This is a genomic window from Glutamicibacter sp. PAEs-4, from assembly GCF_051161755.1.
Taxonomy (GTDB): Bacteria; Actinomycetota; Actinomycetes; order Actinomycetales; family Micrococcaceae; genus Glutamicibacter; species Glutamicibacter nicotianae.
This window is the reverse complement of record NZ_CP195017.1, coordinates 3432071-3487060: the sequence shown is the minus strand read 5'-3', so window position 1 is coordinate 3487060 and position 54990 is coordinate 3432071. Positions and strand designations below refer to the sequence as shown.

At 62.5% G+C, this 54990-nt stretch carries 58 protein-coding genes and 1 riboswitch (1 of these 59 running past the window's edge); of the genes, 35 read left to right on the top strand and 23 right to left on the bottom strand.

Annotated elements, in window-relative coordinates; translation table 11 throughout:
* Together murJ and ACR9WD_RS16420 are read right to left on the bottom strand one after the other, a co-directional pair.
* Nucleotides 1–1667, bottom strand: partial view of a murein biosynthesis integral membrane protein MurJ gene (murJ, locus tag ACR9WD_RS16425; protein WP_434922450.1) — the 5' portion only. 91 nt of this gene lie to the left of the window's left edge; only the first 1667 of its 1758 coding nucleotides appear in the window; it begins with the start codon at nucleotides 1665–1667; its stop codon lies beyond the left edge, outside the window.
* Nucleotides 1651–2190, bottom strand: coding sequence for an NUDIX domain-containing protein (locus tag ACR9WD_RS16420; protein WP_038992756.1), 540 nt, complete (start codon nucleotides 2188–2190; stop codon nucleotides 1651–1653). Before ACR9WD_RS16420 ends, murJ begins: the two co-directional genes overlap by 17 nt.
* A gap of 124 nt (nucleotides 2191–2314) precedes the next feature.
* Here ACR9WD_RS16420 and ACR9WD_RS16415 point away from each other — a divergent pair, with 124 nt between their 5' ends.
* Both ACR9WD_RS16415 and ACR9WD_RS16410 read left to right on the top strand, forming a co-directional pair.
* The gene (locus ACR9WD_RS16415) at nucleotides 2315–3766 is read left to right on the top strand and encodes a CCA tRNA nucleotidyltransferase (protein WP_434922449.1); all 1452 of its coding nucleotides are present in this window, start codon (nucleotides 2315–2317) and stop codon (nucleotides 3764–3766) included.
* 583 nt (nucleotides 3767–4349) lie between these two features.
* On the top strand, nucleotides 4350–4472 hold the full coding sequence (locus ACR9WD_RS16410) for a hypothetical protein (RefSeq protein ID WP_255209577.1): 123 nt from the start codon (nucleotides 4350–4352) through the stop codon (nucleotides 4470–4472).
* A gap of 186 nt (nucleotides 4473–4658) precedes the next feature.
* Here ACR9WD_RS16410 and ACR9WD_RS16405 read toward each other — a convergent pair whose 3' ends face one another.
* From ACR9WD_RS16405 to ACR9WD_RS16375, 7 genes are all read right to left on the bottom strand, one after another.
* On the bottom strand, nucleotides 4659–5744 hold the full coding sequence (locus ACR9WD_RS16405; protein WP_073707176.1) for an inositol-3-phosphate synthase: 1086 nt from the start codon (nucleotides 5742–5744) through the stop codon (nucleotides 4659–4661).
* 296 nt (nucleotides 5745–6040) lie between these two features.
* Nucleotides 6041–7273 carry a DUF6716 putative glycosyltransferase gene (locus ACR9WD_RS16400; protein ID WP_434922448.1) on the bottom strand — a complete coding sequence of 411 codons (1233 nt, stop codon included), beginning with the start codon at nucleotides 7271–7273 and terminating at the stop codon, nucleotides 6041–6043.
* 8 nt (nucleotides 7274–7281) lie between these two features.
* Nucleotides 7282–8295, bottom strand: coding sequence for a hypothetical protein (locus ACR9WD_RS16395; protein WP_223308842.1), 1014 nt, complete (start codon nucleotides 8293–8295; stop codon nucleotides 7282–7284).
* An 8-nt stretch (nucleotides 8296–8303) separates the two neighbouring features.
* Nucleotides 8304–9647, bottom strand: coding sequence for a polysialyltransferase family glycosyltransferase (locus ACR9WD_RS16390; RefSeq protein WP_121867714.1), 1344 nt, complete (start codon nucleotides 9645–9647; stop codon nucleotides 8304–8306).
* Complete coding sequence (locus ACR9WD_RS16385) at nucleotides 9644–10639, bottom strand: glycosyltransferase family 2 protein (RefSeq protein WP_083586748.1); 996 nt, start codon at nucleotides 10637–10639, stop codon at nucleotides 9644–9646. Before ACR9WD_RS16385 ends, ACR9WD_RS16390 begins: the two co-directional genes overlap by 4 nt.
* Before the next feature lie 87 nt (nucleotides 10640–10726).
* Nucleotides 10727–11620 (bottom strand): N-acetylneuraminate synthase family protein, encoded by an 894-nt coding sequence (locus tag ACR9WD_RS16380; RefSeq protein ID WP_073707174.1) that lies wholly within the window; start codon nucleotides 11618–11620, stop codon nucleotides 10727–10729.
* A 12-nt stretch (nucleotides 11621–11632) separates the two neighbouring features.
* Nucleotides 11633–12817 (bottom strand): acylneuraminate cytidylyltransferase, encoded by a 1185-nt coding sequence (locus tag ACR9WD_RS16375; protein ID WP_038992767.1) that lies wholly within the window; start codon nucleotides 12815–12817, stop codon nucleotides 11633–11635.
* A gap of 241 nt (nucleotides 12818–13058) precedes the next feature.
* Between ACR9WD_RS16375 and ACR9WD_RS16370 the strand changes: the two genes are divergently transcribed.
* From ACR9WD_RS16370 to ACR9WD_RS16340, 7 genes are all read left to right on the top strand, one after another.
* Nucleotides 13059–14522 carry a glycosyltransferase family 87 protein gene (locus ACR9WD_RS16370; protein WP_434922447.1) on the top strand — a complete coding sequence of 488 codons (1464 nt, stop codon included), beginning with the start codon at nucleotides 13059–13061 and terminating at the stop codon, nucleotides 14520–14522.
* Nucleotides 14519–15952, top strand: coding sequence for a phytoene desaturase family protein (locus ACR9WD_RS16365; RefSeq protein WP_073707171.1), 1434 nt, complete (start codon nucleotides 14519–14521; stop codon nucleotides 15950–15952). The genes ACR9WD_RS16370 and ACR9WD_RS16365 overlap by 4 nt, the downstream gene beginning before the upstream one ends.
* 3 nt (nucleotides 15953–15955) lie before the next feature.
* Nucleotides 15956–16987 carry a YdcF family protein gene (locus ACR9WD_RS16360; protein ID WP_190264337.1) on the top strand — a complete coding sequence of 344 codons (1032 nt, stop codon included), beginning with the start codon at nucleotides 15956–15958 and terminating at the stop codon, nucleotides 16985–16987.
* 149 nt (nucleotides 16988–17136) lie between these two features.
* Entirely contained in the window at nucleotides 17137–18063 is a 927-nt protein-coding gene (locus tag ACR9WD_RS16355) for an ABC transporter ATP-binding protein (RefSeq protein WP_121867710.1), read from the top strand.
* Between the two features lie 4 nt (nucleotides 18064–18067).
* The gene (locus ACR9WD_RS16350; RefSeq protein ID WP_434922446.1) at nucleotides 18068–18910 is read left to right on the top strand and encodes an ABC transporter permease; all 843 of its coding nucleotides are present in this window, start codon (nucleotides 18068–18070) and stop codon (nucleotides 18908–18910) included.
* Nucleotides 18911–18944: 34 nt separating this feature from the next.
* Nucleotides 18945–20240 (top strand): sensor histidine kinase, encoded by a 1296-nt coding sequence (locus ACR9WD_RS16345; RefSeq protein ID WP_073707169.1) that lies wholly within the window; start codon nucleotides 18945–18947, stop codon nucleotides 20238–20240.
* Complete coding sequence (locus ACR9WD_RS16340; protein WP_434922445.1) at nucleotides 20198–20941, top strand: response regulator; 744 nt, start codon at nucleotides 20198–20200, stop codon at nucleotides 20939–20941. The genes ACR9WD_RS16345 and ACR9WD_RS16340 overlap by 43 nt, the downstream gene beginning before the upstream one ends.
* Nucleotides 20942–21010: 69 nt before the next feature.
* Here ACR9WD_RS16340 and ACR9WD_RS16335 read toward each other — a convergent pair whose 3' ends face one another.
* The gene (locus ACR9WD_RS16335) at nucleotides 21011–21397 is read right to left on the bottom strand and encodes a LapA family protein (RefSeq protein WP_073707167.1); all 387 of its coding nucleotides are present in this window, start codon (nucleotides 21395–21397) and stop codon (nucleotides 21011–21013) included.
* A 241-nt stretch (nucleotides 21398–21638) separates the two neighbouring features.
* Here ACR9WD_RS16335 and ACR9WD_RS16330 point away from each other — a divergent pair, with 241 nt between their 5' ends.
* From ACR9WD_RS16330 to rplI, 8 genes are all read left to right on the top strand, one after another.
* A complete protein-coding gene (locus tag ACR9WD_RS16330) occupies nucleotides 21639–22919 on the top strand; it encodes a M18 family aminopeptidase (protein WP_121867708.1) in 1281 nt (426 codons plus the stop codon).
* Between the two features lie 95 nt (nucleotides 22920–23014).
* Complete coding sequence (locus tag ACR9WD_RS16325) at nucleotides 23015–23566, top strand: LURP-one-related/scramblase family protein (protein WP_073707273.1); 552 nt, start codon at nucleotides 23015–23017, stop codon at nucleotides 23564–23566.
* A 140-nt stretch (nucleotides 23567–23706) separates the two neighbouring features.
* Nucleotides 23707–24198, top strand: coding sequence for a helix-turn-helix domain-containing protein (locus ACR9WD_RS16320; protein ID WP_434922444.1), 492 nt, complete (start codon nucleotides 23707–23709; stop codon nucleotides 24196–24198).
* Between the two features lie 109 nt (nucleotides 24199–24307).
* Nucleotides 24308–26404 (top strand): acyltransferase family protein, encoded by a 2097-nt coding sequence (locus tag ACR9WD_RS16315; RefSeq protein WP_223308841.1) that lies wholly within the window; start codon nucleotides 24308–24310, stop codon nucleotides 26402–26404.
* A gap of 170 nt (nucleotides 26405–26574) precedes the next feature.
* Nucleotides 26575–26871 (top strand): 30S ribosomal protein S6, encoded by a 297-nt coding sequence (gene rpsF, locus ACR9WD_RS16310; RefSeq protein WP_038992775.1) that lies wholly within the window; start codon nucleotides 26575–26577, stop codon nucleotides 26869–26871.
* Nucleotides 26872–26926: 55 nt separating this feature from the next.
* Entirely contained in the window at nucleotides 26927–27496 is a 570-nt protein-coding gene (locus ACR9WD_RS16305; protein ID WP_013350684.1) for a single-stranded DNA-binding protein, read from the top strand.
* A 62-nt stretch (nucleotides 27497–27558) separates the two neighbouring features.
* Entirely contained in the window at nucleotides 27559–27798 is a 240-nt protein-coding gene (gene rpsR, locus ACR9WD_RS16300; RefSeq protein ID WP_013350683.1) for a 30S ribosomal protein S18, read from the top strand.
* A gap of 17 nt (nucleotides 27799–27815) precedes the next feature.
* Nucleotides 27816–28274: a 50S ribosomal protein L9 gene (gene rplI / locus ACR9WD_RS16295; RefSeq protein WP_038992777.1), complete on the top strand. Its 459-nt coding sequence runs from the start codon at nucleotides 27816–27818 to the stop codon at nucleotides 28272–28274.
* Between the two features lie 180 nt (nucleotides 28275–28454).
* On the opposite strand, the gene ACR9WD_RS16290 is transcribed toward rplI, so the two are convergent.
* On the bottom strand, nucleotides 28455–28820 hold the full coding sequence (locus ACR9WD_RS16290) for an SPW repeat domain-containing protein (protein ID WP_038992779.1): 366 nt from the start codon (nucleotides 28818–28820) through the stop codon (nucleotides 28455–28457).
* 307 nt (nucleotides 28821–29127) lie between these two features.
* Here ACR9WD_RS16290 and ACR9WD_RS16285 point away from each other — a divergent pair, with 307 nt between their 5' ends.
* Together ACR9WD_RS16285 and ACR9WD_RS16280 are read left to right on the top strand one after the other, a co-directional pair.
* Nucleotides 29128–29433 carry a helix-turn-helix domain-containing protein gene (locus ACR9WD_RS16285; protein ID WP_052253946.1) on the top strand — a complete coding sequence of 102 codons (306 nt, stop codon included), beginning with the start codon at nucleotides 29128–29130 and terminating at the stop codon, nucleotides 29431–29433.
* A 205-nt stretch (nucleotides 29434–29638) separates the two neighbouring features.
* Nucleotides 29639–31156: an acetyl-CoA hydrolase/transferase family protein gene (locus ACR9WD_RS16280; protein ID WP_434922443.1), complete on the top strand. Its 1518-nt coding sequence runs from the start codon at nucleotides 29639–29641 to the stop codon at nucleotides 31154–31156.
* Nucleotides 31157–31249: 93 nt separating this feature from the next.
* Here the strand turns inward: ACR9WD_RS16280 and ACR9WD_RS16275 are convergent, their stop codons facing one another.
* The 5 genes from ACR9WD_RS16275 to ACR9WD_RS16255 all read right to left on the bottom strand — a co-directional run bounded on the left by ACR9WD_RS16275 (nucleotide 31250) and on the right by ACR9WD_RS16255 (nucleotide 35437).
* The gene (locus ACR9WD_RS16275; RefSeq protein ID WP_434922442.1) at nucleotides 31250–32308 is read right to left on the bottom strand and encodes a PQQ-dependent sugar dehydrogenase; all 1059 of its coding nucleotides are present in this window, start codon (nucleotides 32306–32308) and stop codon (nucleotides 31250–31252) included.
* A gap of 7 nt (nucleotides 32309–32315) precedes the next feature.
* Nucleotides 32316–32906, bottom strand: coding sequence for a dihydrofolate reductase family protein (locus tag ACR9WD_RS16270; protein WP_073707162.1), 591 nt, complete (start codon nucleotides 32904–32906; stop codon nucleotides 32316–32318).
* A gap of 94 nt (nucleotides 32907–33000) precedes the next feature.
* Nucleotides 33001–33225, bottom strand: coding sequence for a hypothetical protein (locus tag ACR9WD_RS16265; RefSeq protein ID WP_233125344.1), 225 nt, complete (start codon nucleotides 33223–33225; stop codon nucleotides 33001–33003).
* Nucleotides 33226–33397: 172 nt separating this feature from the next.
* Complete coding sequence (locus ACR9WD_RS16260; RefSeq protein WP_121867704.1) at nucleotides 33398–33814, bottom strand: PaaI family thioesterase; 417 nt, start codon at nucleotides 33812–33814, stop codon at nucleotides 33398–33400.
* A 15-nt stretch (nucleotides 33815–33829) separates the two neighbouring features.
* Nucleotides 33830–35437, bottom strand: a complete 1608-nt coding sequence (locus tag ACR9WD_RS16255; RefSeq protein ID WP_038992786.1) for an AMP-binding protein — start codon at nucleotides 35435–35437, stop codon at nucleotides 33830–33832.
* Between the two features lie 237 nt (nucleotides 35438–35674).
* On the opposite strand from ACR9WD_RS16255, the gene ACR9WD_RS16250 reads away from it, so the two are divergent.
* From ACR9WD_RS16250 to ACR9WD_RS16220, 7 genes are all read left to right on the top strand, one after another.
* The gene (locus ACR9WD_RS16250) at nucleotides 35675–36847 is read left to right on the top strand and encodes a helix-turn-helix domain-containing protein (protein WP_223308840.1); all 1173 of its coding nucleotides are present in this window, start codon (nucleotides 35675–35677) and stop codon (nucleotides 36845–36847) included.
* A 112-nt stretch (nucleotides 36848–36959) separates the two neighbouring features.
* Nucleotides 36960–38756, top strand: a complete 1797-nt coding sequence (locus ACR9WD_RS16245; protein WP_396264220.1) for an NAD(P)-binding domain-containing protein — start codon at nucleotides 36960–36962, stop codon at nucleotides 38754–38756.
* Nucleotides 38757–39043: 287 nt separating this feature from the next.
* A riboswitch (SAM riboswitch) is annotated at nucleotides 39044–39161 on the top strand.
* Between the two features lie 94 nt (nucleotides 39162–39255).
* The gene (locus ACR9WD_RS16240; RefSeq protein WP_073707159.1) at nucleotides 39256–39756 is read left to right on the top strand and encodes a flavin reductase family protein; all 501 of its coding nucleotides are present in this window, start codon (nucleotides 39256–39258) and stop codon (nucleotides 39754–39756) included.
* An 856-nt stretch (nucleotides 39757–40612) separates the two neighbouring features.
* Entirely contained in the window at nucleotides 40613–41968 is a 1356-nt protein-coding gene (gene dnaB / locus ACR9WD_RS16235; protein WP_038992790.1) for a replicative DNA helicase, read from the top strand.
* A 61-nt stretch (nucleotides 41969–42029) separates the two neighbouring features.
* Nucleotides 42030–42767 carry a ZIP family metal transporter gene (locus ACR9WD_RS16230; protein WP_190264332.1) on the top strand — a complete coding sequence of 246 codons (738 nt, stop codon included), beginning with the start codon at nucleotides 42030–42032 and terminating at the stop codon, nucleotides 42765–42767.
* A 23-nt stretch (nucleotides 42768–42790) separates the two neighbouring features.
* Complete coding sequence (locus ACR9WD_RS16225) at nucleotides 42791–44173, top strand: MFS transporter (RefSeq protein WP_149597607.1); 1383 nt, start codon at nucleotides 42791–42793, stop codon at nucleotides 44171–44173.
* Nucleotides 44174–44186: 13 nt separating this feature from the next.
* A complete protein-coding gene (locus tag ACR9WD_RS16220) occupies nucleotides 44187–44375 on the top strand; it encodes a hypothetical protein (RefSeq protein WP_066142870.1) in 189 nt (62 codons plus the stop codon).
* A gap of 10 nt (nucleotides 44376–44385) precedes the next feature.
* Here ACR9WD_RS16220 and ACR9WD_RS16215 read toward each other — a convergent pair whose 3' ends face one another.
* Both ACR9WD_RS16215 and ACR9WD_RS16210 read right to left on the bottom strand, forming a co-directional pair.
* Entirely contained in the window at nucleotides 44386–44718 is a 333-nt protein-coding gene (locus ACR9WD_RS16215) for a GNAT family N-acetyltransferase (protein WP_121867700.1), read from the bottom strand.
* A 17-nt stretch (nucleotides 44719–44735) separates the two neighbouring features.
* Nucleotides 44736–45737, bottom strand: coding sequence for a pirin family protein (locus ACR9WD_RS16210; RefSeq protein ID WP_190264331.1), 1002 nt, complete (start codon nucleotides 45735–45737; stop codon nucleotides 44736–44738).
* Nucleotides 45738–45906: 169 nt separating this feature from the next.
* On the opposite strand from ACR9WD_RS16210, the gene ACR9WD_RS16205 reads away from it, so the two are divergent.
* From ACR9WD_RS16205 to ACR9WD_RS16195, 3 genes are all read left to right on the top strand, one after another.
* Nucleotides 45907–46368: a MarR family winged helix-turn-helix transcriptional regulator gene (locus ACR9WD_RS16205; RefSeq protein WP_190264330.1), complete on the top strand. Its 462-nt coding sequence runs from the start codon at nucleotides 45907–45909 to the stop codon at nucleotides 46366–46368.
* An 85-nt stretch (nucleotides 46369–46453) separates the two neighbouring features.
* Complete coding sequence (locus ACR9WD_RS16200; RefSeq protein ID WP_052253948.1) at nucleotides 46454–46711, top strand: hypothetical protein; 258 nt, start codon at nucleotides 46454–46456, stop codon at nucleotides 46709–46711.
* A gap of 54 nt (nucleotides 46712–46765) precedes the next feature.
* Complete coding sequence (locus ACR9WD_RS16195; protein ID WP_434922441.1) at nucleotides 46766–47206, top strand: SRPBCC family protein; 441 nt, start codon at nucleotides 46766–46768, stop codon at nucleotides 47204–47206.
* A 3-nt stretch (nucleotides 47207–47209) separates the two neighbouring features.
* Here the strand turns inward: ACR9WD_RS16195 and ACR9WD_RS16190 are convergent, their stop codons facing one another.
* Together ACR9WD_RS16190 and ACR9WD_RS16185 are read right to left on the bottom strand one after the other, a co-directional pair.
* Nucleotides 47210–47593 (bottom strand): nuclear transport factor 2 family protein, encoded by a 384-nt coding sequence (locus ACR9WD_RS16190; RefSeq protein ID WP_052253949.1) that lies wholly within the window; start codon nucleotides 47591–47593, stop codon nucleotides 47210–47212.
* 29 nt (nucleotides 47594–47622) lie between these two features.
* On the bottom strand, nucleotides 47623–48387 hold the full coding sequence (locus tag ACR9WD_RS16185; protein ID WP_434922440.1) for an SDR family oxidoreductase: 765 nt from the start codon (nucleotides 48385–48387) through the stop codon (nucleotides 47623–47625).
* A gap of 199 nt (nucleotides 48388–48586) precedes the next feature.
* Between ACR9WD_RS16185 and ACR9WD_RS16180 the strand changes: the two genes are divergently transcribed.
* Nucleotides 48587–49603, top strand: coding sequence for an AEC family transporter (locus tag ACR9WD_RS16180; protein WP_434922439.1), 1017 nt, complete (start codon nucleotides 48587–48589; stop codon nucleotides 49601–49603).
* Between the two features lie 106 nt (nucleotides 49604–49709).
* Nucleotides 49710–50045 (top strand): LuxR family transcriptional regulator, encoded by a 336-nt coding sequence (locus ACR9WD_RS16175; protein WP_128470902.1) that lies wholly within the window; start codon nucleotides 49710–49712, stop codon nucleotides 50043–50045.
* 187 nt (nucleotides 50046–50232) lie between these two features.
* On the opposite strand, the gene ACR9WD_RS16170 is transcribed toward ACR9WD_RS16175, so the two are convergent.
* Nucleotides 50233–50427, bottom strand: coding sequence for a hypothetical protein (locus tag ACR9WD_RS16170; RefSeq protein WP_066142901.1), 195 nt, complete (start codon nucleotides 50425–50427; stop codon nucleotides 50233–50235).
* 322 nt (nucleotides 50428–50749) lie between these two features.
* Here ACR9WD_RS16170 and uraD point away from each other — a divergent pair, with 322 nt between their 5' ends.
* The 4 genes from uraD (at nucleotide 50750) to ACR9WD_RS16150 (ending at nucleotide 54209) form a co-directional block, all read left to right on the top strand.
* A complete protein-coding gene (uraD, locus tag ACR9WD_RS16165; RefSeq protein WP_434922438.1) occupies nucleotides 50750–51244 on the top strand; it encodes a 2-oxo-4-hydroxy-4-carboxy-5-ureidoimidazoline decarboxylase in 495 nt (164 codons plus the stop codon).
* A gap of 69 nt (nucleotides 51245–51313) precedes the next feature.
* Nucleotides 51314–51670 (top strand): hydroxyisourate hydrolase, encoded by a 357-nt coding sequence (uraH, locus tag ACR9WD_RS16160; RefSeq protein ID WP_038993376.1) that lies wholly within the window; start codon nucleotides 51314–51316, stop codon nucleotides 51668–51670.
* A 4-nt stretch (nucleotides 51671–51674) separates the two neighbouring features.
* On the top strand, nucleotides 51675–52598 hold the full coding sequence (gene pucL / locus ACR9WD_RS16155; protein ID WP_038992811.1) for a factor-independent urate hydroxylase: 924 nt from the start codon (nucleotides 51675–51677) through the stop codon (nucleotides 52596–52598).
* Between the two features lie 75 nt (nucleotides 52599–52673).
* Nucleotides 52674–54209: a nucleobase:cation symporter-2 family protein gene (locus tag ACR9WD_RS16150; protein ID WP_434922437.1), complete on the top strand. Its 1536-nt coding sequence runs from the start codon at nucleotides 52674–52676 to the stop codon at nucleotides 54207–54209.
* Between the two features lie 173 nt (nucleotides 54210–54382).
* On the opposite strand, the gene ACR9WD_RS16145 is transcribed toward ACR9WD_RS16150, so the two are convergent.
* Entirely contained in the window at nucleotides 54383–54556 is a 174-nt protein-coding gene (locus tag ACR9WD_RS16145; RefSeq protein WP_434922436.1) for a hypothetical protein, read from the bottom strand.
* Nucleotides 54556–54864 (bottom strand): hypothetical protein, encoded by a 309-nt coding sequence (locus ACR9WD_RS16140; protein WP_434922435.1) that lies wholly within the window; start codon nucleotides 54862–54864, stop codon nucleotides 54556–54558. Before ACR9WD_RS16140 ends, ACR9WD_RS16145 begins: the two co-directional genes overlap by 1 nt.
* Nucleotides 54865–54990 lie beyond the last annotated feature (126 nt).

The window sequence follows — 54990 nt, the reverse complement described above, 5'->3', positions numbered from 1 at the left end:
ACGATGCCCATCAGCAGGGCGACAACAGCCACCGAAATCAGCGCGCTGACTACTGAATCGTAGGCGAATCCGAAGCTGAATCCTCCCAGCAGCCAGAGCGCTACGCAGCCGACGATAGCCGACAGCGTAGCCATCCACCCGACTCGGATGTAGGTGTCGATGACCGAGGAAACATCGTAGCTGCCGTAGCGGCGCTTGATCAGATAATGGGTACCGATGCAGGTCAGCACGTTGGTCAAGCCGTAGATGAAGGCAATGGCGGCGGCGATATGCAGCGGGTCAACCACTGCCGCCGCGGTGAACGCCAGGACCAAGCCGACCGCTGCCGTGGCCGATTGGATCAGCATCGGGGTGCGGGTATCTTCTTCCGCGTAGAAGACACGCAGCATGAAGAACTGCAGGGACTTGAACGGCAGGCCAAGCGCGGTGAGCACCAGCAGCTGCCCCAGAGCGCCCGCGGCCTGCGCCGCATGCTCGGAGCTGCCGGCAAACAGCCTGCCCAGCGGCCCGGCCAGCACGATGAAGACCAGCGTGCAGAACACGATGGGGATGGCGGTGGAGCGCATGCCCTGGTTCAGCAGCTGGCCGACATCCTTGCGGCGGTTCTCGGTGAACGCCCGGGCGAAGTCGTTGAACAGCACGGTGGCGACAGTCAGCGCGAATAGCGAATGCGGTAGCACGGTGATCAGCTGCGAGGTGTTCAGCGCGTACTCGCCGGCGACCGAGGCGGCCTGTTCGGACGGCAGCTGCGCTCGAGCTGCGGTAGCGCCGGAGACGATCTTGGAGTAGGCGAGCGAGGAAAGATTGCCGATCACCATGGCCGCCAGCGTCCAGATTGCCAGCTTGCCCACATGGCGCAGGCCCATGCCGCGCCATTGGAAGTCCAGGGTCAGCTTCAATCCGGTCTTCTTCAACGGCCAGAACAGCACGACTGACTGCAGCACGATGCCCAAGGTGGCTCCGCCCGCCAGCCACATGGTCTTGATGCTGTTCCACTCCTGCATCGGGTCGCCAGAGGAGTAGGCGCCGAAGGTCAGGATGAATGCGCCAATGACGATCAGCTGGATGACGTTGTTCACCGCCGGGGCCCACATGAACGCGGCGAATCGGCCGTTGGCGTTCAGCACCTGGCCCAGGACCGCGTAGAGCCCGTAGAAGAAGATCTGCGGCAGCGACCAGTAGGCAAATGCAGTTCCCAGCGCGATCATCGGCTCGGTCCAGTTATTGGTGAGCACCGTGATCAAGGGCCTGGCGCACAGCGTGAGGATCAAAGTCAGGATCCCCATGCCCACCACGGTCAGCGTGACCAGCTTGGACGTGTACGCGGCACCGCGATCCTTGGCCTTGGAAGCCTTGATCAGCTGCGGGATGAGCACGACATTGAAAATGCCGCCGGCCAAGAGCATGTAGATGATGGTGGGGATGACATTGGCTTTTTCAAAGATGTCGGCCACCGAGGTGACCGAGCCAATGGCCATCGCCAGCAAGGCCGTGCGCACGAAGCCCAGCAGGCGGGAAACCATGGTGCCGGAAGCCATCAGGGCATAGATCTTGGAGCGCGATCCTGCCGGTTGGGCTATCGGCTGCCGGGGAGGTTCGGCGACGATGTCCGTGGCTCCGGTGTTTGGCTGGTCGAAGCCGGCAGTTGGATTAGGAACCTGGGACATGCTTTGTAAGGACCTCGCGTGCCAGATCGGCGATCCGGCGCTCATTAGGGAAGGACAGGCGCTTGCCCAGGGAACCCAGCGGCACCCAGGCAACATCGACGGCTTCATGATCGGGATCATTCTCGATCGTCAGATGCCCGCCGGTAGCTTCCAGCAGAAAATGGTGCACGGTCTTGTGCACACGGTAATTCGTCACGGTGAACCAGTAATCGACCGAACCCAGCGGGGCGAGGATGCGTCCAGCAATGCCGGTCTCTTCCTCGATTTCGCGGATAGCCGCTTCCTCGTTGGTTTCCACGCCCTCCGGGTGGCCCTTGGGCAGGCACCATTCCAGACGTCCGCCACGGTTGTAGCGGGCAATAATTGCCACTGGCAACTTGGGGTCGTCGAAGTCGATGACGATGCCTCCGGAAGAGACTTCTTCCACGGTCGGCAAGCTCGTATGACCGCCAGTTGCCTGCGCGCGAGCCATTGACGCAGTCAATGGAGTGCGCTTCGGGGCAGACGGGATCGGTCGGTTCATAGAACCACTCTATCGAGAAAGTGCCGCTAGCCGCCTGATCGACGTGGACAAGTAAGTTATCTCGCAGGCAAATTCGCCGAAATCTCAAGCATTCTTCCCGGATTTCTGGCACGCTTAAGTAACTATGCATGCACTTCCCTCGCCTGACGCGCTGCGTCAGATCCTGCCCTCGGTCATTTTCGATTTGGCCGACCGTTTCGTTCGGGCCGGCCATGAATTGTCGTTGGTAGGTGGGCCGGTTCGCGATCTGTACCTGGGACGCGTCTCCCCGGACCTGGACTTCACCACGAGCGCACGACCGGAAGAAACCATCAAGGCAATTTCCGGTTGGGCCGATAACATCTGGGATGTAGGACGCGAGTTCGGAACGATCGCCTTCAAGAAGGGCGAATACACGCTGGAGGTCACGACCTACCGCGCTGACGCCTATGACAAGGAGTCGCGCAAGCCGATCGTCGCCTTTGGCGATAATTTGCACGATGACCTCTTCCGCCGCGACTTCACCATGAACTCGATGGCGCTGCGATTGCCCCATCTCGAGCTGGTGGATCCGTTCGACGGCGTGAGCTCCCTGGAAGACGGTTCCATTCGCACCCCCGGTGCGCCTGATATCTCGTTCTCAGATGATCCGCTGCGCATGATGCGTGCTGCCCGATTCGCTTCGCAACTGGAGATTGAAGTCAGCCCCGAGGTTCGCCGCGCCATGAGCGAAATGACCGATCGAATCGAGATCATTTCCGCTGAACGGGTCCGCGATGAGCTGGTCAAGCTAATCAACGGCGCCGACCCAAGCGCGGGCATCGACCTGCTGGTGGAAACCGGCCTGGCCGACAAGGTGCTGCCCGAAGTGTCGGCCCTGCGTCTGGAGATCGACGAGCACCACCGGCACAAGGACGTCTACCAGCACTCGCTGACCGTACTGAAGCAGGCGATGGCGTTGGAAACCGATGAAGCGGGACCGGTGCCCGGCCCGAACTTCGTGCTGCGCTTCGCGGCGCTGATGCACGATATCGGCAAGCCTGCGACCCGCAAGTTCGAACCCAGCGGTGCCGTCTCCTTCCGCCACCACGACATGGTGGGTTCAAAGCTCGTGAAGGCGCGGATGCGCGCCTTGCGTTTCGACAAGGACACCACCAAGGCCGTGGCCCGCCTGGTCGAGCTGCATATGCGCTTCTATGGGTACGGCGAAGCGGGCTGGACCGACTCGGCGGTACGCCGCTATGTCACCGATGCCGGCGACTTGCTGGAGCATCTGCATCGCCTGACCCGTTCGGACGTCACCACGCGCAATCGCAAGAAGGCTGACCGCCTGGCGTTTGCCTACGATGACCTCGAGGCGCGTATCGCGAAGATTGCCGAGCAGGAAGAGCTGCAGGCGATCCGTCCTGATCTGGATGGCGAACAGATCATGCGGTTGCTGGGGATCAAGCCGGGCAAGGTGGTTGGCCGGGCCTACAAGTTCCTCCTGGAACTGCGCATGGACGAAGGTCCGTTGGGTGAAGAGGTCGCCACGGAGCGCTTGCGTGCGTGGTGGAAAGAGCAGCCCGAAGCCCAGAAAACGCCTACTGAGGGGTAACTTCTGGCCTGGTTGCTGTTGGAGGAGCACCTGGAATCCGCATGGATCCAGGTGCTTTCGCCATTCCCGGGAAAGTGCTTAAAGTTTTTGCTCTGGCTTGTAGCGCATTGGGCATAATCCATGTATGCTGAATACTGTGATTGGGAAGTCTCAATGAGACTTGCGGATCGAGACAAATTTTCAGACAGGCCGCATGGCATCCATGGCCGGCCGAGAGCAGATTTTAGGAGGTGGCGAAATGATTAATACGACTTGGTACACAGAGACTCATCGCGGAGCGCGATTTAATGGCGGCTCTCCAATGACTCGTCTGCGCAAGCGCATTTCCCCAACCTCCGGACAAGCGGATTCCTAGCTCACGGTAAATCCCGCCTAAGTTCCTGAGGTTGCAGGTCAGTAATCGACTCTCACCCTTAGGAACTTTTTTCATGTCCAGTCCACTGTTCTCCTCATCCGCTCAACGGGCAGTTCGCACCTCGGAATTAATCTTCGCAGGACCAGAAAGCCTGAAAGCTCGCGCAATTTCAACCACGCGACAAGATCTTCCCTCCCCTTCGACTTTGACCGAAGGGAGGGACAGCAAATGAAAAAGCGTCAAGACAAGCGCAAGTTCACCAACCTTGACAGCACCGAGTTCAATCGCCGCATGCGTCAGCGCGAGCTGAAGAACCATGTGCCACCAGAAATGTACCTGCGAATTCGCTAGGCCCGGCAACGCCATTACCGTTGCCAGCTAACTAGAATCCGAGGTACCAGTGATGAACTCGCAATGCATCGCCCAGAGGCCCGCCGGCCTGCAAGCCGGCGGGCTTCTCCGCATCCAAAGCAATTTTGAATACAGCAATGGCCAGGACATCAGTCCTGGCCATTGCTTTCCCGCCGCAGCGGAAGATTAGCGTTCGATGTCGCCGCTGATGAAGGCTTCCACCTTGTTGCGTGCAGTCTCATCGTCGTACTGCTCTGGTGGCGACTTCATGAAGTAGCTCGAGGCGGACAGGATCGGGCCGCCGATGCCGCGGTCCAGGGCGATTTTCGCTGCGCGAACGGCGTCGATGATCACGCCGGCCGAGTTTGGCGAGTCCCAAACTTCCAGCTTGTATTCCAGATTTACCGGAGCGTCGCCGAAGTTGCGGCCCTCGAGGCGGACGAACGCCCACTTGCGGTCGTCAAGCCATGAAACATAATCGCTCGGGCCGATGTGGACATCGTCGTCACCCAGGGCGGCGGAGGTGTTCGAGGTGACTGCCTGGGTCTTGGAGATCTTCTTGGATTCCAGGCGATCGCGCTCGAGCATGTTCTTGAAGTCCATGTTGCCGCCAACGTTCAGCTGGTAGGTGCGGTCCAGGACCACGCCGCGGTCTTCGAACAGCTTGGCCATCACGCGGTGGGTGATGGTTGCGCCGATCTGGCTCTTGATGTCGTCGCCAACGATTGGCACGCCGGCGTCGGTGAACTTCTGCGCCCACTCCGGGGTGCCGGCGATGAATACTGGCAGGGCGTTGACGAACGCAACGCCTGCATCGATGGCGCACTGCGCGTAGAACTTGGCGGCCTGCTCGGAACCCACTGGCAGGTAGCAAACCAGGACGTCGACCTGGTTGTCCTTCAAGGACTGCACCACGTCGACTGGCTCTGCTGCGGACTCTTCAATGGTCTCGCGGTAGTACTTGCCGAGGCCGTCAAGGGTGTGGCCGCGCTGGACGGTTACGCCGGTGGCTGGAACGTCGGCAATCTTGATGGTGTTGTTCTCGCTGGCCAGGATGGCTTCCGAGAGGTCGAGGCCGACCTTCTTGGCATCGACATCGTAGGCTGCAACGAACTGGACGTCGCCAACGTGGTACTGGCCGAACTGCACGTGCATGAGACCAGGAATGGTGGAATCTGCATCGGCGTTTCGGTAGTACTCAACACCTTGGATAAGGGAAGTGGCGCAGTTGCCTACGCCTACGATGGCAACGCGAATCGGGTTCGCCGACACATGAACTCCTTATAGAAATGTATAAAACCTTTGGGCAATTGGGCGCGCAGAAGCGCATCGCGCAAATTAGCCCATAATGATCTTAAGTCTTAATGGCTCGCAAACATTCCCAATCGTGCCCCGTATCACCGAATAACTCTTGAACAGGCGCTCCCGTGCCAGTGCCGTCGACGGCCAGAGATGCGATCGCCGTGCAGGATTGCCAAGAATCGGTACATGAGCAAAATGCAGAATGATACTGAGGTAACCTATGTTTGCAGGCATGAAATGGTATTCATGAGCAAACTGCTATTAGCTCATGACAAAGAGTTAGCCCCATTCCTTCGGGAATGCCGGTAATGATGGCGTAACTTGACCAAAACCCTGACCAGCGGGGCAGGCAACGTGGTGCGGAGCCGATGGCGCAAAGGCTGGCGTCGAATATGCGCCAGTACTTCCGGATCGGTGAGCAGCTTGCCGGCTCGAGCCCGATGCGCGAGGATCTCGAGGGATTGGGCGAAGCTGTGGTCGACCCGGTGGAAGTAGTTTTCCCGCAACCAGGCTTTGGTCGGCTCCCCGAAGCTCAAGCCGATGACATCATCCAAGGTGCCAATCACACCGGAGGCCACGAAGACCGTGTTGATCATCTGCGCGCTGACACCGAAGTCGGAGAGGATCAGCGTGGGCAATCCGCGATCAAGGGATTCCAGGGCGGCTGTCGAAGAGACCGTCACCAGGGCGCTGCCATCGGTCAACGCCTCGCTCATCGATCCGGTATCGAAGCACAGCCGCGAATCGGCACCGATGCGCTGTTCAGCCTGCAGCTTCTGGAACAGCGAGTCATAAGGGAACGCCTCGAGATGCGTCTGCGGCTCCCCAGCCTTGGCACGGAGCTTGATGAGCACCTCAAGTTCGGGATTCATCCTGCTGGCCTGCTCGAGCGCCAGCAGGATCGACTCGCGTTCGTGCTCTTGGGCCGGAACCTTCGCCTGCGGTGCGAACACCAGCCGTTCGACGACCTGCTTTTGCTCCGGCGGGAAACCCGCCGAGCGCAAGAAGGGCAGTTTGCTGACCATGATGGTCGGTTGATGCCCCTCTTGTCCTTCGATCATGAACGAGAAATCACGCGCTTCGGCATGCGAATGGCAGATGAACGCATCGCCGGCCCGGCGATAGTTCCATCCCTTCTGCGTTGCGGGGAAGGCAACGCCGGGCAAGGCTGAAATCAGTGCGGTGCAGCGGCCGCCAACCGGCTCGGTGCGCAGGATCCGGGAGTAGATTTCGGCAACGACCGGACCGGTCGCCGACGCGAAGACAATGTCTTCGTCCACGGTGTCGGCTTCCAGCTGGGATACCGAGATCACCTGCAGGGCATCGGGATCCAGATCCGTGCCTTCGAAGGCGGCGGCGATCTGCTCGGCCGTCGGCATCACCGGGGTTCGCGCCAAATACACCTTGCGATCCCATGCGGGACCCAGGCGGGTCAGGAAACTTGTCGCGAGCTTCAGGTAGGAATCGGAATCTGCAATGGCAAGAATTGATGGCTTCATCAGCTGCTTCACACCTTCAACGAACTGGATAGGTGCTCACGCAACTCGAGGGGAGTACCAGGGGTCCACCAGCTGTCAAGCACGGCTTGCGGATACAGGAAGCGGGCATCGGGACCCAGCAGCAAGCGCAGGGATGGAATCACCGTGGACGGCAGGGCCCGGATTTCCTGGCCCGGCCGCAGGGCGCGCAAACGCATTTCGATGGGAACAGTGTGCTCCTTGAGCACTACCTGGTCAATCTTGGAAATCTTCGCCAGCAATTCCGGCGTCTCACGGCGATGCGGGAAGTAGGCGACCGGACCTTCGGATGCGATCTCTTCGATCCAGCGCAAGTACGGCTGCTCATGGATCAGCTCATCGGCGACCATGGCCGAACCGATCAGCAGGGTAGGCTCGATGAACCGCTCGGCCACCGGCTGGGTAGCAAGCCACTCGAACTTGTGCTGCGCGAACTTGATCCCCAGATCAGCCATCTTCTGGCGGGATTCCGGGTCGACAAACAGCGCCGAGACAATCAGCAGGCGATCCTCGCGGGCCAGCTGGCGCAAGCGATGCCAGGTCGCCAGCCCCATGGCGACACGGGCCGCCGAATTCTTCGTCCGGGCGCGCACCAAGGGGGTGGGCTCGTCGGAGATCAGCTGCTTGATCAGGGCCAGCGTTGCCATGCCGTCGTCAATGATGACGATTTCCTTGGCCCGCACGCCGGCAAGGAGCGTGCGCTGGATCTTGCCCGAATAGGCATCCCCGGTGACGTATCGGTCGGCAGCGCCTTTGGGCTGCGGAGGCTTGCGCGCCGCCGGTTCGAAATGAACCCCATCGGGGGCATGATCCAGCATGGCCTGGGTCGTGGCCTCCAGTGGCATTCCCTGGCGCGGAATGATCCGGATGTCGGTGCCCAGCAGTCCTGCGGCATGCGTTTCCACTGCGGAGAGCAGTTGCAGGGGCGACTCGACCCACACGTGCGCCGTGCCGAAACGGGGGCGTGGCACCTCGTGGGTGTCATGCTGGGTCAGTTTCATCATCGTGAGTGTCATTTTGCCAGTCGGCTCAGGGACTTGGAAAGCGTTTCGAACTGCTTGGAACCATGGCGCAGCACTCGGCGCGAAGCCCCGCGGACCTTCGAGGGCAACGAGCGGCGCGAGCTGATGTGCGCCCAGTGCGGAGGCAGGTCCAGCTTGGTGATGCGGCGGCGCTTGAAGTGGGCCGAGAACTCAGGGTAGTGCGCGGTCAGGAAGGACTCGGCCTGCTCGCGCAGGTGCGGCAGCTGGGCGGCCTGCATGCAGTAGGCCACGGCGACCAGCAGTTCGGTGAGCCGGTCGTCATCGCCAGCGTGCGCCGGAACCGGCAGGTCCTGGACGAACAGCGCGTGGATGATGGACAGCGGGATGCGGTTGGAATTCTCGTACGGAGCCAGCGCCTGCAGCATCCTGCCGGTGCCCACGGCATGGACTTCCGTGCCCAGGATGTACTTTGCGGTGGCCAAGCCGGTGGAGAAGCAGGAGATCACCACGGCTGGGTTCACCGCCGAGATTACGGTCTCCGCCAGATGATCCGTGTTGACCAGCCGGAAATCCAGGCCCATGTCCTTGGCTGCCGCAGCCAAGCGGGCCGCCGAGGTGGCGCTGGCCGAGGGGTGCGCCTTGAACAGGACGGTGGAAAGCTCCCGGCGGGCCACCTCGTTGAGCATCTCGAGGTGCAGCTCGAATTCTTCCTCGGCGTCCATCAGTCCCAGGGAACCCAGGTACTGCCCGAGGACGAGCGCGCCACCGGAGGGCAGGTCGAATTCGGCGTCCTGGGCCAATTCGCCGAAGATGCCAGCCAACCCGCCGGCCTCCAGGATCTCGCGCCGCGGCTCGAGCTCTGCGAGCAGATGCGGCTGAAGTCCGGGTACCAGATCCACGTGGATGGTGCCGATGACCCGCTGGCGCAACGGCATGGGCAACCGGTTGCGGGTGGGTCCATAGGACATCAGGCCGTCGGAATGGATCCACAGCTGGGAATCGAAGAAGATGCGCGCCAGGGCGCGGGCGGGATTGACCTGGATGGATTCCAGCACCAAGGTCAGCGGTTCATTGCCCAGATCCCAGGCGCTGCGCAGCAGGCGCTCGAAAATCAGCAGTTCGTCCTCACGCGGGTTGAACTGCGCCGGGCGGCGCGGTGCGGTCAGCGCGGCGAAATCCACCACCCGGTCAAAGCGGGCGGCCAGTTGCTCAAAGCCCGGAACCTCATCCAGCGGTGTGGTCAGTTCCGGAACCTGCGAGCCGTTGGCCAGGACGAGAATGCGTTCATCTGCTTCGGGGAGCAGTCCTGCATCGGCCATCGCGGCCAGAGAAGCAAGCTGGAAGTAGCTGCTGGCTTCAATCAGTGCGATCACTTGGCGGCCCCGATCTGACCTGGCTGGAGGAAGGAGAGGATATGGCGGCGGCGCGCAACATCCATCTCGAGGGCGACCTGGCGGGCCATTGGCGCGTCAACGGTGGTGAATACCTGGCGCAGCTTCTGCTTCATCTCCAAGCGGACTTCTGGCGGGTAGTTCTTCGCGCGCTTCTCGTGATGGCACACGATGGCGAAGAACTGGCGCATCGCCTTGGGCAGGTGGCGATCCGCATCCGGGTGCAGGCGCACCTCGGTGAGGATCTGCGAGTAGGCGGGGATGAAGCCGAGCTGGCGATGGTCGAAGACCTGTGTCAGCGAGCCAGGCAGGCCGCGGCGGTAGAACACCCCGGGGGAGGAGACGACGGAGTAGCGCTCGGTATTCAGGTGCAGCTTCCACAGCCACAGCCGGTCTTCGGCGCTGTGCAGCTGCGCGTCGAAGTACATCAGCTCGCGGGTGCGCATCAGCTCGGTGCGGTACAGGCCTGCCCACACGAAGGCGTAGTCCACCATGGACGGGGAATCGATCGGCTCGATGTCGTCGGCCGGGTTCAGCGGCATGCCGCGCAGGGCCTGCGGGGCGCGGTGGATGACCCGGTTGGTGCCGGTGACGCGCACATGGTCGCAGCGCACGAAGTCCACATGCAGTTCGGTCAAGGATTCCGCCAGGGCTTCCAAATGCTCGGGGGAGTACCAGTCGTCGGGGTCGAGGAAGGTGAAGTATTCGCCGGTGACCTGTTCCAGCCCGGCATTGCGGGCGGCAGAAACCCCTGAATTCTCCGGCAGCGAGATCAGCTTCAGGCCAGGCAGCTGGTCTTCGTAGCCGCGCACCAGATCGGCAGTCTGGTCATCGGAAGCGTCATCAACCACGAGCACTTCCAGTTCCCAGCGTCCCAGCTTCTGCCGGACCAGGGATGAGAGGGCATCGCAAATATAAGCTTCTTGGTTATAGGCGGGGATCACCACTGAAATGCGCCCGGGGATCAAACTCATTTGTGCTTCAAGGCCTTCCTCATGCAGACAAAAATAAACGGCGGTTGGACCCGTCGGTGAGTCCAACCGCCGGATACGCTGGCGTGCTTAGGCGTCGACGCGGCGCAGGCGCGAGAGCGGAGCCAGCTCGCCTGGGAAGACCTTCTTCACGCCGTCGCCCATGGCCTGCTCCAGGATGCGGATGTCGCGGATCAGCGACTCGAAGCCCTTCGGCTCCAGCGACGAAGCCTGGTCAGAGCCCCACATGGTGCGGTCCAGGGTGATGTGGCGCTCGACGGTCACGGCGCCCAGGGCGACTGCTGCCAGCGAGATCTGCAGGCCGCGCTCATGGCCCGAGTAGCCCACTGGGACCTGGTAGCGGTCGCGCAGGGTCTCGATCATGAGCAGGTTGGCCTCTTCAGGAGGCAGCGGGTAGGTGGAGGTCGCGTGCATCATGACCAGCTTGCTGGTGCCCAGGGTTTCCACTGCCTTGTCGATCTGCTCGATGGTGGACATGCCGGTGGACAGGATGATCGGCTTGCCGGTTTCCGCCAGGGCCTTGAGCAGCTCGATGTCCGTGACCGATGCGGACGCTACCTTGTGGGTGACTGCACCCTGCTCTTCCATGAACTCGACCGAAGGAACGTCCCATGGCGATGCGAAGGCGTGCAGGCCCTTGGATGCGGCGTAGGAGATGAGCTCCTTGTACTGGGCCTGGTCGAACTCGACGCGGTAGCGGTAGTCCAGGTAGGTCATGTCGCCCCATGGGGTGGAGCGGATCTTGTCGCGCATGTCCATCGGGGTGGAGATGTCCGGGGTGCGCTTCTGGAACTTCACCGCGTTGGCGCCGGCCTCGGCCGAGATGTCGATCAGCTGCTTGGCGATCTCGATGTCGCCGTTGTGGTTGATGCCGATCTCGCCGATGACGTAGACCTGCTGGCCTGCGCCAACCTGGACGTCGCCGATGGCAACTGGCTTGATGTCGGTAGTCATGGAGGTCATGGGTATTGCCTTTCAGTGGGTGAAACTTGGAGAACTCTTGGTGGCGGTGCGTGCGGCGAGAACCAGTTCGGCCAGTTCCCGTACCGCTCCGTGCCCGCCCTTGCGGGTCAGCGTGTGCCGTGCTGCCAGGTGCACGTCGTGGTGGGCATCGGCCACGGTGATCGGCCAGCCGACCAGCGCCATCGCGCCCAGATCGTTGATGTCGTTGCCGAGGTAGGCGACGCGGGCCGGGTTGATGGATTCGTCAGCCAGCCAGCGGGCCACGTATTCGGCCTTGTTTTCGATGCCGTGGGCCACTTCGACCTTCAGCTTGGCGGCGCGGGCGGCGACCACCGGGTTGGTTTCCTTGGAGAGAATCAGGAACTTCACTCCGGCGGCCCGCAGCCGGGCCACTCCCATTCCATCGGAGCGGGAGACGCGCACGGTTTCGGTCCCGTGCTCATCGACATATGCGGTGTCCGGGGTGTGCACCCCGTCGAAATCCGTGATGACCGCATCGACTTCGATCGGTTCCCGGTTGGCCGGAACGGCCAGCCCGGCGAGCAGCAGGTCTGCCTCGGTATCGATGTCGATACCGTGCTCTGCTGGAACCTCATGGACCCGGACCTTTCCGAAGAAGCGGTGGCCGGCTTCGAGGAATCCGCGGGTATCCATCACGTAGAAGGCCCCGGTCTCGCGGAAGCGCGGTTCGCGATCCTGGCGGCGCGGACGGTGCAGCTTGTCGTGCCCCACGGCGACCGCTTCGCCCTGCGGATCCAGTCCCCAATGGAAACCGTGATCCGCAACAGCCGCGAAGCTGACGTCGGCGCGTTGCGAGGCCACTGCCGCAATGGCTGCGTCCAGGTCCGCCGGATCGATGAACGGGCTGGTGCACTGGATGAACACGGTGATCTCTGGCTGGGATTCCGCATTCGCCAGTGCGTGGAGCAGAACTGACTCGCTGCTGGCCGTGTCGCCGGCGATATCTGCCGGTCGATCGATGACCCTCGCCCCGTAGCGGAGCGCTTCGGCCTTGATCTGCTCATGGTCGGTGCTCACCACGACGTCGCTGACTGCCGCCGCGGATCTGGCTGATTCGATTGCGCGGCCGAGCAGCGATTTGCCGCCGATCTCACGCAGGTTCTTAAGCCGGATGCCCTTGGATCCTCCCCGGGCGGGGATGATCGCCATGACGTTTGGCTGGTTGGTTTTGCTCACGAATAAGACGCTATGGGCACAAGTTAACCGGGAGGGGGCATCTGGGTTAACGCATGGTGAAGTGCCGGTGTAATCACCTGTCTGTTTGCTGAATGCTAGGTCAGCAAGCGTTTTACGTTTCCGGGAGCGGGTTGCGGCAGGGGCGGGAAGAGCACTGCGCTTCGCGTAGAAGATCAAGGCGTCTGATGAAATCCGAGTGTGCACGCCGGTGCTGGGGCGCAGAACATCTAGGCTGGATGGTATGCACGAGCCTAACCAGTCACAGCCCACGCGTGGCCCGCTGCGCATTACCGTGCCTTCACGCGCTGACGGGTTCCTCCGGCAATTCACCGCAATGATCGGCGGCCCGCTAGGACGGCACAGCGACCCGGGCCGAGTCGATCCCGGGTTCTTCAGCGTGGAACGGGTCATCATCCTGATGACCACCGTGGGCGCGCTGCTGATGCTCCTTGCCAAGAACCCGTGCCGGGTCAACGGGTGGACCGGCAACAACCCCTACATCTATGCGTGCTACAGCGACTGGGTCCCGCTGTTCTCCGCCCGCGGCTTCGCCGAGAACCCCTGGGCGCCGTTCAGCGCCGCCGCCGAGTTCGAGTACCCGGTGCTGATGAGCTCGGTGGCCTCGGCAGTCGCCTCGATCATCCCCACGGGAATCGAGAACCGTTCGCTGCTGTACTTCGACATCAACCTGCTGCTCGTCGCGATCCTGTGGATGGCAACCGTGGTCGCCACCCTGCGGATGACCGGGCGCCGTCCGTGGGATGCCGCCATGGTGGCGATCGCCCCGGGCATCATCCTGGCCGGCAGCATCAACTGGGACATGTGGGCTGTGGCCTTGCTGGCCCTGGGCATGCTGGCCTTCGCCCGGAAGCATACGGTGCTGGCGGGGGTGCTGATCGGCCTCGGTGCGGCGATGAAGATCTACCCGTTCTTCGTCCTCGGCGCGGTGCTGGTGCTGGCCATCCGCACCGGCAAGCTCAAGACCTTCTGGGTGACCGGCGGAACCGCCGCGGCGACCTGGGTGCTCGTGAACCTGCCCTATGCGCTGGCGTTCCCCGACTCGTTCATGCACTTCTTCAATTTCTCCTCCGAACGCGGGGCAGGCTTCTCCAGCTTCTGGCACGCGTGGAATGTCATCGCCGATAACCGTGAAGGGGTTCCGCTCTTCGAAGCGGAGCAGATTTCCCGCTACGGGCTGATCCTCTTCTTCCTGTGCTGCGCGGGTGTGGCGGTGCTGGGGCTGGCGGCCAAGCGCACTCCGCGCCTGGCTTCCATGGCCTTCTTGATCATCGCCTCCTTTGTCATGGTCAACAAGGTGTATTCGCCGCAGTTCGTCGTCTGGCTGATTCCGCTGTTCGCACTGGCCCTGCCGCGCTGGCGCGAGTTCGTGATCTGGATGCTGGTGGAAATCGCCCACTTCTACGGGGTCTGGTACTACCTCGATTCCCTCTCTGCCGAAGAAGTGCAGAAGGCCTTCCCGGAGACCGGCTATGCGGTACTGGTGCTGGCCCATATGGTGATGCTCGGATACCTGATGTTCCTGGTGGTGCGTTCGATGCTCGATCCGCGCCATGACCCGGTGCGCGCCGTGGGACAGGACGATCCGCTGGCCGGTCCGTTTGCCGGGCTGGAAGACCGCTGGACCCTGCGCGGGCTGCTGCCCCAGGCCAAGCCGGAGAAAGAAGCGGCGGGCAAGAAGCCATGAGCGATGTTGCAGTAGTCGGCGCCGGCCCCAACGGGCTGGCCGCCGCGGCGGTTGCCGCCCGGGCCGGATTGAGCGTCACGGTTTATGAAGCCAACGGCACCATCGGCGGGGCAGCCAGAACGCAGCCGCTCAATGGCTCAGCGGCGAAATTCGATCTGGGCAGCGCGGTGCATCCGATGGCCATGCAATCCCAGGCGATGCATGAACTCGGTGTCCATGACCGGGTGGACTTCATCGTCCCCGAGCTGTCCTTTGCCCATGTGCTGGATCGGCGGACCGCCTACGCGTACAGGGATCTGGAACGCACCGGGCAGGAACTTGGCGGTGCGGATGGCCAGATGTACACCCGGCTGCTGGGGCCGCTGGTAAAGCAGATCGACGCAGTCAGCAACACCCTGCTCAACCCGCTGTTCAAGGTCCCCTCGCATCCGGCGGCATTGGCAACCTTCGCCATCAGCACGGTGGCCGGCATGGCCGCGAAGGACCTCTTCTCCGGGAAATTCGAGCGAGCCGCAGCGCTCTATGCAGGCTGCGCGGCCCACGTCGCCGGCGGTTCGCGCGGGCCGGCCAATGCCGGGGCCGGGCTGTTCCTGGCGGCGGCGGCGCACGCCAAGGGGTGGGCCATCCCGCGCGGCGGCTCCCAAGCCATCAGCGATGCGCTGGCCGCAGAGGCGATGGAGCACGGAGCAAAAATCCTCACCGGAACCCGCATCGAGCATGTCGATGAGCTTTCTGCACGCAACGTCCTGTTCGATACCTCCGCCGAAAGCGCTGCCAAGCTGTCAGCCGGGCACCTGCCCGAACGGCTTTCGCACGCGTTGAGCGGCACTCGGCGCTCGCCGGGAAGCTGCCTGGTGCACTACGTGCTTTCGGAGCCGATTCCGTGGCGCGATCCGACGCTGGCCCAGGCTGGCACCGTGCACCTGGGCGGCAGCGCCGTGCAGGTCGGGAAGGCCGAGCGCACCGCGGTGCGCAGGGGAGCGGCGAAGCCGTTCATGATCGTGGCCCAGCCCTCGCAATTCGATGACTCGCGGGCGCCGCAGGGCCAGCACGTGATCTGGGCCTACTGCCATGTGCCGCTGGATTCCCCGGTGGACATGAGCCGTGAACTGGAGGACATGATCGAACAGGCAGCCCCGGGATTTGCCGAGACCATCATCGAATCGCATGTGGTGACCGCGAAGGACCTGGAAGCGCAGAACTCTGCGCTGGTCGGTGGCGATCTTTCCGGGGGAACCATGGACCTGCTGGGCAGCATCAAGCGGCCGCGGATCTCCCCGGACCCGTGGTACCTGCAATCCAAGGGCCTGTACCTGGTGTCCTCGGCCGCGCCCCCGGGTCCGTCGGTGCACGGCATGGGTGGATTCCTCGGAGCCCAATCGATGCTCAAGCGGGAATACGGAATCGAGAACTGGAAAGCGGAGAACTGACACATGATGGACGCGGCATTCGAGCAACTCCCCGGGTTGGTTTTCCTGGCAGTGCTCTGGTGGCTGTTCATCTGGCAGTACCGCAAGGACCCGCGCCGCCTGGGACTCGCCGTCCTGCTCTTGCCGCTGGTGCTCTTCAGCATTTCGGCGGCGGCTGGCCTGCTCTCCAGCGTGCTTCCCGGATTCGGGCTCCTGTTCTCCATCGTCCTGGTGCTGACCCCGCTGATGGTCGTGGTCTTCGGCGCGGCCCTGATCTACAACGGGATCTTGATGTGCCGGCGCGAAGGTGCCAAGCCCGCGAACCTGCTGTCCTTGGCGGCCGGGCTCGCGGTCTTCATCCTGCCGGTCATTGCGGTGCTGCTGATCCGGATCCAGTCATGGTGGACCTATTCGCTCGCTTTCGTCCTGTTCATGGCCTCTGTCTTCACCGCGAGCCTGTTCACCATGCTGCTGCTGTATGCCTGGATTCACGCGAAATTCCCTGCCAAGGGCAAGGGCGCCGCCGTGGTGGTGCTCGGCGCCCGCGCCATCGATGGCAAGGTCACCCCGCTGCTGCGCGGCCGACTGGACAAAGGCATCGAACTGCATGAGCGGCAGGCGGATCCCCGCCCGTTGATGGTTCCTACCGGTGGCCAGGGCCGTGATGAGGTCGAGCCAGAAGGCGTGAGCATGGCCCGCTACCTGCGCGAGCAGGGCATCGCCGATGAGCAGATTCTGGTGGAAGACCGGGCCAGGGACACCATCGAGAACCTGCGGTATTCCGATGCCATGGTTCGCGCCCAGCGTCCGGAAGGCCAGCTGTGGCTGGTCACCAGCGACTATCACGCACTGCGGGCCGCGATGGCCTCACGCCAGCTCGGCCTGGATGCCCGTGCGTTCGGCGGGAAGACGGCGGCCTACTACCGTCCAAGCGCCTTCCTCAGGGAATGCGTAGCGATCGTGCGGGATCAGAAGAAGCTGATGGTCTTGCTGGCCCTGCCCTTCGCGTTGGCCATCGCAGGAATGATGTACGTCCTCACGACGAGCTACCTATGACCGTCCTCCAACTGCCGTGGAAATGTGGGTCCATGCACCATATGGTGCATGGACACACGATTGGCCCAGCTGCCCTCACCCTTTCGGGTGAGCCCTAAATCAGCATTGCGGGCGGTGATAGCTGGGCGCCAAGTCCCTAGGCTGGAAGCATGATCCAGGCTCAGCAGTTGACGAAGAAATACGGTGGAAAAACCGTGGTCGATAATGCATCGTTCACGGTGCAGCAGGGAATGGTGACCGGGTTCCTCGGCCCCAACGGCGCCGGCAAATCCACCACCATGCGCATGATCGTGGGATTGGCAGCGCCTACCAGCGGAGAAGTGCTGGTCAACGGGCGCGATTTCAAGAAGTCCAGGCATCCGCTGACCGAAGTCGGCACCTTGCTGGAAGCCAAATCGGTCCACAAGTCCCTGACGCCGCTGGCGCATTTGCGTGCCATGGCGGCTACTGCAGGATTGCCGGTTTCCCGAGTGCACGAAGTGCTGGAACTGACCGGATTGTCCAGCGTCCAGCGCAAGAAAGTCGGCGGCTTCTCATTGGGCATGGGCCAGCGGCTTGGCATTGCCACCGCCCTGCTGGGAGATCCGCAGGTCCTGATCCTCGATGAGCCGGTCAACGGGCTGGATCCCGAAGGCGTGGCGTGGGTCCGCAATCTGGCCCGCCAACAGGCTGCCGAAGGCAAAACCGTGTTCATTTCCTCCCACCTGATGAGCGAAATGGCCCAGACCGCCGATCACCTGATTGTGATTGGCCGTGGCCGGATCATGGCCGATGCGCCGATCAGTGAATTCATCGATAACGGCCTTGACCAGACAATTGTGCGTTCAGCAGACATTGAGGTGCTGATGAACGCGCTGAACGGAGACGGCGTCCAGCTGCGCCGGATCGACGAGCATGGCGTGGAAGTCACCGGTCCCGATTCAGAGACCATTGGCCGTCGCGCACTGGAATACGGTGTGGTGCTCAGCGAACTGCGTCCGCTGCAGCGCACCCTGGAAGACGCCTACATGGAATTGACCCGTGATGCCGTCGAATACCACTCGAGTAATGTTGCCGAGACTGGCGGCGGGAAGTAAAGACATGTCTGAGAAATTAGCAACCGCACCGCGCGGCAAGGTCTCCCTCTTCGGCGTGCTGCGCAGCGAATCCATCCGATTCTTCTCCCTGAATTCCACCCGTATCCTGATTCTGCTGGCCATCGTGCTCTATGCGGCCATCGCGGCCATCGGCACCTGGGGCATCGGATCGCTGCGGGCCAGCATGGGCGGCATGGAGCAGATGCCGGGCATGGAGGACCTGGCGGCTCCGGGATTCGCCTCCGAGCTCATCGGTTCGGGCCTGGTCTTCAGCCAACTGATCCTCGGCGTGCTCGGTGTCCTGCTTTTCAGCGGGGAATTCACCACCGGTTCAGCGGTGAGCACCTTCCTCGCCAGCCCGCAGCGCCTGCGCGTGCTGGCTGCCAAGACCATCCTGATCACCGTCGTGACCGCCGGCGTCCAGATCGTCAGCTCGCTTCTGGCCTTCGCCATCAGCAAGCCGATTGCCGACAACTACCAGATGGACCTGGATTTCGGCAGCGACGCCTTCCAGCGGGTTCTCTGGTACGGGGCGCTTGCGGTGGCGATGGCGGCGCTGATCGGTTTGACGCTCGGGATGATGCTGCGCAATTCGGCTGGAGGCATCACCAGCCTCGCTGCCCTGTTCTTCGTCTTGCCGATCATCCTTTCCATCCTGACCAGCATCACCGACTGGGCACAGCACATCGCGAAGTTCACCCCCGACCAGCTGGGCATGGCGTTGGCGACGCCTTCGAGCGTCGTCACCGACTTGGAAAGCTGGCAGCAGCTGCTGGGCGTCGCAGGCTGGATTGTGCTTCCGCTGGCGCTGGGTGCGGTCCTGCTGGCCAAGCGGGACATCAAATAGTCCAGAGCGTGACCGAGAAAACTAGACTGGAAGCATGAGCCAACCGACGCTGCAGGAAACTGTGGTCACCTTCGATGAACTGGCCGCCAAGCGGATGGGCCGGATACGCCGCTATTTGCGTACCCACCCGCGCTTGGTGGTCATCGGTGCGGTAGTCATCTACCTGCTGCTCACGCTGCCAGGCGTCTTGGTGGTGGCGGCAATGCCCGAATCCAATGCGACCGGCCTGCTGGTCGTCACCCTCGCCGTCAGCGCCGCCCTGCTCTACCGGCGCAGGGCGCCGATGACGGTGATCATCCTGGTGTTCCTCTTCGAGTGCCTGGCCCTGGTGATTGCTGGACCGCAGGGCGGTCTGGGCGGGGTAGGCATGATCATCGCCCTGTATACCGTCGCCACCAGCTATTCGGCGAAGCGGACCATCCCGCTGTCCATCCTGGCCGGAAGCTTCCAAACCGTCCTGATGGTGCTGATGGGCTTCCCGGACATGACCGGCATGGAATTCGACCCGCAGGATGGAATCGATGAAACGATCTTCACCCGCGTCATCATCGCGGTCTCGGGCAGCTTCATCATCGGCTTCTACATCGCCGCCGCAGCGGTAGGCATGAACGTGCGCAACGCGCGCATCCACGAAGCTGAGCTGAATCACTGGGCTTCGCAGGTCTCCGTACTGGCCCAGGTGCAAGAGCGCAACCGCATTGCCCGCGAAATGCATGACGTGGTTGCCCACTCGCTGTCGGTGATGATCGCCCTGTCCGAGGGGGCGCGGGTGGTGGCCAAACGCGATCAAGCCCGCGCCGATGAAGTGCTCAACGAGCTTTCCGGAACCGGCCGCGCCGCCCTGGCAGATATGCGCCGCATGCTCGGCGTGCTGCGCCAAGAAGAATCCGGGGAGCTCGCGCCGCAGCCTACCGGCGGCAATGTGGAGCAATTGCTCGAAGGATTCCGTACCGCGGGCCTGCCGGTCACCTATACGCATGCGGGCGATCCGCTGCCGGAAGACACCACCTTCCAGCTGACGGTCTTCCGCATCATCCAGGAGTCCTTGACCAATTCCTTGCGCTATGCCCGTAACGTAAGTGATGTGCAGGTGCGCCTGGAGCAACGCCGCGGGGAACTGCGCATGGAAATCATGGACAACGGCGATGCAACGCGAGTTCCGAGCATCGGCAGCGGGCGCGGGCTGCGCGGCATGCGCGAACGCGCGGCGCTCTTTGGCGGAACGGTAGATGCCGGACCGGTAGCCAGCGGCGGATGGATCGTCAAAGCGGTCCTGCAGCTGCCCGAATGCAGCTTGCAGAACGAGAGCCGGAAGGCAGTGAAGGAATAAGCGTGGAAGAGAAAATCAAGGTCCTGCTGGTCGATGACCAGCCCCTGCTGCGCATGGGATTCCGCCTCATCCTCGAAGGCGAGGAGGATATCGCCATCGCCGGTGAGGCTGTCGACGGTCTCGATGCCCTGGCCCAGACCGCGGCGCTGAAACCCGATGTGGTCCTGATGGACGTGCGCATGCCCAAGATGGATGGCCTGGAAGCTACCGAACGCATCGCCAAGGACTACCCGGAAACGAAGATCATCATCCTGACGACCTTCGACCTGGACGAATACGCCTTCTCGGGCCTGCAGGCAGGAGCCAGCGCGTTCCTGCTCAAGGATGTCGCCCCGGAAGAACTGGTCCAAGCGGTGCGCCTGGTGGCGTCCGGCGACGCAGTCGTGGCACCGCGGGTGACCGCACGCCTGCTGGAAACCTACGTCCGCAACGGTGGCGCCGGGAACCGCAGCCAGCCGGCGGAGACTCCGCACGACCCGCTGCTTGATGACCTCACCCCGCGTGAGCAGGAAGTGCTGCGTGCGCTCGCCGAGGGGCTGTCCAACGCCGAAATTGCCCACCGGTTCTTCCTGTCCGAAGCGACGGTGAAAACCCACGTGCGGCGCATCTTGACCAAACTGCACCTGCGCGACCGCGTCCAGGCGGTCGTGTACGCCTATGAGACCGGGCTGGTCATTCCATCCCAGGGCCTGGATTACTAGGCGGCGCCGAGGCAGCAAAATGGCCGCCGGTGGAACCCGAAGGGGTTCCGCCGGCGGCCGTGAAGTTTACTAGCGCTTTTTGGCCTTGCTCCGCTTCTTCGCGGTGGCGCGCAGCTGGATCACGCGGGCCACCCCGGCGATTGCCACCACGAGGGCGCCGCCAATTGCGGCGAAGAATAATGCCAGACCGAGGTTGACCTGTCCCTGGTACGCGAAGTAGTTGAGGGTCACCTGCTCCTGGTTCTGGGCAATGAAGATGATCAGCAGGATCAGCACGATCAACCCGAAGATCGTGGCAGTCCAGATGCGGCCCAACTTGGTCACCGGAAGCTTATCTGCGCCGGCAGGTTTTGCCGGCTGGACCGTGGAAGTCGCCGGTGCGGTGGGCTCCACGTCGTCCTCGCGTGCTGCTGCTGGAATATTCTTCTGCTCTGGTGTTCGATCAGCCGTAGCCATGATGAACTCGCTTTCCTCGTCTGGCGGGACTGCTTTCAGCTTCGTCGACAGCTAGCCGCCAAGTCAAGGACTGGATCGGGGTGTCCGGCAGGTTGCCAGCGAGGCCGGAGGTCCAGTCGGACACCAGCAAATGTGGTTCAGGCTACTAAGCTGGGAGGCAACTCGACTTTTCAGGCGGGAACCAAAACCTGAAGAACCGTCTGACAAACATCTCTTGACAGAAAGAAGTGAGCAACCAGCCATGGCACAAGCCGCAGCAATGGCCCACATTGCAGATCTGGCCGAATACGTCGCAACCTCGCCATCGAGCTACCACGCAGCGGCCTCGGCCGCCAAGCGCCTGGACGCTGCTGGATTCACGGCGCTGGATGAGAAGCAGGCGTGGAACCTTGCTCCGGGCTCCTACTACGTGGTCCGCGACGGTGCGATCATCGCATGGGTGCAGCCAGAAGCTGCCACCGCGACGAGCGGTTTCCATATCCTCGGTGCCCACACCGACTCGCCGGGCTTCAAGCTCAAGCCGAAGCCGACCACCGGCTCCAACGGCTGGTGGCAGGCAGGAGTTGAAGTCTACGGCGGACCGCTGCTGAACTCCTGGCTGGACCGCGAACTGGTGCTTGCCGGCCGGCTGGTGCTCAAGGATGGATCCGAGCACCTGGCCCAGACCGAACCGATCCTGCGCATCCCGCAGCTGGCCATCCACCTGGACCGCCAGGTCAATGAGGGCCTCACCCTGGACAAGCAGACCCACACCAATCCGATCTTCGGCGCCGGTGACCTTGCGGATGCCGACATCCTGGCGATCCTGGCGAAGTCTGCAGGTGTCGACCCGGCACAGGTCGCCGGCTACGACATCCTGACCGCACCAGCGCAGCGCGGCGAGGTCTTCGGAGAAGGCAAGAACTTCTTCGCCGGCTCCCGCCTGGATAACCTCTCCTCGGTGCACGCAGGCCTGATCGCATTGATTGGACATTCGCGCAAACCAGCAGGCAACCGCATTGCCATGCTTGCCGCCTTCGACCACGAGGAACTGGGTTCCTCCTCGCGCTCGGGCGCCTGCGGCCCCTTCCTGGAAGAACTGATCAACCGCATCCAGGCATCCATGGGAGCAGGGGTTGAAGACACCGCCCGCGCGCTGTCGAATTCGGTATGCCTGTCTGCGGATGCCGGCCACGCGGTTCACCCGAACTACCCGGAGCGGCACGATCCGGCCAACCGCCCGCAGCTGAATGCCGGTCCGCTGCTGAAGATCAACGCCAACCAGCGCTATGCCACCGATGCGGTGGGTGCTGCCGCATTCGCCAACTGGTGCGAGGCCGCTGGAGTTCCCTACCAGGAGTTCGTCTCCAACAACCGCGTACCATGCGGTTCGACCATCGGCCCGCTGACCGCAACCCGGCTGGGCATCCGCACCCTTGACGTGGGTGTGGCGCTGCTGTCCATGCACTCGGCCCGCGAGATGTGCGGCGTCGACGACCCATGGTACCTGTCCAAGGTCTCTGGCGAGTTCTTCGGAGCCTAGGGCATGGCATTGCGGAACGCCGGCCTTCGGGCCGGCTTTCCGTGTCCCGGCTCGAACCTCGTCCGACGCGCCTGATCGGTGGCATAATCGGCACCATGACGATCTTCACCCAGAACACGTTGATCTTCCAGCAGACGAAGAACTTCTCGAAGAACGACTTCGCGATTCTGGATTCCTCCGGGACGCAAATTGCCCACGTGGATACCGGCGGAAGCACGCTGGGGCGCATGTTCGTCGGGGCTCGCGAACTTACTGTCTTCGATGGTCCGGATAATCCGGTGATCGTCGTCAAGGACACGATGACCATGGGCCGCGATCGGTTCGAGATCCTTGACGGCAATGGTTCCCCGCTGGCCAGCTTGGTCAAGAGGATTACCTTCTTCAAGACGAAGGTTTCCATCTCGATGCTGGGAGAAGAGCTCGAGCTGCTGGGCAGCATCTGGGACTTCGACTTCCAGATCACCGGTCCCGGGGGAGTCCTGGGAACCGTGACCCGGGAATGGTCCGGAATGGGCAACGCGTTGATGGGGAAGTCAACCTACGCCGTGCGCCTGGCCGAAAACCTCACAAGGCAGCAACGCCAAGCAGTGATCGGTTCGGTGCTAGCGCTGGATTTGATCCGTGAAAAGCAACAGCGCAATTCCTGACTGAATCGAAATAGTCGCCGGCAGGAATACTTCCTTTTAGCAGGCCAATAACGGTTCTGAGGCGCTGTCGTGTTGCAGTCGGGTAACTTTCGCGTTGATGTCGTGGTGCTTTCGCAAAGCCATTGGCTAGCGTGAGTCCCATGAATGAATCACGCATCGCACAGCTTCGCCGCATCAAGGGCTGGACGCAAGAACGCCTAGCCGCAGAAAGCGGCATTACTGTCAGGACGGTCCAACGGCTCGAAGCCGGAAACGACGCGAGCTTGGAAACCATCTCCCAGGTTGCCAAGGCACTGGATGTGCCGGTTGGAGACCTCTTCACGAGCGTCCAAACCCCAAAGTTCTCTGAGGCCGTGGACGGGCTCGAAGCGCGAACCCAAGCGGATCAAGAACGCCGGGATTCGGTCACCAAGGGGATCCTGCTCGTGTTCCGCGGCGCGGGCATCCTGGTCACTTTCGGCACGGTCATCTTGGCAACCACCGGCAACTTCGGCTGGTACATCTGGTTGCTGATCCCGGTGTACTGGGGCGTCGGGAAGCTCCTGCTTGAAGCCGTCTTCCGGCTGAGCCTCGATCCCAAGCTTGATGCCAAGTACCCGCTATCCAGGGCGAATCGGAAACTACTGAGCTAGGGGCGGGCTCTGAAGCGGGAACCTCGGGCCGCTCATGAGGTTCCCACGGCTCGTTAGAGTGCCTGTTGCCCGTTGATAACCTGCCGTTTACCCCCTGCTGGTCTGATCAATGACTATGAGTTCGATTTCCCCGCAGGTCAAGAATTTCCGTCCGGAGATCCAAGCGCTACGCGCCTTGGCAGTTCTGCTGGTCGTGGCCTATCACCTTGAGCCATCCGTGGTTCCGGGCGGCTATATCGGCGTCGACATTTTCTTCGTCATCTCGGGCTTCTTGATTACCTCGCACCTGCTGCGCGAGGCCGAACGCACCGGCCGGGTCAGCCTCCCGAACTTCTTTGCCGGTCGAGCGCGGAGAATCCTCCCGGCGGCCATGCTGGTGATCCTGGCAGTGGTCGCGGCAAGTTTCCTGATCCTGCCCAAGACCCTGTGGGGCGAGTTGGGCACCCAAGCCATCGCCTCAGCCTTCTCGGTGCAGAACTGGGTGCTCGCCGCCGACTCCGTCGATTACCTGGCCGCGGACCAGGCTCCCGGGCCGTTGCAGCATTTCTGGTCCTTGGGTGTCGAGGAGCAGTTCTACCTGTTCTGGCCGCTGCTGGTTTTGTCCGCCTGCCTGATGGCCAAGCCGGGGCCGGACGCTAGCGGCGCGGATGCTTTCGCTCCGCGGCGCCGCATGCTCTGGATCTTGTTCGGGGCCGCCACACTTTTGTCTTTGGGGTACTCGGCCTTTGCCGGCTACTCAGGCAATAGCGCCGGATACTTCATCACCACCACGCGCATTTGGGAACTTGCCGTCGGTGGACTGCTGGCCTTGGCAGTGCAGGCGCACGCCAACGGCGCCTTGAAGCTCCCAGCCTGGGTCACCAGCTGGCAGGCCAGGAACCTTGCCGTGCTCGCGGCCTTGGCAGCGATCTGCTTCGCTGCTTTCAGCTACGACGCACTGACGGTCTTCCCGGGCATCGCGGCCTCCATCCCGGTTCTTGGCTGCGCCGTGGTGATCGCCGCGGGCAGCACGCGAGGCCCTGGATCCTTGCATCCCTTGGTGAACTGGGCTCCCGTCCAGTGGGTAGGCCTCGCTTCGTATTCGCTGTACCTGTGGCACTGGCCGCTAATCGTGTTCTACATCGAACTGGCGGGCAGCGAGCCCGGGCCGGTGCAGTCGCTGGCGTTGCTGGCAGGTTCCCTGCTGCTGGCCTGGGCCAGCTTGACGTGGGTCGAGACGCCTGCGCGCCACTTCCGCCCGATTGCCAGTTCGCCGGCCCGCTCCCTGCTTGCCGGGGCTGTGATGGTCGGGTTGGCGGCGTCCATCGCGCTCTTGCCAGGTGCCATGCAGCAGCAACTTGTGGCAAAGGAGCAGCGCGAGCTGGGTGCGATGATGCAAGACCCGCCAACCGGTTTCGGCGCGGCCTCCGTCGACCAGGGGGCACCGGCGTTCCTTGCCGGCCACCGGCAGGTAGTCCCGCTGCCCGCGACGGCCGCCGAAGACCAGCCCGATCTGGGGGATTGCGTCCAGGAGCCGAAGTCCACGCAAATCAAGGAGTGCGAATTCGGCAGCGAGGATGCCAGCTACACCGTGGCGCTGGTCGGGGATTCCCACGCCGCCCACTGGTTCGAGGCAGTCAGTGGCTACGCCCAGAGCAAGGGCTGGAAGGTCGTGACCTACCTGAAGAATTCCTGCCCGTTCTCCGACGCCCAGCGCAAGGCGGACCGGGATGGCAGCATCAACTGCGAAGAAGCCATCGACCAGACCATGGATGCGTTGACCTCGCGCGATGACATCAACGCGGTGATCACCGCGAACTGGGGAGGTGCCACGTTCACTACCAATGCGGCACAGGGTCTGGCCACGACGTGGTCCGCGTTGGAAGACGCGGGCCTGCCGGTCTATGCCATTGTCGATACCCCGCGTCCACCGCAGGTTTCCTATGCGCGGGACTGCGTAGAGGAAAACGTGCAGGATCCAGGCAAGTGCTCCTTCCCTGAAGCGGGAGCCTACGAAAAGGGCGATGCCACCAAGCAGGCCGCCGAACTGGAACCGCGCGTCGAGGTGCTCGACTTCAGCGACTACTTCTGTGTGGACGGAACGTGCCCGGCAGTGGTGGGGAATGTCTTGGTCTACCGGGACAAGCACCACATCAGCGATACCTACATGCGCACCTTGGCCCCGATCTTCGGTGAAAGGATCGAGGCTGCCCTGGATTCCAAGTAGCCGGGCATGATCTAGGACACCAAGCCTTATGCAAGTTCGGGTCTCTCGGGTAGGATTGGAAGGTCTGTGCCACTGCATGCCCGAAAGTTGGGTGTCTGGTGCGCAGATAACGCAAGAACCTCCTGTTGCGGAAATACCGCGACCGTTTAGCCCAAAGGAGGTGGGTTCACATGCGTGCTTATGAACTTATGGTCCTCATTGATCCAGAGGTCGATGACCGCACCGTAGAGCCAACCATCGAGAAGTACCTCGAGGTTGTTCGCTCCAACGGTGGCACCATCGAAAAGGTTGATGTCTGGGGTCGTCGCAAGATGGCTTACGAGATCAAGAAGAAGGCAGAAGCCACTTACGTAGTGGTGAACTACACCGCAGAACCAGCCGCTTCCGCTGAGCTTGAGCGCCAGCTGAAGATCAACGAGCTGATCCTGCGCCACAAGGTCACCCGTCCGGAAGAGGCACGCGTTTAATTACGCGCAACCTTCCGTCGTAGGAATTAACGTTCAATCTTTCTAAGGAGAGTCAATGGCAGGCGAGACTGTTATTACCGTTATCGGAAACCTGACTGCCGATCCGGAGCTGCGTTTTACGCCGTCCGGTTCAGCCGTAGCGAACTTCACGATCGCTTCGACTCCTCGCACGTTTGACCGCCAGTCCAATGAGTGGAAGGACGGGGAAGCCCTGTTCTTGCGCGCATCGGTGTGGCGCGAAGCTGCAGAGAACGTTGCCGAGACGCTGACCAAGGGCATGCGCGTCATCGCCCAGGGTCGCCTGCGTTCACGTTCTTACGACACCAAGGAAGGCGAACGTCGCACCGTCATGGAGCTTGAAGTCGATGAAATCGGCCCATCGCTCCGTTTCGCGTCGGCCAAGGTCACCCGTACCCAGCGCTCCGGCGGTGGCAACGGCGGCTTCGGCAACGGTGGTGGAGGCTTCTCCAACGCACCGCAGCAAAGTGCACCAGCGCAGGCTCCGCGTCAGCAGCAGCCGCAGCAGGGTGGCGGATGGAATGCTCCAGCCGCTGACCCATGGAGCACCGGCGGAAACAACGGTGGCGGCTGGGGCAACCCGGGCGCAGACGAACCACCTTTCTAAACAATATTTATTCACCATCCCGCAGATCACTCTGCGGGCTCCAAAGCTAAAGGAGCTCCACGATGGCTAAGGCTGAAATCCGTAAGCCCAAACCAAAGTCCAACCCATTGAAGGCCGCTGACATCACCGTCATCGACTACAAGGACACCGCACTGCTGCGCAAGTTCATCTCCGACCGCGGTAAGATCCGCGCTCGTCGTGTAACTGGCGTTTCCGTCCAGGAACAGCGCAAGATCGCACAGGCAATCAAGAACGCACGTGAAGTTGCCCTGTTGCCTTACTCCGGCGCTGGCCGCGGCTAAGGAAGAGGGATAGCAAAATGGCAAAGATCATTCTGACTCACGAAGTATCCGGTCTCGGTGCTGCTGGCGATATTGTCGAGGTAAAGAACGGCTACGCCCGTAACTACCTGCTGCCACGCGGCTTCGCAATCGTCTGGACCCAGGGCGGTGAGAAGCAGGTGGAGTCGATCAAGGCTGCACGTGCTGCTCGCGCTGTTGCAAACCTTGAGGAAGCTCAGGAACTTGCAGCCAAGCTGAAGTCCCAGCCGGTGAAGATCACCATCAAGGCTGGCTCGAACGGTCGCCTGTTCGGCACCGTCAAGACCACCGACATTGCTGCTGCCGTCGAGGCTGCCGGTCTGGGCAAGATCGACAAGCGCAACATCGAGGTCAACGACCACATCAAGTCGACTGGCAACTACACCGCAACCGTTCGCGTACACGAGGACGTTGTTGCAAACCTGCGCCTGCAGGTTGTAGCTGCTGCCAAGAAGTAAGTCTTCCAGACTCCGCTTCTGATCAAGAGGTGGCGTGCGCTCCGCAAGGAGTGCACGCCACCTCTTGGCGTTAACCCTCCGGGTCCAGCCAAGGTCGAGTCGCATCCGCCGAGTGCCGGGATTAACGCCAGATGGCCGCGATGCTTCGGCATCGCGGCCATCGACCGGGATTCCAGTTTCTCAGTGCGCCATCCGGGATCCGCCAGCTGCATGGTGCATATCCATGGCAGGGGAAATCGCGAGCAGGCCGGAGACGATGCCGACACCACCGCAGATCCACGACATCCATGCGGCGCCGGCGAAATCGGTGAACGATCCCATCCACGGCGAGGCGAACAGCAGCGCGCTGGCGATGGCCAGTGCCCATTCCATGGAAACCAGGCGCGGCATCATGACGCTCCAAACACCGGTGACCACCATGAGCAAGCCGAAGACCAGCATCAGCGTCATCGAGGTGCTGGTTCCGTCTAGCCAGGTGGTTGAAACTGCGGCAACAATACCTGCCGCGACGCCGACCCAGTCTTGCCACCGAGTCCATTTCTTCATTGCTAATACCTCCAACATCCATTGCAGAGGGCTCCTTGGCGGGAGTCGATTTAAATGTAGGTTCGAGGTTGCCGAGGCACAATCCGATTTCGGGAGCATTTTGGTAAAGGCTTGGCCATCATCGCCGCATTTCCCTCTGGCCGCCAGGCAATGCCAGCCTGTATCCGGTCCACCGCGGGTTTGCACATAATTCACCAGATCGCCTTGTGAAAGGCGCGTCTTAAACGTTGGCATTGAATCTCCGGGCTCGTAGCCTCGAAGATGAATGCGTCCTAAGCCAGCATGATCGAGAGAAACGGTGGACCAAATGGGTTTTGCGTATGCCGATCCTGAAGTCTTGACCGAGGCCCAACGCGAAGCTGTGGCTGAGCATCAGCGCCGTGTCCAGGTCGAGTCCCGGCGCCTGTCGTTGCGTGCACTGCGCGAAGAAGCAGAGCTGAGCCAGGTTGAGCTGGCCGGCGCGCTGAAGCTGAGTGTCGACCGCATTGCCCGCATGGAGACCGGCGACCTGGATCGGGTCCAGTTGGCGACCCTGCGCCGCTACGCAGAGGCCATGGGCGCCCGCCTGCAAGTGCGGGCGATCCTCAAGGACATGCACGCCGAAATCGGCTAGCGATCCCAGCTGCCCGCAACAATTGCCGCGCGGCTTTTCCCGGCCGACCGGTCAGCGCAAATTGAGCCCTGCTCGTCGATAAATATGCCACCCGTCGCGCAGAAGCGCCCGGTGAGGTCTGAGTCACTGCGCCAAAGCCGCTACAGTATTCCGGTGAGATGCAGGTTATAGACCTGCATCTCAAGGAAGTTCTAAAGGGGTTATTTTGCACGAACGTATTCACCACCGGGCCTTTGCTGATCGCTTGATGAGCGCCGAGCAGGCTGCCGAGTTCATCAAGCCGGGCATGACCGTAGCCATGAGCGGCTTTACCGGTGCTGGATACCCGAAGGCAGTGCCCGGGGCACTGGCCGCGCAGATGGAGCGCCAGCACGCTGCCGGCAAGGACTTCAAGATCAACGTGCTGACCGGCGCTTCCACCGCCCCTGAACTGGATGGCGTGCTGGCCAAGGCCGAGGGCATGAACCTGCGCCTGCCGTACATGTCCGACCCCGAGCTGCGCCGCCGGATCAACGACGGCAACATGGAATACATGGACATCCACCTGTCCCATGTGGCACAGCACGCCTGGTTCGGCTTCTACGGCAAGATCGACCTGGCCATCGTCGAGGTTGTCGGCGTCACCGCCGAGGGAGCGTTGATCCCTTCCAGCTCGGTAGGCAACAACAAGAACTGGCTGGAAATGGCCGACAAGGTCATTATCGAGGTCAACAGCCAGCAGTCAGCGGCCATGGAAGGCATGCACGACGTCTACTACGGCACCGCGCTCCCACCGCACCGCAAGCCGATCGACCTGAGAACCGTGCGCGACCGCATCGGACAGCAGTACATGGACGTCGACGTGAACAAGATCGTCGCCGTCGTGGAAACCGACGCACCTGACCGCCTGAGCCCCTTCGCGCCAGTGGACGAGACCAGCGAGAAGATCGCGGATCACCTGCTGACCTTCCTTGATTCCGAGATCCGCGCCGGACGCCTTTCCGAGAAGCTGCTGCCTCTGCAGTCGGGCGTGGGCAATATCGCCAACGCCGTGCTGGCCGGCCTGTCCCGCGGCGGCTACAAGGGCCTGACCGCCTACACCGAGGTCATCCAGGACGGCATGCTGGAGCTGATCAAGGACGGCACCATCGAGTTCGCCTCCGCCACCAGCTTCTCGCTGTCCTCGGAGGGCATCGAGGAATTCAACCGCAACGTCGACCACTACCGCAAGCGCATCCTGCTGCGCGCCCAGGAGATCTCCAACCACCCGGAGATCATCCGCCGCCTGGGCTGCATCGCGCTGAACGGCATGATCGAAGCCGACATCTACGGCAACGTGAACTCCACCAACGTGCTCGGCTCGCACGTGATGAACGGCATCGGCGGCTCGGGCGACTTCGCGCGCAACGGCTACCTGTCGGTGTTCATGTCCCCATCCACCGCCAAGGGCGGCAAGATCTCCGGCATCGTTCCGATGGCCTCCCACGTGGATCACACTGAGCACGACACCATGATCCTGATTACCGAGCAGGGCCTGGCCGACCTGCGCGGCCATTCGCCCAAGCAGCGTGCGCAGATCGTCATCGACAATTGCGCCCACCCGGAGTACCGCCCGATGCTGCAGGACTACTTCGACCGTGCCTGCAAGGAGAGCTACGGCAAGCACACCCCGCACCTGCTGGGCGAGGCGCTGTCCTGGCATGAGCGCTTCCGGCAGACCGGAGACATGCGCCCGGCCAACTAGGCTGGACTGGATCAGATGGCGGAGGGCCGGCACCATGGTTCCGGCCCTCCGTCATTTCCATGGGATCCGGCCGCAGGGACGGCTTGGCGGAGATTATCCAGTGGGTGACTGCGGAACGAGCTTGATGCCCAGGATCTGGTCATCCTGCGGGGTCGGGTTGCCGCGGCCGTCGGTATTGCTGGTCAAGACCAGCAGGTCCCCATTCTCGGACAGCAAGGCATCGCGCAGCCTCCCATGCTCTCCCTCCAGCAGTTCTGATTGGCTATCGGGTGAATCCAGGCTGACGCTGCGCAGGAGCGCTCCGCGCAGATTCGCCACGTACAAGGTATCGTCGACAATCGCGATGCCGCTGGGGCTCGCCTCGGACGGCGCCCACTGCGCGATCGGATCAGTGTACTGATCCGTTGTGCCGCCGGATCCCTCGACCAGCGGCCAGCCGTAATTGCCTCCGGCCTCGATGATGTTCAACTCGTCCCAGGTGTTCTGCCCGAACTCGCTGGCATACATGGTCCCGTCCGAGCTCCACGCCATGCCCTGCACATTGCGGTGCCCGTAGCTGTAGACATAGGTTCCTGAGAATGGATTATCGTCCGGGATGCTGCCATCCGGTGCCATGCGCAGTATCTTGCCGCCCAATTGCTGGAGGTCCTGGGCCTGCTGGGGGTCCGCCGCGTCCCCGACGGAGGCATAGAGCATGCCATCGGGCCCGACTGCCAGCCGCCCGCCATTGTGGATGCTCGCCGACGGCAAGGCGGAGAGCAGCGTGCGCGGTGCCGAGAGCGAAAGGCTTCCCGTGGTGCCCTGCACGGTGAACTGCTGGATGCGGTTGCCTGATTCCGTGGTGGAGTAGGCGTACAGCTGATTGGGGGCGAGGAAGGCCAAGCCGAGCAACCCGCCTTCGCCCTGGGCTGCCACGCCATCGACCCGAGCGACTTCCTGATGCTGCCCGGAATCCAGGATTTCCACGATGCGTCCCGAATCCCGTTCGCTGACCAGCAAGCTGCCTTGGGCGTAGACCATTGACCAGGGGGCTTCCAGACCGGTGGCCAGGGGAGTGGGCGTGCTGGCAGGCTGGTCGCTGGCGGTCGGTGCAGCGCACCCATTGAGCAGGAGCATGCCAACCAGCGTCCAAGGAAAGAGGATGCGAGGCATGGTGCTGCTAGCTGTGTGCTGGTTGATGGCGCGTCGGACGATAGGTCAACTCCTGGATCCGGCCGTCCAGCAGCTTGGAATCGACAAGTTCCAGGTCGTAGTCGTCCACCCCGCCAAGTACAGGAGCTGAGCCGCTGTGCCCGGTCAGCACGGGGAAGATGGTCACCTGGATGAAATCGACCAGGCCTGCCGCGAGCAGGGAATGGTTCATGGCGAGAGAACCGTGGGAGCGCAGCGGCACATCCGAGGTTTCCTTCAGCCGCGCGACGACTTCCAGTGCATCAGCGCGCTCCAGTGTGGGGTTGGGCCAGTTCAAAGGCTCTTCCAAGGTGGTGGAGATGACGGTGGCGGGCTTGTCGTGCAAGGCTACGCCCCACGCGTCTTCCACCTCGGGATTCATTTCGATTTCTTCCCAGAAGCGGCTGAAGAGGCGGAAGGTGTTGGCTCCGAAGACTACTCGGCATGCTGGCGTATACAGTTCGAGCCGATGGGCCAGCAGCTGAGGCCCTTGCTTTCCCCAATAGCCGCCCCAATCGCTTCCGGCACTGCCGAAGCCATCAAGGCTGCTGAACACATCGAAGGTATAGGTCGCGCTCATGGCGAACCTCCTGGAGCTCGGGCGTTAGATGCCACCTACCGTACGCAGGTGCTCGCAGAGGGAAAAGCAGTGACGCGGGATTCTCAGGGAACCGTTATGGACCCTGGACCACGGTGACCACGACGGATAGCAGTTGCACAACCAGCAGGCCGAAAGCCAGCGAGATGAGCGCCCATCCAAAGCTCTTCTTCAACGCAGCCACGATGCCTCCCAATAAGCCAAAGGCAGTGGGCAGGAGGAACATCCAGAGTGGTTTTGCCGTCCCCGTGTCTGCCCAGTCAATGAGGGCCAGGGCAGAAGCAAGCGCCAATCCCATCATTACCCAAGTCCATAGCGGACATTTGCCGACGAGTATATTTGCGGAGACCTTCAATTGCGCACCTTCTTCCCGCCTTTGCCACTACTGCATCTGTGCATTGCGGGCGCACTACATGAAATGCACGCTCACTGTGCTGGACATGATGCGCATCTTATGAATCTTCTGCTTGACGTCATTCCTTGGGCAAGTCCACATTCTGGGTACGAAGCTGGCCACGGGAGAGCTGCTTGCCGGTGGCTTCATCGGTGATGATGACCTCCCAGAGCTGCTGGGTGCGTCCTTGGAACAGCGCGGTGGCGACCACCTGGACCCGCGCCCCGGTGGAGGGGCGCAGGAAGTCAGTGGCATTGTGCACTCCAACGGCGAATTGCCCGCGTTCGGCCACCGCATAGCTGGCGCCAACCGACCCTGCACTCTCGATCATCGAGGCGTACACGCCGCCATGGACCACGCCCCACGGAGTGTGGTGGTTCTCGTCCAACTGCGCGTGGGCACGTACTTCAGTGGCAGTGATTTCATCGAATTCCAATCCGATGCTTGCGCTGAATCGGCTGGTCTTGTCAGGAATCCGTGGTGCTGGCTTATCCAATTACTGGTCCTTGAGCTAGTTCGTCGTGCTGTCTTCAAGCGCCTGGGCGCGCAGAACATTCTTCTGCACCTTACCAGTGGAGGTGCGCGGCAGATCCTGCGGGAAGACGATGGTGCGCGGCACCTTGAATCCGGCCAGCTTTTCGCGGGCGAAGCCAATCAGGGTTTCGGCATCCAGGGTGGATCCGCTGGTGCGGATGACATAAGCCACCGGGCGCTCGCCCCATTTCTCGTCGGCGACGCCGATGACTGCAAGGTCCAGCACTTCTGGGTGCGATGCGAGGGCCTGTTCCACCTCGATGGTGGAGATGTTCTCGCCGCCGGAAATGATGATGTCCTTGGCCCGGTCGCGCACCTGGATGTAGCCGTCCGGGTGCATGACGCCGAGGTCGCCGGTGTGGAACCAGCCGCCATGGAAAGCTTGGGCGGTGGCGGCGTCGTCGCGGTAGTAGCCGATCATGACGTTATTGCCGCGCAGCACGATTTCGCCCATGGTCTGCCCGTCCGCCGGGACATCGTCCATGTTCTCGTCGACAATGCGCGCGGACTCGGCGGTGATCATGCCAACGCCCTGGCGGGCGAGCTTCGCTGCCCGGGCCGGCCCATCGAGCTCATCCCACTCATCCTGGTATTCGCACACCGTGTACGGCCCATAGACTTCGGTCAGGCCGTACACGTGGACTACTTCGATGCCCAGATTCTGCAGCTTGGAGATGATGGCCGGGGATGGCGGAGCGCCAGCGGTGGTGATCCGCAATGGCGCATCAAGCTGGTGGGCGCGGGTGGAGTCGGCGATGATGGAGCAAACGGTCGGGGCGCCGCACAGGTGCGTGGTCCCCAGATTCTCGATGGCGTCCCAGACCGCATCCTCGCGCACGCCGCGCAGGCACAGGTGGGTTCCTCCTGCTGCGGTAACGGCCCATGGGGTGCACCATCCATTGCAGTGGAACATCGGCAGGGTCCACAGGTAGCGGGTCTTGGCGGTGAAGCCCTGGTGGTGCGCTTCGCCCAAGGAATTCAGGTAGCTGCCGCGGTGCGAGTAGAGCACGCCCTTCGGCTTGCCGGTGGTGCCTGACGTGTAGTTGAGGGTGATCGGCGCCCGCTCGTCGGCTATGGCATAGGGAAGCTTCTCATCCGAGGCTTCTGCGAGCAGCTCGTCCAAGGTGGCGTCCACTTGCACTTCGGGACGCGGTCCGGAGTACTGGTCATCGGTGATTTCGATGAGCGCCTCCAGCGTCGGGTTCTCCCGGCGCAGGGTCTTCGTATTCTCCAGCAGCTCGGTGTCGGCAAGCATCAGCTTGGTAGCCGAATGATCAATGATGTACTGCAGCTCGTGGGCCGAAAGGCGGGTATTCAGGGCAATGAGGACGCCGCCAGCCAGCGGTACGGCGTAATGCGCCATGAGCATTTCGGGAGTATTCGGTGCCAGCACGGCCACGCGGTCGCCCGGTTCAATGCGCGCCTTCAGCGCCTGGGCAAAGCGGTGCACGCGTGCTTCGAGTTCCGCGTAGGTGTAGCTGCGAGTTCCATGGATGACGGCGGTCTTCTTCGGATAGGCCTCGGTTGTGCGCTCAAGGAAACGCAGCGGGGTCAGTTCTGAATGGTTTGCACGGGTCATGACCATGGGGTGACGTCCTTTGTTCTCTGTTACTGTTCCGCTGCAGCCGGGTTCGCCGGCTCGGAATATGGAGTGGATCACACTGATTCATATCGTGGCATGAAACTGCAGTTCTGTCTACGAAACGAAGTTTCATTTCGTTGAATGGATGCATTGCAGCGCCGAATGCACAGCAGTGGCGCTGGCATGCAGGAAAGGACTGCAAGTCTTCCCCTAGACCAGGATGCATGCCATTCTCTAAGCATGACACCTGTCCGCACTCCTGCTGCCCAGAGCCTGCAAGCTGCGCTCGGCGCCGGTGTGGATCCACTGGGTTACGCCCGGCAATTGCTGCCCTTGCATCGCGCCTGGTCCGAGGGCGCGCGCATCCGGAGCGAGGTGCGTCCGGTCATTGCGCGCTCCTGGAAGCGGGCTCCGGGCCGCGGTGGAGAATCCAGGTTGCTACCGGAGGACGAGCTGGCTGCTCGCCGGCGGGGCAACCAGGAAATGTCGATTCTCGGCCAACTGCTGGGCGACCGGCTCCTGCCCCTGGCAGGGCAGGCAGAAAACCAGCTGGTCATCACCGACGGGGAAGGCTACATCCTCTCGGTGCGCGGCCCGCGCGCCGTGCGCCGGCAAAGTGACGGTATCGGCTTCATTCCTGGAGCGCGCTGGCGGGAGGCGGATGTGGGAACCAATGGCATCGGCACGGTTATGGTCGACCGGATTCCCATTCAGGTCTTCGGCCCGGAGCATGCCCGCGAGGAGCAGCATGCCTGGGTGTGCACCTCGGCGCCGATCGTCAACCCGGCCACCGGCGCCTTGGCGGCCACGGTGACTCTGGCTGGGTCCTTCCGTACCGCGCATCCGCACACCCTCGCGCTGGTTTCCGCGACCGCGCGGGAGGCCGAGGGTGAGCTACTGCGGCTGCACCAGCTGGAGCTGGACGAGCTGCGCAGTGCCGTGGATGGCCCGGGCGGACGCTACGTGCTGGTGGATGGGCATCTTGCCGTGGCCGCCAGCCGAGGATTCGACTGCCCGGCACGCCTCCCTGTGCCTGGGGGGCTGCAGGAGGGCAACGTCTGGGTACGCGGTCTGGGCGCCATGCACGCCGCACCGATCCCCGGGGGATGGTTACTGCGTCCCGTTGCGGAGCGGGTAGTGCTGGAACTGTGCTCCGGCCCGGTGCCTAAGGTGGTGATCAGCGTGGGCTCGGAACGCACCGAAGTGCCCCTGGGGTGGCGGCATTGGCAGATCCTGGAGCTTCTAGCCCGTCGGCACCAGGGTGTCGATGCGGACGGGCTCGCTGAGCTGTGGCCTAGGCCCGTGAGTGCGGTGACGGTGCGCGCCGAGGTGTCACGGCTGCGTGCCAAGCTCGGCGGAATCATCGCCGCGCGCCCATACCGGCTGACCGTGCCGGTGGTCTTCTCCTGCTGACATCACGCAACCTTTTGCAACCCTTTCTTCTTGTGATCCACGTCATAATCTGGATTCCACGCGGCAGGGCACCTGACGCACCAATTAGACGGTTCCAGAAAGAAATGAAGTGATGACGATGGCCGAGAACTCCCCGGAAACCCAGGCACGATCATGGCTGGCGAAGCTGCAGCAGGCGTTGTCGGCCAGTGATTCCGCCGCCGCAGTGCAAATGTTCGGCGAGGAATCCTACTGGCGCGACCTGACCTCGCTGACTTGGAACCTGCATACCGCGGAGGGGCGCGACGGCATCCAGTCCATGCTGCTGGGCATCGATGCCGGGGCCTGGCCGCGCAACCTGCAGGTGACCAGCGCCACGGAAGCCGAGGGCGTCATCGAGGCCTGGTTCACCTTCGAGAACGATGCGGTGCAGGGCAAGGGCCTGTTCCGGTTGCGCGACGGGTTGGGCTGGACAATGCTGTCCACCGCGCAAGGACTGCGCGACTTCCCCGAGCCTTCCGGGGCGCGCCGCGAATTGGGGGCGGACCACGGGGCGGACATGGTCTCGGAGAACTGGCTGGACCGGCGGAAGAAGGCCCAGGAATCCTTGGGAATCACTGAGCAGCCCTATGTCCTGGTCATCGGCGGCGGCCAGGGCGGCATCGGCCTGGGTGCGCGGCTGAAGCGCATGGGCGTGCCCGCGCTGATCATCGACAAGCATCCCAAGCCCGGCGACCAGTGGCGTTCGCGCTACCACTCCCTGGCCCTGCACGACCCGGTCTGGTATGACCACATGCCGTATATCGAGTTCCCCGACCACTGGCCGGTGTTCACCCCGAAGGACAAGATGGGGGACTGGCTGGAGTGCTACACAAAGCTCATGGAGCTGGACTACTGGTCCCTGACTGAGGCGGTGGGCGCACGCAAGGACTCCGAAGGCGAGGGCTGGATCGTCGACGTCATCCGCGAAGGCCAGCCGCTGACCCTGCGCCCCACCCATCTGGTCCTGGCCACCGGCATGTCAGGCATCCCGAACCTGCCGCAGTACCCGGGGCAGGACATCTTCGCCGGCGAGCAGAACCACTCTTCGACCCATCCTGGCGGCGAGGCCTACCGGGGCAAGAACGTGGTGGTGATCGGGTCGAACAATTCAGCTCACGACATCTGCGCCGACCTGGTGAACAACAGAGCGAAGCCGGTCATGGTGCAGCGCTCCAGCACCCATATCGTGCGTTCCGAATCGCTGATGAAGACCGTGCTCGGCCCGCTGTACTCGGAGGAGGCGCTGGCCAACGGGATCGACCACAATACCGCGGACTTGATCTTCGCCTCGATCCCGTACAAGGTTCTGCCCGAGTTCCACAAGCCGGCCTTCGCCCAGATCCGCGAGGATGACGCTCAGTTCTACCAGTCGCTGACCGATGCCGGGTTCGATCTGGACTTCGGGGACGACGACTCGGGCCTGTTCCTGAAGTACCTGCGCCGCGGTTCGGGCTACTACATCAACATCGGCGCCTCGGAGCTGGTGGCCGATGGTTCCATCGCCCTTGCCAAGGGAGAAGTCTCGCACCTGACCGAGCATTCCGTGGTACTGGCCGACGGCACCGAGCTGCCCGCCGATGCGGTGGTCTACGCGACCGGTTACGGCTCCATGAATGGCTGGGCCGCGCAGCTGATATCCCAGGAGGTCGCCGACGAGGTGGGCAAGTGCTGGGGACTGGGGTCGGGCACCACCAAGGATCCCGGACCGTGGGAGGGGGAGCTGCGCAACATGTGGAAGCCGACCAGGGTCAAGAACCTGTGGTTCCACGGCGGCAACCTGCACCAGTCGCGCCACTACTCCAAGTACCTCGGGCTGCAGCTCAAGGCCCGCTACGAGGGGCTGGACACCCCGGTGTACGCACTCGCCGAAAGCTTCCACCGGCTCTGAAGCGCGGAAGTACCTGGGGTTTCCCGGCCCTCCTGGACCGTGATTGGTCCGGGCGGGCCGAGGCTCGTTGCCAACCGGCAGAACAGGTACTGGGGGCCGAACCGGGCAGGGATTCCGTTGCAAGCCGGTTCCTCAGCATTAAGGCGAACAGGACATGATGTGTGGCGAACAAATGAACGATTGCGACCAGAAATGACCGCAGTTCACCGAATGAATACCGGAGTATTTCGATTTAAGAAGTGAATTGTTTGACGCTGCTTCGTAATCACCCATATTGTTTTAAGCAGAATCAAGAGCATCAGCTATAAGCCCTGGCTTGCTGATCGGCAACCCTCTCAACGGTAGTGGGGTGCTCCAGGTGAGGATTCGGTTCCACGCAAAAACGTGCTGGAACAAGTACCGCACACGGCGCGGAACTCCAACTCTGGCGGCTTCGAGAAGCAAGAAGCTCCGGCGTGCGGACTACTGCGCGGTGGGCAAGACCCGAAGGAATCGAGCCATGTCATTGAATCTTGAACTTGACCCGTTGACCCTGCGCAAGGTTTTCGCTCAGCATCCGTCAGGCGTAGCCGCCCTCTGTGCAGAACTGGATGGCGAGAAGACCGGCATTGTGGCTTCGTCATTTACCGTGGGTGTTTCCCTCGAGCCAGCACTGGTGATGTTCGCCGTGCAGAAATCATCGAATACGTGGCCAAAACTGCGCAACGCTGGCCGCATCGGCGTTTCGGTGCTCAGCGAACGCAATGAAGGAGTGTGTGCTCAGATCGCGTCGAAGAACGGCGACCGATTCCGCGGGATCGACACCTATTCCTCGGAGCAGGGCGCACTGTTCATTAACGAGTCCACGCTGTGGCTGGAAACCTCGATTTACAACGAGGTCGAAGCGGGGGATCACTGGGTGATCTTGATGGAAGTCCACGGGCACCGCATCTCGAAGCACTCACCGCAGATCTTCCACGATTCGCGCTTCCATTCACTGCCGGTTCCCGAGCTCGTCTAAGCCCTTCTGAACTTCCAAAGCTTCGGCCAGATCAACGTATTGATCTGGCCGAAGCTTTTTTGATTTCGAGGCCTGCGGAATCACTTTATCCTTGCGCCAATCTGAAAACTAGGCGCGATGCCTCTTGATCTCCGGGCGCACCGGCAGCAACCCTGGACTACATGCAGCCCATGCACTGCGGGCAAGTTCGACGTGTAATCGCACTTCCACTGCAGCTGATTGCGGAGGGAAATCGGCGGCAGTGCGCCAAGAGCCCAGTTACGGCTTCAAATTCACGCAACGCCACGTCGGCGACATCAAGTTATCCACGGCCCTGAGCGGTGAAATTCTTGTCGGTTGTGAACTACTTCGGGCTCGGAGCCCTGATAGCGAACATTAATCCGTGGTGACTAAGGGTTTTGCAAAATTAACAGTATCCACAGTGTTATCCACAAAACTGTGGATGAAGTGTGGGGAAATGTGAACAAAGGAGCAAAAACCCCGGAAACTGGGCGATTGTGGGTGTTGATAACCTTGATGTGGTTGGCGTGACCTTCAATGAATTAACTTTCTTTCCACAAGTGTGAAAATGCAAACAGCCTAGTCAATAGGTGTTACCGGTGTGTAGAGTGGGGTAATCCACAGGGTTCTCCCCAGACTGTGAACAGGGGAGTCCACAGGTAGGGGTGTGTTATCCACATATTCTGTGGATAATGAAGTTTACGCCTGTTAATAACAGCCCTAGTGTTGGCTTCGGGAGAGAAATATCCACAGGCGCTTTACAGCTAAAAGTCCGTATCGACTGACATGATGAAGCGTTGCCATGAGGGCAAGGAGAATTTTCCCAGCGGGTCAATAGGGGATGGAAGTGTCTGCAATGAGTGCTGAGCCGGTTTACGAAGGACGGGAATCCGACGCAGGGCGCAAGCCGCCACAGGATATCGAGGCCGAAATGTCGGTGCTCGGCGGCATGATGCTTTCCAAGGATGCGATTGCCGACGTCGTTGAATCCATCCGCGGCACCGACTTCTACCGTCCCTCCCACGAATCCATCTACGAGGCAATCGTTGACCTCTACGGCCGCGGCGAGCCAGCCGATGCGGTCACCGTAGCCGACTTGCTGACCAAGCGCGGCGAAATCTCGCGCGTGGGTGGCGCTGCCTACCTGCACAACCTCATCCAGCAGGTTCCCACTGCGGCGAATGCCGGGTACTACGCAGAAATCGTGCGCGAACGCGCAGTGCTGCGCCGGCTGGTTGACGCCGGTACGCGCATCGTCCAGATGGGCTACTCGCCGGATGGCGAGGTCGACGCAATCGTCAACGAAGCCCAGGCCGAGGTGTACAAGGTTGCCGAGAACCGCAGCAGCGAGGACTACGTGCGCCTCTCGGACATCATCGAAGACACGGTCGACGAGATCGAGAACGCGGCCAACGCGGGCGACGGCATCACCGGTGTGCCCACCGGCTTCTACGAATTCGACGAGCTGACCCAGGGCCTGAAGGGCGGCCAGATGATCATCATCGCTGCCCGTCCCGCCGTCGGCAAGTCGACCTTCGCGCTGGACTTCGCCCGTTCGGCTGCCATCAAGCACAACATGGCCACCGTGTTCTTCTCCCTGGAAATGGGCCGCAACGAAATTGCGATGCGCCTGCTCTCGGCCGAGGCGTCTATCCAGCTGCAGGACCTGCGCAAGGGCTCGGTGGAAGATGCGCAGTGGACCAAGATCGCCACGACCATGGGCCGGCTCAACGAAGCCCCGCTGTTCATCGACGATTCGCCGAACATGTCCATGATGGAAATCCGCGCCAAGTGCCGCCGGCTGAAGCAGCGCAACGAGCTGCGCATGATCATTCTCGACTACCTGCAGCTGATGAGCTCGGGCAAGCGCGTGGAATCGCGCCAGCAGGAAGTCTCGGAGTTCTCGCGTAACCTCAAGCTACTGGCCAAGGAGCTCGACGTGCCGCTGATCGCGCTGTCGCAGCTGAACCGTGGTTCGGAGCAGCGCACCGACAAGCGGCCCATGGTCTCGGACCTGCGTGAATCGGGTTCGATCGAGCAGGACGCCGACATGGTCATCCTGCTGCACCGCGACGACGTGTACGACAAGGAAAACCGTCCGGGCGAGGCCGACGTGATCATCGCGAAGCACCGTGCAGGTCCGACCAAGACCATCACCGTGGCCTTCCAGGGCCACTATTCGCGTTTCAATAACATGTCCAACGAGGGTTAGTCCCAGTCAGAACTCATATGGCACCTACTAACCCGGCTCATTGCTGGCTATAGTGGGTGCCATGTTCGCTTCGTTGCAGGCTTTGCTTTGGGGCACCGTGGCCGGGTCCGCCCTGCTGCTGGGGTCCGGTGCTGCCTGGTGGCTGAAGATCCCCAAGGTCTGGGTCAGCGCCATCATGGCCTTCGGCGCCGGGGTCCTGATCAGCGCCCTGGCCTTCGAGCTGGTGCTCGAAGCCTATGGCACCGGTGGCCTTGGTGCGACGCTGGGCGGTGTCATTGTGGGCGCTGCCTTGTATTTCGGTGCGAACCGGCTGCTGGACTGGCGGACCGGAAAGAGGCAGGCGCAGCGCGCAGGCGAGCAGGATTCGTCCGGATCCGCGCTCGCGGTCGGCGCGCTCATCGACGGCATTCCAGAATCCGTGGCCCTGGGACTGACCGTTGTTGCCAGCGCAAGCATTAATCCGGCAATGCTGATCGCCATTTTCATCTCCAATGTCCCCGAGGGCCTGGCGAGCACCGCCCAGATGAAAGCGTCCGGGAAGAAGGGATCCTCGATCGCGTTGCTCTGGGGCGCCATCGCCATTTCCTGCGGCATCGCGGCCTTCCTCGGAGCCCTGCTGCTGGAATCCATGCCCGGCGAGGTGCTGGCTTTCGCCACCGCCGTCGCTGCCGGAGGCATCTTGACGATGATCGCCGACACCATGGTTCCCGAAGCCTACAAGGTGGAGCACGACTACACCGGATTGCTGGTGACCTTGGGCTTCCTCGCGGCGTTCAGCCTGCACGTGATCGGCGGCTAGGCGAAACCTGAGATCATGGTTGCATGCCCCTGAACCGCAGCAGCCAATCAACCGAGCGTGCCGAGTCCACCATCTATGCTCCGCAGTATCTTGCCACCACCCTTGGCATGTTCGTGCTCGTCTTCCTGGTCGCCTTCGAATCCATGGCCGTGACGACGGTGATGCCGCTGGTCAGCGAGCTGCTGGACGGTGAACGCTACTTCGCGCTGGCCTTTGCCGCACCGATCGCCAGCGGCATGCTGGGGATGGTGGCCGCCGGAGAAGTCACCGACCGGTGGGGGCCGAAGCACCCGCTGTTCATCGCCGTTGCCGTATTCTGCGTTGGGCTGCTGATCTGCGGTTCGGCCGAGAACATGCAGACGCTGATTGCCGGGCGCGTCTTGCAGGGAATCGGCGGTGGCGCGATCACCGTCGCCATCTACGTGCTCATTGCCCGGGCGTACCCTGGGCACCTGCACTCGAAGATCTTCGCCCTGTTCGCTACCGCCTGGGTGATCCCGGCGATGATCGGCCCCTGGATGGCAGGCCTGATCGCGGTGCACCTCGGCTGGCGTTGGGTGTTCTCCGGCGTGGCGGTGCTGGTGGTTCTCGCGTTTTGCGGGGTCGTGCCGGCGCTGAAATCGCTGAGCTCGACGCGCAATCCTGACCTGGGGCCGATTTCCGCCAAGCGGCTGGTGCTGGCCGGCCTGACCGGGATGGCAGTTATCTGCATGAACCTGCTCGGAAATGCGCAGGGCCGCTGGTCCCTGCTCGGTCTGGTCCTGGCGCTGGCGGTAGCCCTGGCCGCGGTTCGCCCGCTGCTGCCCAAGGGCACATTCAGCTTGGCCCGGGGACTGCCGTCCACCATCATGACCCGCATCTTCGTGGCCGGTGCCTTCTTCGGCGTGGAAGTCTACCTGCCCTACCTGCTGCGCGAGGATTACCACTTGGGCCCCGACCGGGCCGGCCTGATCCTGACGGCTTCGGCACTGTGCTGGTCGGTGGGCTCATGGCTGCAGGGAAAGCTGGGGGAGAAGGTGGAATCCTCCACCTGCATCACCGTGGGTGCCATTGCCGGCTGCATAGCGATTTCAACTGCATTGGCTACCGCGGTCTTCCATCCGCCGGTGCTCGTGCTGGTCTGCGGATGGGCTGTGGGCGGCTTCGGCATGGGCATGATCTTCCCGAGGCAAAACGTGAACATGCTGGCCCTGTCCGCCAAGGACGAGCAGGGATTCAACTCATCGGCAATGACCGTGGCCGACTCCCTGGGCAATGCCGGGGTCACCGCCATCGGTGGGGTCATCTTCGCAATGGCCGCCACCGGCATGGGGTTCATCTCGGTATTCAGCTTCAGCCTCTTGCTGGTGCTCGTCCTGATCGCGATCTCGCCGCGCACCAAAGCTGTTGCGCGGCCGGCAGCCTGACTACGCTGGGGTCATGGGCACCGAGCTTCCGAAAACCAGCAACCCCGCGGCCAGGGCCTTCGAGCAGGCCGGCATCACCAGCCTCGAGCAGGCGGGGCAGGCCGGCGCCGCGGCGCTGCTCGCACTGCACGGCGTGGGTCCGAAAGCCATCCGCCTCCTGAGCGAAGAGCTGGCCGCGCGAGGCCTGGAGATGAATCCTTGAACTGCCCGGCTCAGCCGCGCGGCAGGATCTCCAGATGGTGCTTTTCCGGTTCCACCAGATGCTTCGCGTACTCGGTGTGCTTGGCAACGTAGGCCTTCACGTACGGGCAGACCGGAACGATTCTGGCGCCGCTGGCGATGGTGTTCTCCAGCGCGAATTTCACCATGATGCCGGCCAGCCCTTGCCCGCCATATTCCTCATCCACGGTGGTGTGGAAGAAAATCCGCTCGACTCCTTCTGAACCGTCGAAATCGCGGTAGTGCGCCGCGCCGATCATCTTCCCGTCATCATCGAGGGCGAAACGCTGGCGCTCGGGCAGGAAAACTGGCTTGATATCGCTCATGGAAAGCTCCTTGGTGGCTAGGCGGGGTTCACCCGCGGGCGAAGGCGAACGGTAGGAAGCGCCGGGGCCGGCAGGGCTGCCGGGGTATCAGTCGGGAAAGGCCCGAAGCGGTCCTCGGAGGCGTCCCCGGGCTCCGCCCCGATTTCGGCTTGCCACTGCGCGCGGAAGGCGAGGACTTCCTCATGGGTGCGGCCCACGAAGTTCCACCACATCAGGATGTCTTCCTTCAGCGGTTCACCGCCGATGAGCAGCGCCAGCACCGGCTGGTCGCCGGACCTCAGGTGCAGGGTTTTGCACCCGGCCTGCACGAATCCCAGATCGCGCGGGGCGAGCTCATGGCCGTTGACTTCGAGGCTGCCGGAGTCCAAGAGGATCCCGTGCTCATGGTGCTCGGGAACCACGACGTGGATTTCGGTATTCGGCTCGAGGCGCAATTCCGCGCCGCCGAGCTCGGTGTGGGTCTTCACCGGGGAGGCGGAAGATTGCCCAGCTACCGCGTAGGTTCCCAGGAATACCGATAGCGACCAGCCCTCGGCGGTCAGCGGTTCCGGGCGGTAGTTCTCGAAGGTATGCTCCATGTCCCGCGCATGATCGGGCAGCGCGGTCCATAGCTGGGCGCCGTGGAGGATGGTGGTGTCCTCGGTGAGGATCTCCGAATGGCTGATTCCGTGGCCGGCGGTCATCAGGTTGACCTCGCCCGGGCGCACGGTTGCCTTGAAGCCGGCAGAATCCATGTGGTTGATCTCGCCGGTGAAGAGCCAGGAGACGGTCTGCAATCCGGTATGCGGGTGCCGGGGCACGTTCATCCCGCCGGTGACCTTGACGTCGTCCGGACCGTAATGGTCAAGGAAGCACCAGGCGCCAATCAGGCTGCGCTGCTTTTGCGGCAGCGTGCGGAAGACAGTCATGGCCCGCGGGCCGCCCAGCGGCACTTCGCGTGGCTCGAGGATTTCAACCTCTGCCCCGGAGCGCAGTGCATGGCAGTCGATCTCCTGCGGACTCTGCTCAAGATTGCTCATAGGCCAAGGCTATTCACTGCCGCCCGTTTTGACTACTCGCTCCGCTATTTTCCATATCGCCGGAAGCCATGCCATTCCACTGTGCGCGCTTGGGCCCGGTCGCGACATTTTCGGCCGGGGTACGATCGATGCAGTGGTATTAGGCATCTTTCAAGGAGCTTGCAGCAACGTGGACAGTGCAATTCTTCGCGACGAAGATCTTCTCAAGCTGGAAAAGCAGGTCTGCTTCGGCCTGGCCGTAGCCTCGCGCTCGGTGATCTCGGCATACAAGCCCGTGCTGGATCCGCTGGGACTGACTCATCCGCAGTACCTGGTGATGCTGGCCCTCTGGGATCTGGGACCGATCAGCGCCAGTGGCCTCAGCGGGCACCTGCATCTGGATCCGGGAACGCTCTCGCCGCTGGTCAAGCGGCTGGAAACCGCCGGGCTGGTAGCCAAGACGAAGAACCCGGACGATGAGCGGGCAGTGGTCATCCAGCCCACGGAGAAGGGCGCAGCGCTGCGTGCCGAAGCGGTGAAGGTGCCCCGAGAGATGATGGCCCGGCTTGCCCTCTCGGAGAAGGATGTCCTGGAACTGCGCAGCATCCTGGACCGCATGATCGCCGCTGGTGCGAACGCTCCGAAGAGCTAGGGCCAATTTAGTTGGTGCACCAACTAATGACGTATGATTGATGTGCAAGCACTTGCACGTCAGATGACCGAAGAGGACGACGATCATGGATGAATCACCCCTGCCGATCATTTCCGATACCACCGGACTGAGCGTCGGCTACCGCATCTTCTGGCGCCTGAAGTACCTGGGATTGTCGATCTTCGGTCCCGCCGAGCGCCGCGTCCTGGCCAGCCCGCGCGAACGCATCAAATGGGATCGCGCCATGAAGGTCATGCGCGCCCATGAAGCCGCCGGAACCCTGCCGGATGAGCAAACGCTGTACACCGTGAGCCGCATGGAGCCCCGCCGCCCGCAAGGCTAGCCCGCGCAGCTGAGCCCGAAAGCGGGCCGCGATAGAATTGAACCCATGGAATCGATGACTGAGCTTGTAGTCGCCCGGCAGTTTTCCGCACCGAAGAACGCCGTCTGGGCTGCCTTTGTCGAACCGGAAATCATCGCCCAATGGTGGGGGCCGGAGGGCTGGCTGGTCGAGGAAGATTCCGTCGTCTTCGAAGCCAAGGTCGGCGGCCGGCATGAGCTGAACATGGTGCAGGCAGGGAACCCGGAAGCCAAGGTGCCGCTCAAGGCGGTGCTGACCGCCTTCGACGAGTACGAGTGCCTGGCCAGCGCCGACGGCCCGCACGAAATGACCTTGGACCTGGTAATCGAGACCCGCATCGAATTCAAGGAATTCGCCGGCCAGACCATGCTCACGCTGACCCAAACCCCCTTGCCGCATGAGGTGATCGAGTCCAGCACCCAGGCATGGCACTCGGCTTTCGCGAAGCTCGAAGCGCTGCTGGCAGAATACTTCTAGGCCCTACTGCGCAGCAGCGGAAGAAGCGGCGAAATAGCTGCGCACGCCGACCAGCTTCGCTGCCTTGCCGGCCGAGGCGAACCGCAGCACGTGGCTGAAGGGAGTTTCCCTGCCGCCACTGGTGAAGATCCCGTCCGCGCTGCCTTCCTTGCCGTGGGTGAGGATGCTCAGGAAGAGCACCCTGCTGGTCTCGGGGCGAGCTTGGACCCACTGTTCCACCGCGTCGCGTCCATGCAGGGCCTGCTCGCCCGGGAACTCCCACACCACATCCTCGGCAAGCCACTGGCGCAGTTCTGCCAGGTCCTTGCCGTGCAGCGCAGCCAGCAGCCCCATGATGATCTGATGGCGCGGGGCGTTGCCGCAGGTCGCCGGGGTCTCAACTTCCATGCCCGGTCCTCCTCGATGATGCCCGCGGCCTAGCCTCGCCCGATGTAGGGCATGCCGCCAGCGGTGATGGTGAATTGGTTGATGGACGTGCCCAATGGAATCCCGGCGATGTATGCAACGGCTTCAGCGGCTTCGGCCAGCGGGAAGGTCGGCTCGACGAGCCGATGTCCGCTGGGCTGCAAGGCTCCCTCGGTGGCGCCGAAATCATCGAGCAGGTCGCTGGCGGTGTTGCCGATATCGATCTGGGTGGCCCTGATCCGGTGCTCGCGCCCATCGAGTTCAAGGCATTTGGTCAGGCCGGCGATGCCGTGCTTGGTGACGGTATAGGCAACGGAGTTCACGCGCGGCACCTGCGCCGAAATCGACCCGTTGTTGATGATGCGTCCCCCGCCGTGCGCCTTGAAGTGGGTGAACGCCGCCCGGGCGGCGTTGATGGCTCCGGTGAGGTTGATCCGGCACACCTCATCCCACTGGGCAGGGTCCAGCTCGTCGATGGCTGCAGGGGGACCGAAGATCCCTGCATTATTGAACAGCACGTCGACCGATCCGAAACGGTCGGCGGCTGCGGCAAACAGCTGATCCACGGCCTGCGGATCACTGACATCGGTGGGGACCACCAGGGCGGAGCCATGTCCTTGCGCCGTCTCGTGCAGCTTCTGCGCGGTGCGCCCGGCGAGCACCACATTCCAACCCTGCTCCAGCAACAGGCGGGCGGTGGTGCGGCCGATGCCTGATCCTGCACCGGTGATGACGATGGTGCGCGGGGCGTGCGGGGCGTTAGATGCTTGGGACATCAATTCTCCTTGCGGAAATCTCAACGGCATTAGGGTGAGGCGCGTGGTCCCATCCTAGGAATTCGGGCCGCGAAACCCCAGTTTTCTTCTGCATGTTGCGTCGCATCCCCGGCCGCGTTTCCCGGATCAGCCTGGCCGGCTACTAACCTTGAAGTGGCCGGTTCGCGCAATCCGGGCCGAATACCCCGGAAGGAGTCTTGTGTTCCTCGACGTGCTTTATGGCGTGCTGCCGCTGTTCTTCGTCATGCTCACCGGCTACGCCGCCAGCCATGCTCCCAAGTTCCCGGCCAGCGTGGAACCAGCACTGAACGTATTCGTCTTCTACGTCGCCCTGCCGGCCCTGCTCTACAAGGTGGTGGCCCGGGCGGACATCAGCGACGGCGTGCCGTTCGCATTCCTGTGGATCAGCATCGTCTCGGCACTCGTGTTCGCGCTGATCAGCTGGCTGGCTTTCCGCTATCTGCTGCGCGCAGACCGGGCGCGGGCGCTCGCCGGCATGCTGGCCACCAGCTTTGGCAACGTCTCGTATCTGGGCATCCCGATCGTCCTGGGCGTGATGGGAACCGAAGCCGGTTTCGCGGCGGGCATGGGGCAACTGGTCCACAACATCATCTTCATGGTCGGGTTCCCCATCCTCGCCCAAATCGTCCTGCCCCACGCAGGCGGAGGAGAGCACAAGGCCAGTGCTGCGCGCATTGCCCGAACCGTGCGCAACGCCCTGGTCTGCAGCCCGGTCACCTGGGCGATGCTCGTCGGCGGGGCGGTAGCAATCTTCGCAGTGCCGGTGCCGCAGCCGGTGGACGACACCATCGACCTGGTGGCCGCCGCGGCTGCGCCGGGCGCGCTCTTCGTCATCGGCATGTCGCTGAAGCGGACCATTGACCGAGCACGTTCCAGGCGCCGGGCGCCGGCGGCCGCGGACGGTACCGCGCCAGCAGCCCGTTGGGCGAAAATTTCCATCGCCACCATGGTCGTGGGCAAGCTCGTGGCATTCCCCGTGCTGGTGGTGGCCATGCTGCTTGCCTTCGCCCCTGAGCTGGACCGCATCTGGTTCAATTCGGCGGTGCTCATGGCGGCCATGCCGGTGAGCGCGACCGCCTACATCATGGCGCAAAACGACACCGGGGATGGCGAACCGACCGCGGTAGCCATCGTCATCACCTGCGTCCTGTCGGTCATAGCATTGCCGGTGCTGGCGCAGCTGGCGCTGAAGTAGCCTTCCGCGGAGTCCTTGACCTTTGCCCCGACCGGGGACAGGCTGGTAGCACCACATGCCAACCGGCGAGGAGCTTCCAGCCGCAGAGATGAGATGCAGGGATTAAATGAAGAAGTTTTCGCTGACCGCCATCGCCCGGGCCCAGCTGCGCGATGCCGAGAACGCCGGCAATGGCCGCGCCGCCAGCACGGTGTTCGGAGGCCATGAGCACACGCTGCGCCAAACTGTCATCGGGATCAAGGCCGGCACCGAGCTGCAGGAGCATGCGAATCCCGGCGAAGCGACACTGCTGGTCCTCGACGGAAGGGTCACCGTCTCATCGATGGGCAACCAGTGGGAGGGGCGCAGCCAGGATCTGATCGTGCTGCCCGAAGGTCGGCTGAAAATCAGCGCTACCGAGGATTCCAGTGTGCTGCTCACGGTGGCCAAGATCGATCGCTAGGCGGAAGCGAAATGCGGGTCAGCCCACGTCAATGGGCGGGCCCGGTCTCGGTAACGGCTCATGCCGCTGCATTCGCGTTTGCGGCGTCCCAGAGGGCAAGCGCGGGCGACCGCGAACCGGATTAAAAAACGCAGAGGCCAGGTCCCGACGCCTCAGGGGTTGACCTCTGCGTGGTCTTGAGGGGCGACTAGCGCCCTTGATGCTGGCCGAATAGGCGGCTGAACAGCGAGGGGACCTCGCGGGTGATCCGCGGCTGGCGGGCGATATCGGGATCCAGGCCTTCGATAGGCTGGAACAGCCCGGTGCGCAACGCGTCGGTGGTGGCAACGAGGCGCTGGCCCTCCGGTGAGCAGTTGATCTTGCCAGTGTTGATAGCGGTCATTGCGACCCTCCTTCGCGATTCTCTATTTCCATAATATGGAAATTATGTTTTGCCTTGCGAAACCATTATGTGCACCATGGTGGATTGTTGGCAATAGCTGGGCGCAAAATTTTCTATCCGCAATGCGGAAAACTTTCATAAATCACACTTGTTAAAGATTTTCCGGCTTTGACTTGACGGCGACGCTGTGAGGTGGATTACAGTGGTGGCACAAGGTTCCACGAAACCAGCATCGAGTCGAAGCCGAAGTCTCCTTCGGTGGTAAGGGTGTTCAGCCAAGGTCCGTGGAAAGAACGACCGTTTGAAAAGAGCTGATCACCCGATGCGACTAGACGTATTCAATCAATTGCCCGCAGCCGAGGCGGCAGATGTCCTGCGCCCCTGCGTGGATGTCGACCGCTGGATCGATGCACTTGTTTCCGCCCGTCCTTTCAACAGCTTCGAAGAGCTTTCCAGCTATGCGCTGCAGGACGTCGCCCCCTTCAACCGCGAGGAAATCGCCGCCGCCTTGGCGCACCACCCGCGCATCGGCGAACAAGCGCAGGGCAGCAGCAAGGAAGCCGACCTCTCGCGTGGCGAACAGGCAGGCCTGGACTTTGATGGCGATGTCACCTCTCGCCTGGCCGCGGCCAACAAGGCCTACGAGCAGCGCTTCAACCGGGTCTTCCTCATCCGCGCCGCTGGCCGCAGCTCCGAAGAAATCCTCGCCGAATGCGAACGCCGGCTGGCCAATGGCGAGCAGGAAGAACTTCTTGAGGTTGCCGAGCAGCTGCGCCAGATCGCGCTGCTGCGGCTGCAGAACGCGGTGGACAACTAAGCCAATGCCCGGGGTGCACACCCCGCGCATTTACCGACCCCTTATCCCTCCGACAGCTAGGAGATGAACATGGCAGATGGCAACGGCGAACGCAGCCACATCACCACCCACATACTCGACACCGGGACCGGGAGGCCTGCCTCCGGTGTCAAGGCCACGCTGGAAGCCAAGACGGCATCCGGCTGGCAAGAAATCGGTTCAGGTTCCACGGATGCCGATGGCCGCATCAAGAACCTCGGACCGGTACAGGTTGAAGCCGGCCGCTACCGGATTTCCTTTGAGACCGGCGGCTACTTCGGGAAGCAGGGAACGGAAAGCTTCTTCCCCGCGGTAAGCATCGATTTCTTCGTCAATGACGTCGACGAGCACTACCACGTACCTCTTCTTATCAGCCCGTTTGCATATTCCACGTACCGAGGAAGTTAGAACCATGACTACCGAAATCACCGCCCCAGCAGACACCAAGATTGTGCTGGGCTCTAACCAGTACGGCAAGGCCGAAGTCCGCCTGGTCAAGATCACCCGCGACACGGTTCGCCACCAGATCCAGGATCTGAACGTCACCAGCCAGCTGCACGGCGACTTCACCGCCGCGCACCAGGATGGCGACAATGGTCGCGTTGTCGCCACCGACACCCAGAAGAACACCGTCTATGGCTTGGCCCGCAACGGCGTGGGTGCCATCGAGGAGTTCCTGGTGCAGCTTGGCGAGCACTTCACCGGGGAATTCGATTGGATCACCGGTGGCCGCTGGGCAGCCCAGCAGTTCTTCTGGGACCGCATCAACGACCACGACCACGCCTTCTCGCAGAACAAGTCCGAGGTCCGCACCGCCGTGCTGGAAATCGGCGCCGACGGCAAGAAGTCGATCGTTGCAGGCCTGGAAGACCTCACCGTGCTGAAGTCCACGGGCAGCGAATTCCACGGCTTCCCGCGGGACAAGTACACGACACTGAAGGAAACCACCGACCGCATCCTGGCCACCGACGTGACCGCGCGCTGGCGCTACACCGAGCAGGCCATCGCCGAGGGCATCGACTTCGACGCGGTCTACACCTCGGTGCGCCAGCTGCTGCTGACCCGCTTCGCCGACACCCACTCGTACGCGTTGCAGCAGACCATGTTCCAGATGGGGCAGGCAGTGCTCGAAGCGCATCCGGAAATCGCCGAGATCAAGATGTCGCTGCCGAACAAGCACCACTTCCTGGTGGACCTCGAGGTCTTCGGCCAGGACAACCCGAATGAGGTCTTCTTCGCGGCTGACCGCCCGTACGGACTGATCGAAGCGACGATCACCCGAGAAGGCACCGAGGCGAATCACCCGATCTGGGCAAATATTCCGGCATTTATCTAAACGAACAGCGTTGAAGGTGTGCCGGTGCTGGCACACCGGCACACCTTTGGCAGCGACTGACGTAGGAGGTCAGCCTTGAGCGCTACACAAGATGAATCTATCAAAGGCAATCGTCCCGAGGACGCCAAGCTTCCGCTGGGGAAGTCCTTTGCCTATGGCTTGCAGCATGTCCTGACGATGTACGGGGGAATCATCGCCCCGCCGCTGATCATCGGCAACGCCGCAGGGCTGGCTCCGGACGAAATCGGCCTGCTGGTCGCCTGCTGCCTGTTTGTCGGCGGGCTGGCCACCATCCTGCAAACCGTGGGCATCCCGTTCTTCGGTGCGCAGCTGCCGCTGGTCCAGGGCACCTCCTTCGCCTCCGTGGCCACCATGGTGGCCATCGTCAATGGCGGTGGCGGCATCCAGGCGGTCTTCGGCGCGGTGCTCGTCGCTGCGTTGATCGGCTTCCTCATCGCACCGTTCTTCGCCCGCATCATCAGATTCTTCCCGCCGGTAGTGACCGGCGTGGTCATCACGATGATCGGCATCTCGCTGACCCCGGTTGCGGCCAACTGGGCCATGGGCGGGGACGCCAAGGCCGAGGGCTACGGGTCGCTGGCCAACATCGGCCTGGCCGCCGGAACGCTGCTGGTGGTCCTCCTGCTCTCCAAGGTCGGCAATGCCGCGATCTCCCGCATGTCGATCCTGCTGGCAATCGTGCTGGGCACGGTGGCCGCGGCACTGCTGGGCATGGCAGATTTCTCGCAGGTCGGCCACGGCGCGATCTTCGCCTTCCCGCAGCCGCTGGCCTTCGGCATGCCGGTCTTCGAAATCGGCGGCATCATCTCGATGACCATCGTGGTGCTGGTGATTCTCACCGAAACCACCGCTGACATCCTCGCAGTGGGCGAGATTGCCGGCTCGAAGGTGGATTCCAAGCGCATCGCCGACGGCCTGCGCGCCGACATGGCTTCCTCCGCGGTAGCCCCGATCTTCAACACCTTCACCCAGTCGGCCTTCGCGCAGAACGTCGGCTTGGTGGCCATCACCGGAATCACCAGCCGCTTCGTGGTCGCTGCCGGCGGCGGCATCCTCGTGGTGCTCGGATTGCTGCCGATCCTCGGCCGGGTGGTCGCGGCCATCCCCACCCCGGTGCTCGGCGGTGCTGGCATCGTGCTCTTCGGCACCGTTGCCGCCTCCGGAATCCGGACCCTGTCCAAGGTGAAGTACGACGGCATGAACCTGGTGATTGTCGCCGCCTCGATCGCCTTCGGCTGCATCCCGATCGTGAAGCCCGACTTCTATGCAGGATTCCCCACCTGGTTCGAGACGATCTTCCACTCCGGAATTTCCTCGGCAGCCGTGATGGCCGTACTGCTGAACCTGCTGTTCAACGAGCTCAAGTTCGGAAACACGAAGAATGCATCAGTCTTCTCGGCAGCTCCACCGCGGATGGTCAAGACCGAGGAAATCTGCGGACTGCTCGAGGGCGACCACTACGTGGGCGGCAAGCTCATCGACAAGGAAGGCTACGAGATTCCTGTAGTCACGCCCGATGAGTTTGAGCAGATCCAGACGGGGGCCATCGAGATGCCTGTACCCAGGCTCGTCGGGAACCCGGAACACTAAGCCGGAGCAGGCAGAGCCCGAACAGGACAAGAATGACCGCGACGAGATGGACAAGGATCCATCCTGAGCGAGGCGAACGCCCGCAGGCCCGAGAGCCTGCGGGCGTTCGCCCGTGGTGGGCTCAAGACCTCGATGGATTGGTCCACAGCAGTGCGCCTAGCGCTGGGAACCTCCTACCCCCGAGCCAGGCGACCAGGGATCGGTTCCGGGTGTCCAGCATTGAGTTTCTTCTCAGCGGCGCGTATCGCCGACTGCGTGCACCAGGCGGCGACCGCCGCAGCCAAGGCGACGAGTGCAGCGGCTGGCAGCAGGTAGGCTGCGTTTTCCGCGCCGATGAGCAGGGCCATCAGGTGCCTGCAGGAATGCAGAGGAGTGCCGCCGTTGCGGTGGCTGTTGGAACCAGCCGCTGCATAACGCCTGCGGAGCTTCGATGATGCCGGAAGGCGAGCACTGCATAGACCCCGCCGGCAACCAGCAGCCCGTGCAGCGCCCCGAAGAGCAGGCCGTACATGAATGTGATGACCGTATAGCCTGCAGGCCCAGGGAGTTCGAGAGCGACGACGCATATTGTGGCCACCAGGATGCCGGCTGCTGTTCCGCGCATCAAGAGTGGAAGCGGGAGTTCCGAGGGATGCGTCAGGTGAAGGCGGTTCATAGGGCCAGACTAGGCCATCGCATGGCGGTGATCTGCATTCGCCGACCAGGTCCTGCCATCTTCGGACAATGGCAGGCCTATCTCTAATGGCACGATTGCAGAATCGATATTGCTCTGCCGGCTCAC

Excerpts from the sequence above, each read along its gene's own strand:
- ACR9WD_RS16245 (WP_396264220.1), top strand. The coding sequence starts at position 36,960 with ATGACGATGGCCGAGAACTCCCCGGAAACCCAGGCACGATCATGGCTG.
- ACR9WD_RS16200 (WP_052253948.1), top strand. The coding sequence starts at position 46,454 with ATGGATGAATCACCCCTGCCGATCATTTCCGATACCACCGGACTGAGC.
- ACR9WD_RS16335 (WP_073707167.1), bottom strand. The coding sequence starts at position 21,397 with ATGGCTACGGCTGATCGAACACCAGAGCAGAAGAATATTCCAGCAGCA.
- ACR9WD_RS16330 (WP_121867708.1), top strand. The coding sequence starts at position 21,639 with ATGGCACAAGCCGCAGCAATGGCCCACATTGCAGATCTGGCCGAATAC.
- ACR9WD_RS16240 (WP_073707159.1), top strand. The coding sequence starts at position 39,256 with ATGTCATTGAATCTTGAACTTGACCCGTTGACCCTGCGCAAGGTTTTC.
- ACR9WD_RS16400 (WP_434922448.1), bottom strand. The coding sequence starts at position 7,273 with ATGAAGCCATCAATTCTTGCCATTGCAGATTCCGATTCCTACCTGAAG.
- ACR9WD_RS16345 (WP_073707169.1), top strand. The coding sequence starts at position 18,945 with ATGAGCCAACCGACGCTGCAGGAAACTGTGGTCACCTTCGATGAACTG.
- ACR9WD_RS16385 (WP_083586748.1), bottom strand. The coding sequence starts at position 10,639 with ATGAGTTTGATCCCCGGGCGCATTTCAGTGGTGATCCCCGCCTATAAC.
- ACR9WD_RS16140 (WP_434922435.1), bottom strand. The coding sequence starts at position 54,864 with ATGAACCGCCTTCACCTGACGCATCCCTCGGAACTCCCGCTTCCACTC.
- ACR9WD_RS16210 (WP_190264331.1), bottom strand. The coding sequence starts at position 45,737 with ATGAGCAATCTTGAGCAGAGTCCGCAGGAGATCGACTGCCATGCACTG.
- uraD (WP_434922438.1), top strand. The coding sequence starts at position 50,750 with ATGCGACTAGACGTATTCAATCAATTGCCCGCAGCCGAGGCGGCAGAT.
- ACR9WD_RS16355 (WP_121867710.1), top strand. The coding sequence starts at position 17,137 with ATGATCCAGGCTCAGCAGTTGACGAAGAAATACGGTGGAAAAACCGTG.
- ACR9WD_RS16395 (WP_223308842.1), bottom strand. The coding sequence starts at position 8,295 with ATGATGAAACTGACCCAGCATGACACCCACGAGGTGCCACGCCCCCGT.
- ACR9WD_RS16275 (WP_434922442.1), bottom strand. The coding sequence starts at position 32,308 with ATGCCTCGCATCCTCTTTCCTTGGACGCTGGTTGGCATGCTCCTGCTC.
- rpsR (WP_013350683.1), top strand. The coding sequence starts at position 27,559 with ATGGCTAAGGCTGAAATCCGTAAGCCCAAACCAAAGTCCAACCCATTG.
- ACR9WD_RS16350 (WP_434922446.1), top strand. The coding sequence starts at position 18,068 with ATGTCTGAGAAATTAGCAACCGCACCGCGCGGCAAGGTCTCCCTCTTC.
- ACR9WD_RS16190 (WP_052253949.1), bottom strand. The coding sequence starts at position 47,593 with ATGGAAGTTGAGACCCCGGCGACCTGCGGCAACGCCCCGCGCCATCAG.
- ACR9WD_RS16415 (WP_434922449.1), top strand. The coding sequence starts at position 2,315 with ATGCATGCACTTCCCTCGCCTGACGCGCTGCGTCAGATCCTGCCCTCG.
- ACR9WD_RS16225 (WP_149597607.1), top strand. The coding sequence starts at position 42,791 with ATGCCCCTGAACCGCAGCAGCCAATCAACCGAGCGTGCCGAGTCCACC.
- ACR9WD_RS16365 (WP_073707171.1), top strand. The coding sequence starts at position 14,519 with ATGAGCGATGTTGCAGTAGTCGGCGCCGGCCCCAACGGGCTGGCCGCC.
- ACR9WD_RS16145 (WP_434922436.1), bottom strand. The coding sequence starts at position 54,556 with ATGGCCCTGCTCATCGGCGCGGAAAACGCAGCCTACCTGCTGCCAGCC.
- ACR9WD_RS16340 (WP_434922445.1), top strand. The coding sequence starts at position 20,198 with ATGCAGCTTGCAGAACGAGAGCCGGAAGGCAGTGAAGGAATAAGCGTG.
- ACR9WD_RS16265 (WP_233125344.1), bottom strand. The coding sequence starts at position 33,225 with ATGATGGGATTGGCGCTTGCTTCTGCCCTGGCCCTCATTGACTGGGCA.
- ACR9WD_RS16170 (WP_066142901.1), bottom strand. The coding sequence starts at position 50,427 with ATGACCGCTATCAACACTGGCAAGATCAACTGCTCACCGGAGGGCCAG.
- ACR9WD_RS16380 (WP_073707174.1), bottom strand. The coding sequence starts at position 11,620 with ATGACCTCCATGACTACCGACATCAAGCCAGTTGCCATCGGCGACGTC.
- ACR9WD_RS16320 (WP_434922444.1), top strand. The coding sequence starts at position 23,707 with ATGAATGAATCACGCATCGCACAGCTTCGCCGCATCAAGGGCTGGACG.
- ACR9WD_RS16315 (WP_223308841.1), top strand. The coding sequence starts at position 24,308 with ATGACTATGAGTTCGATTTCCCCGCAGGTCAAGAATTTCCGTCCGGAG.
- ACR9WD_RS16305 (WP_013350684.1), top strand. The coding sequence starts at position 26,927 with ATGGCAGGCGAGACTGTTATTACCGTTATCGGAAACCTGACTGCCGAT.
- ACR9WD_RS16175 (WP_128470902.1), top strand. The coding sequence starts at position 49,710 with ATGAAGAAGTTTTCGCTGACCGCCATCGCCCGGGCCCAGCTGCGCGAT.
- ACR9WD_RS16360 (WP_190264337.1), top strand. The coding sequence starts at position 15,956 with ATGATGGACGCGGCATTCGAGCAACTCCCCGGGTTGGTTTTCCTGGCA.
- ACR9WD_RS16420 (WP_038992756.1), bottom strand. The coding sequence starts at position 2,190 with ATGAACCGACCGATCCCGTCTGCCCCGAAGCGCACTCCATTGACTGCG.
- ACR9WD_RS16195 (WP_434922441.1), top strand. The coding sequence starts at position 46,766 with ATGACTGAGCTTGTAGTCGCCCGGCAGTTTTCCGCACCGAAGAACGCC.
- ACR9WD_RS16370 (WP_434922447.1), top strand. The coding sequence starts at position 13,059 with ATGCACGAGCCTAACCAGTCACAGCCCACGCGTGGCCCGCTGCGCATT.
- ACR9WD_RS16220 (WP_066142870.1), top strand. The coding sequence starts at position 44,187 with ATGGGCACCGAGCTTCCGAAAACCAGCAACCCCGCGGCCAGGGCCTTC.
- rplI (WP_038992777.1), top strand. The coding sequence starts at position 27,816 with ATGGCAAAGATCATTCTGACTCACGAAGTATCCGGTCTCGGTGCTGCT.
- uraH (WP_038993376.1), top strand. The coding sequence starts at position 51,314 with ATGGCAGATGGCAACGGCGAACGCAGCCACATCACCACCCACATACTC.
- rpsF (WP_038992775.1), top strand. The coding sequence starts at position 26,575 with ATGCGTGCTTATGAACTTATGGTCCTCATTGATCCAGAGGTCGATGAC.
- dnaB (WP_038992790.1), top strand. The coding sequence starts at position 40,613 with ATGAGTGCTGAGCCGGTTTACGAAGGACGGGAATCCGACGCAGGGCGC.
- ACR9WD_RS16215 (WP_121867700.1), bottom strand. The coding sequence starts at position 44,718 with ATGAGCGATATCAAGCCAGTTTTCCTGCCCGAGCGCCAGCGTTTCGCC.
- ACR9WD_RS16325 (WP_073707273.1), top strand. The coding sequence starts at position 23,015 with ATGACGATCTTCACCCAGAACACGTTGATCTTCCAGCAGACGAAGAAC.
- ACR9WD_RS16230 (WP_190264332.1), top strand. The coding sequence starts at position 42,030 with ATGTTCGCTTCGTTGCAGGCTTTGCTTTGGGGCACCGTGGCCGGGTCC.
- ACR9WD_RS16290 (WP_038992779.1), bottom strand. The coding sequence starts at position 28,820 with ATGAAGAAATGGACTCGGTGGCAAGACTGGGTCGGCGTCGCGGCAGGT.
- ACR9WD_RS16255 (WP_038992786.1), bottom strand. The coding sequence starts at position 35,437 with ATGGTCATGACCCGTGCAAACCATTCAGAACTGACCCCGCTGCGTTTC.
- ACR9WD_RS16270 (WP_073707162.1), bottom strand. The coding sequence starts at position 32,906 with ATGAGCGCGACCTATACCTTCGATGTGTTCAGCAGCCTTGATGGCTTC.
- ACR9WD_RS16410 (WP_255209577.1), top strand. The coding sequence starts at position 4,350 with ATGAAAAAGCGTCAAGACAAGCGCAAGTTCACCAACCTTGACAGCACC.
- ACR9WD_RS16285 (WP_052253946.1), top strand. The coding sequence starts at position 29,128 with ATGGGTTTTGCGTATGCCGATCCTGAAGTCTTGACCGAGGCCCAACGC.
- pucL (WP_038992811.1), top strand. The coding sequence starts at position 51,675 with ATGACTACCGAAATCACCGCCCCAGCAGACACCAAGATTGTGCTGGGC.
- ACR9WD_RS16250 (WP_223308840.1), top strand. The coding sequence starts at position 35,675 with ATGACACCTGTCCGCACTCCTGCTGCCCAGAGCCTGCAAGCTGCGCTC.
- ACR9WD_RS16185 (WP_434922440.1), bottom strand. The coding sequence starts at position 48,387 with ATGTCCCAAGCATCTAACGCCCCGCACGCCCCGCGCACCATCGTCATC.